Here is a 56,155-nt window from a genome sequence, read left to right on the forward strand (position 1 = left end):
GGCGGCGCGACAGTTCCGGGTCGCTGAAGCACAGCTCGCTCTTCGGCGAGCGGCCGAAGCCGAGGCTGCCCGGCTGGACATGGAACTTCTTGCCGACCTGCTCGCCACCGACCACCTGCAGGAACCAGCGCACCGTGGCGTCGGGTCGCACGCTGGGCGCCTTGTTCGGCTCGAGCAGCAGCAGCTCGACGTTGCCGATGCGGACCTGATCGCGCGGGCGCAACTGGTACTGACCGCCGATACGTTCGCCGTTGACGAAGGTGCCTGCGGCGCTGCCGCAGTCGCGCAGGAAGTGCTGGCCGTCCTGCAGCAGGATCTCGGCGTGGAAATCGCTGATGCCGGGATCGCCGAGCACCAGCTGGTTGCGGCGATCCTGGCCGATGGTGAAGCGCTCCTCGACCAGCCAGATGGGCGCCTGACGACTGTCCTTGAAGTGCAGTTTGAGCATGAGGGCTACGAGTCCTGTGCTGGATACCGCGGTTGTCCGGGGCGGCTCCCGTCAGTCAGTTACCGAAAAGGTTGTTCCACACCCGCTTGATCGGGTTGGCATCGCCATTCTGGGTGCTGCCGGCGCTGCTCTGCTGGCGCGGCTGCGCCGCCGGCCGGCTGGCACGCGCGGCGCGGGCGGCACGCGCCTCGGCGAGCAGCTCCTGGTGTTCGTCGCGCATGGCGAGCAGCTCTGCGTGGTCGGGCTGTACCTGCAGGCCGCGCTCGATCATGTCCAGGGCTTCGGGGAAGTCGCCGCGCCGGTAGGACGCCCGGGCCAGGTCGCGATACAGCGCGGCAACCCGCTGCAGGCCCTCCAGGGCCTGCGGGTTGCCCGGCGCCCAGTCGAGGATCTGCCGGTAGTAGAACACCGCGCTGTCGTCCTCCGGCTGCAGCAGGCGCTGCTCGGCGATGCTCTGCTCGGCACGGGCGAGATGCGCGGCGATACGCGCTTCCTGCAGGCGGCGCACGCCGTCGAGGGCCGCGGTATGCTCGGCGTCCAGCTCGAGGGCGGCGCGGAAGTAGTGCTCGGCGCTGTCCTGCGCCGGCTCCACCAGCTGGCCTTCGACCAGACGCTGCTCGCCGATGCTGAGCAGTCCGGCGATGCGCGCGGCCTTCACCCGCGCGAGCCCGGCGAGGGCGGCCTGATTGCGCTGGTCGATGCGCAGCACCTCGTGGAAATAGTGCTCGGCGTTGTCCTGCAGCGGCTCGACCAGCTGGCCTTCGGCCAGGCGCTGTTCGGCCCGGGTCAGCAGGTCGTCGATCTGCCTCTGCTGCTGCCAGTAGAGGCCGCCGGCAGTCAGGGTGACCAGCAGCGCCAGCACGCTGAGCAGCACCGGCCAGACGGCCTTGCGCGGCCCGGGGCTGGTAGCGGCGGGCGCCGCCGGCAGCGCGTCCGCACGCGTGGCGTTCAGACCGACCGCCGGGCCGATGCGCGTCGCCTCGGGGTCGACCAGCTCGATCTTGTCCAGCGCCGCCAGCAGGGCGCGACAGTCGGGGAAGCGCTGCGCCGGGTCCTTGGCCAGCATGCGCACCAGCAGCCCCTGGCAGGCGGCCAGCGGCGTCGGCAGCAGCGGCGGCGCCATCTGCAGGTGGTTCATCACCGTCTGCGTGTAGTTGCCGGCGCGGAACGGGTTGCTGCCGGTGAGCATCTCCAACAGGATCACGCCCAGGCTGTAGATGTCGCTGCGCGCATCCAGCGGCTGGCACTGCGCCTGCTCCGGGCTGCTGTAGGCCGGACTGCCGACGGCGATGCCGAACTGGGTCAGCTCGCTGTCGAGATCGAGGTCCTTGGCCACGCCGAAATCGGTGAGCACCGCGGTGCCGTCGCCGCGGAACAGGATGTTGGCCGGCTTGACGTCGCGGTGCACCAGGCCCTTGTCGTGGACCACCGCCAGGCCGCTGGCGATCTGGCGGACGATCGCCAGGGCGCGCTCGGCGGCGAACACCTCGCCCTTGTGCCGGGCGAGGTCGCCGCCCGGCAGATACTCCATGGCCAGGTAATGGCGGCCATCGGCCAACTGGTCGATGTCGTAGATGGTGATGATCGCCGGATGGTGCAGCGAGGCGACCAGGTGGCCTTCCTTGATGAAGCGCTGGATGAACTCCTGATCCTCGGACTTGCTGAGGATCTTGATCGCCACCTTGCGCTGCAGCGACTGCTGGGTGGCGAGATGGACTTCGGCCATGCCGCCCTTGCCCAACGGGCCATGCAGGGTGTAGCCGGGAATTTGCAGTGCACTGTCGCTCATGTTCGGCGCCGGTCAGGATTTTGCGGATTTGAACAGCTTGTCGAGCAGGCCGCGCGGCTCGGCGGCAGCGGCCGCCGGCTCGCCCAGACCGAGGACGATGCAGGAGATGTTGTCCCGCCCGCCCGCCTGGTTGGCGGCCTCGACCAGCTGGCACGTCATGGCCTCCAGGGTGTCGGCGCCGGCGCAGATCTCGTGGATCCGCACGTCGCTGAGCTCGCCGCTGAGGCCGTCGCTGCACAGCAGCAGCAGCTCGCCCGGGCCCAGCTCACCCAGCACCACGTCCACCGTCAGCGCTTGGTCGGCGCGCCCCAGGCACTGGGTCACCACGTTGCGCCGCGGGTGGCTGCTGGCCTGCTCGGGGGTCAGTTGTCCGGCATCGACCAGCGCCTGGACCAGGCTGTGATCGCGGGTCAGGCGCTCGATGCCCTGGCTGCCGATACGGTAGGCGCGGCTGTCGCCGACCCAGGCCACCTCGAACGCGGCACCGGCGAATTGCGCCGCCACCAGGGTGGTGCCCATGCCGCGACTGCCATCGTCGGCGTCGGCCGCGGCGAGAATGGCGGCATTGGCGGCCTGAACAGCATCGAGCAGAACGACGCCGCGCTGGGTCTGCTGGCGCAGGGTCTTCAGGGCCAGGCTGCTGGCCACCTCGCCACGCTGGTGCCCGCCCATGCCGTCGGCCACCGCCCACAGCCCCAGGTGCGGGCAGCAGAGAATGGCGTCCTCGTTGTGCGCGCGGACCCGGCCGACCGCCGTCAGCGCCGCGTATCCCAGTCGATGGGCGGGAAGCGTGATGGACATGCTGACGGAGGCTCTCGGCTGCTGGTGAACGGGAAGGAACGGGCGACGGATGATGGCCGGATGGTGGCCGCTGCGAAGGATAACCGGGCGTGCGCAGGCGAAGTGTGGACTGCTTGGCACTGTGCTGGTGCCGGGAAAGGGCGAATCCCGGTAACGCCCGATTCGCGGGCATAAAAAAGGCCCGCGTCTGCCATGACGCGGGCCGTAAAACACGGACGTATCCGTGCCTGGTTGACGGTGCCCGCCACGCACGCGGCGTGGTCGGGCGGCGCGACGCTTAGATGTGGGCGTCGCGGTACTCCTTCTCGGCTTCATCGAAGCGCTTGAGCATGGCGGCCGACGGGGCGTTGCCGACGCGGCTGAAGATCAGGATGCCCAGGGTGCAGAGGATGAAGCCCGGGATGATCTCGTACAGGCCGGTCCAGCCGAAGAAGTTCTTCCACAGCACCACGGTCACCGCGCCGAGCAGCATGCCGGCCAGCGCGCCGTTGCGGGTCATGCCCTTCCACAGCAGGGAGAAGATCACCACCGGGCCGAAGGCGGCACCGAAGCCAGCCCAAGCGTAGGACACCAGGCCGAGCACCTTGCTCTCCGGGTTGGAGGCGATGGCGATGGCGATCACGGCGACCAGCAGCACCATGGCGCGGCCGACCCAGACCAGCTCGGTCTGGCTGGCGCCCTTGCGGAAGAAGGCCTTGTAGAAGTCCTCGGTCAGCGCACTGGAGCAGACCAGCAGCTGGCAGCTGAGGGTCGACATCACCGCGGCGAGAATGGCGGAGAGCAGCACGCCGGCGACCCACGGGTTGAACAGGATCTTCGCCAGCTCGATGAACACGCGCTCCGGGTTGGCCTCGACCGCCACGCCCAGCTCCGGGTGCGCGGCGAAGTAGGCGATGCCGAAGAAACCCACGGCCACGGCGCCGGCCAGGCAGAAGATCATCCAGGCCATGGAGATGCGACGGGCGTTGGGGATCGACTTGACCGAATCGGCGGCCATGAAGCGGGCGAGGATGTGCGGCTGGCCGAAGTAGCCCAGACCCCAGGCCATCAGCGAGATCACGCCGATGAAGCTGGCGCCCTTGAGCATGTCGAAGTGGGCGGCGTCCTTCAGCTCGATGGCGGCGAAGGTCGGATCGATGCCGCCGGTGGCGACCATCACGATGATCGGGGTGAGGATCAGGGCGAAGATCATCAGGCTGGCCTGCACGGTGTCGGTCCAGCTCACCGCGAGGAAGCCGCCGACGAAGGTGTAGGCGATGGTGGCGGCAGCGCCGGCCCACAGCGCGGTCTCGTAGGAGATGCCGAAGGTGCTCTCGAACAGGCGCGCGCCGGCGACCACGCCGGAGGCGCAGTAGATGGTGAAGAACACCAGGATCACCACCGCGGAGAAGATGCGCAGGACGCGGCTGCTATCCTCGAAGCGGTTGGTGAAGTAGTCCGGCAGGGTCAGGGCGTTGCCGTTGTGCTCGGTCTGCACGCGCAGGCGGCCGGCGACGAACAGCCAGTTGAGGTAGGCGCCGACGATCAGGCCGATGGCGATCCAGCCCTCCGACAGGCCGGACAGGTAGACAGCGCCGGGCAGGCCCATCAGCAGCCAGCCGCTCATGTCGGAAGCACCGGCGGACAGCGCGGTGACGAAGCTGCCCAGGCTGCGCCCGCCGAGGATGTAGTCGGAAAGGTTGTTGGTGGAGCGGTAGGCGATGAAGCCGATCAGCACCATCGCGGCAATGTAGATCACGAAGGTGATCAAGGTCGGGTTGGTCATGCTCATGAGGGGGGATCCCATGCGATGTTGTTATACAGGCGGCGACTCATGATCGCGCCCACTGTGGCAGCAGATACCCACACGCCGGCGGCTTCATGCCCTCCGGCACCGGGGAGAGACGGCGCTCCCCCCTCGGGGTGGATCAGGTTGTTCTTGTCCAGCGGCACCCTCACCCCGGTGCCGCATTTATTGCAAAGCAGACAGGCACCAGCCGTGCCCAACGGCCGGCTGGCGTCCTGGTTCTGCGTGTGGTGCTCGTTCCTCGCCCATCGGGGCGACGCGCTGCAGCGCGGGCCGGCGTGCATTGCTGCATGCCGGAGCGCCGGGCTGCGGCCAGCCTCGGGCACCATGTCCGTACCTCGAAACGAATCTGCGTATGTATCGGTTTAGCCCATACGCGCAGATGTGGGCAGACTCTAGTGGCAGACAATGACCGCTTCTTGCAGAAGACTCCGGAGTTTTTGCAAAAAACTCCGGAACAGGTGCAACCAGTCGCAACCGATCAGAAGGTGACGCGCATGCCGACCGTCAGGTTGCGCCCCGGCAGTAGCACCTCATCCTTGATCAGCGAGGCATGCTGCCGCGCCTCGACGTCGAGCAGGTTGTCCGCCTTGAGGTACAACAGGTAGTCGGCCTGGCTCAGGTGGCCGCGGTAGCCGAGGCCGGCGCCGAGCATGTTGTAGCCGCCGGTCGCGCTTTCGAAGGCGGCCAGCCGGTCCTGACTCTGCACCCGGTAGAACTCCAGCTGGCCGTCCAGGGCGCTGCTGAAGCGCTGCTCGAGACGCACGCCGAGGCGGTCGGCCGGAATCCGCGGCAGGTCGCCGCCATCGCGCAGCCGGCCGCGCACCGAGTCGCCGAACAGGCTGGCGGCGAAGCTGTGGGTGAACTGCCGGCGCACCTCGCCCTCGACGCCGGTCAGCACCGCGTCGGCCTGGCGATACTCGACCACGCGGTAGTCGCTCTCGGTGTCGATACCGAGGTCCGCGGCGTAGATGAAGTCGTCGACCTGGTTGCGATAGGCGCTCAGAGTGAAGGTGGTCGCCCCGGCGAACTTGCGCAGGGTGACCTCGAGGTTGTGCGAGGTCTCCTCCTCCAGCGCCGGGTTGCCCAGTTCGATGGTGCGACTGGCGGCGTGCGGGCCGAAGGCGTACAGCTCCTCGGCGCTGGGCAGGCGCTGCGAGCGCGACAGCGAGACGCCCAGCGAATACTCGGGGGCGAAGGTCCACACCGCGCCGGCGGACAGCGAGGTGCCGGCATGCGCGCTGTCCGGTGCGCCGGAATCGGCGTCGATGTCCTGCCATTCGTGGCGCGCCCCCAGCTCGTAGCGCCAGGCACCGGCGAGGTACTCCTCGAGCAGGAACAGCGCGTGGTTGCGGGTCAGGGTCTGCGGCATCGGATGCTCTGCGGTGAGCCGGGCGAAGTCGCGCCGGGTGGTCTGCCCACCGAGCACGCCGTGCCAGCCCAGCAGCGGCCGATGAGTCAGCTCCAGGCGCGCTTCGCTGGCCTGGTTGTCGAACAGCGCCGCCGTCGCCCCTTCCTCGATCTCGCGGTGACGGTAGTCGCTGTGTCCGACGCGCAGTCGCGCCAGCTCGAAGCCGGGCAGTGGCTCGCTCAGCTCGCCGCGCAGATCCCAGCGGTCCTGTTTGAGGCTGATGTAGGGCACCGCGCCACCCTGCTCGTCGTGATGCTCCTCCTCGCCCTCGTGTTCCTCCTCGTCGTGGCCGTGCTCGCCGCAGTGCCACAGCGCGTCGTCCTGGTGGCAGTCGACATGCTCGTGGGCCAGCAGGCCGTAGCGGTTTTCCTGGCGGCTGTAGGCCAGGCCGAGGTAGCCGCGTGCGCCGATGAAGCTGCCACCCAGGCTGTAGCTGTCGGTGTCGTTGTACGAGCCGGCCTGCTTGTCGCTGCGCTGCTCGCCCTCGGCGCCGGGGATCTCGTAGTCGTCGGCCTGACGCTTGACGCCCTCGACGCGCAGCGCGAAGTTGCCCGCGCCGGCAGTGATGCCGAACAGCCCGGCGCCCTCGTTGGCCACGCTGTTGGCGCGCAGCTCCAGCTCGCCCTCGTAGCCCTTTTCCGGCACCTGGGTCGGCACCTTGCGGTCGATCACGTTGACCACCCCGCCGATCGCGCCGCCGCCGTACAGCAGGGTCGCCGGGCCCTTGAGCACCTCGATGCGCTCGGCGAGCAGCGGCTCGACACTCACCGCATGGTCCTGGCTGACGGTGGAGGCATCCAGCACGTCGACGCCGTCACTCAGCACCTTGACCCGGCCACCGTCCAGGCCGCGGATCACCGGCCGGCTGGCGCCGGCGCCGAAGCTCGCCGCTTGCACACCGGGCAGGCCATCGAGGGTCTCGCCGAGGGTGGCCGCGCGCTTGCGCACCAGGGTCTCGTCTTCCAGCACCACGGCCGGGGTGATCATCTCCTGCAGGTCACTGGCCAGGGCGCTGGCGCTGACCACGCTGTACTCGAGCTCGAGCGGCGCGACCTCCTCGGCCACGGCGGCAGGTGACAGGGCCATGGCGATGGCCCAGGCCAGGGGATGACGGATCGCGTTCATGCATACCTCGAATGATCGGGACGGCACGCTTCCTCGTGCCCGTCCGCTGGGGGATGACGCGCAGCCGCAAGTCCTCCCTGCCGCGCGGGCGGCAAATCTAAGATGTAATAACATAACAATCAACACGCCAACGCAGAGTCGTACTCTGCTCGGGACGGCGCTCAGGCGTGCGCGCGCCCGCCCACAGGCGTTCAGATGGGGCGGATGGAAACCAGAACGGAAGACGCGGCCGACGGACTCAATCGCCCTGGCGCAGGCCGCGCGGCGTCAGGCCGAGGTAGCGGCGCATGGCGGTGGTCAGCGCGCTCTGGCTGGAGAAACCGCACTCCTCGGCGATCCGCACCAGCGGCAGCTGGCTGTCGCGCAGCAGCTGCGAGGCGCGGTCGAGGCGAGCCTTGAGCAGGTACTGGTGTGGGGTGAGGCCGAAACAGTCCTTGAACTGCTGGTGGAAGTGGCTGGGGCTGAGGCAGGCCAGCTGGGCCAGTTCGGCGACGCTGATGCGCCGGCCGAGGTGACGCTGGATGTGCGCCTCGATGCGCTCGCGATCGAGCGGCGTGCGCTGCTGGGCTCGCGTCTCGCCGCACAGGCGCAGATGCAGGGCCTGCACCAGCAGGCCGCCCAGCGCCCGCGCCAGCCCGGGTTGCTCGCCATAGCGGGCCAGCTCGGCGCCGGCATAAGCCAGCAGGTGCTGGAATTCGGCATCCAGCAGCGGGTAGCGCGGGGCATCGAACAGCTCGCCGAGCAGCGCACGCTCGGCCGCCGGCGCGCTGTCGAGACTGGCGGCATCGGCCAGGTCGAGGATCAGCATGCGGTTCTCGCCGACTCCGGCGAAGGCGTGGGCGGCATCGCCCGGGACCAGGCAGGCGCGCATCCGGCATACCTCGCCGCCCTGCCCGGCCACCTCGAATTCGGCGCGGCCAGCCAGGGACAGCACCATCTGGTGGTGACCGTGGGCATGGGTGTGCGACTGGTCGGACAGCCGCAGCAGGCGGATATCGAGCATGGCGGACAGACCGGAGAGGAAGGCAATTGGACATTTTACTCGAGCACGCCCCACCGGCCCAGCCATGCCCCCGCCCATGCGACGCATGGTTGAAATGCCGCCCCACGGCCCCATGTAACCGGAAATCCCGAATGTGCAGGAACTTCATTCATGAGCGCGCAGGACATCCCCCACGAGGTCATCGAAGAGAGCGAAAGCAACAATACCGGCGTGATCCTGCAGGGCCAGACCCTGCCCGACAAGCTGTACATCATGCCGGTGCACAACCGCCCGTTCTTCCCCGCCCAGGTGCTGCCGATCATGGTCAACCCGCAGCATTGGGCGCAGACCCTGGCCCGCGTCGGCAAGACACCGCACCACTGCGTGGCGCTGTTCTACATGGATAATCCACCGGAGAGCGCCGAGGACTTCGATCCGGACAGCCTGCCCGAGCACGGCACCGTGGTGCGCGTGCATCACGCCAGCCAGCAGAACGATACCCTGCAGTTCGTCGCCCAGGGCCTGGCGCGGGTGCGCATCCGCAGCTGGCTGAGCCGCAAGCCGCCGTACCTGGTCGAGGTCGACTATCCGCGCACGCCGGCCGACCCGAGTGACGAGGTGAAGGCCTACGGCATGGCGCTGATCAACGGCATCAAGGAGCTGCTGCCGCTCAACCCGCTGTACAGCGAGGAGCTGAAGAACTATCTCAACCGCTTCAGCCCCAACGATCCGTCGCCGCTGACCGACTTCGCCGCCGCGCTGACCACCGCGCCGGGCAGCGACCTGCAGGCGGTGCTGGATACCGTGCCGGTACTCAAGCGCATGGAGAAGGTGCTGCCACTGCTGCGCCGCGAGGTGGAGGTCGCGCGCCTGCAGAACGAGATCAGCGCCGAGGTCAACAGCACCATCGGCAAACGCCAGCGCGAGTTCTTCCTGCGCGAGCAGCTCAAGGTGATCCAGAAGGAGCTGGGCATCACCAAGGACGACAAGAGCGCCGACGCCGAGGAGTTCCACAAGCGCCTGGAGGGCAAGACGGTGCCGGCGCAGGCGCGCAAGCGCATCGATGAGGAGCTCAACAAGCTTGCGGTGCTGGAGCCCGGCTCGCCGGAATACGCGGTGACGCGCAACTACCTGGACTGGGCCACCAGCGTGCCCTGGGGCGTGCTCGGCAAGGACCGGCTCGACCTGGCGCGGGCGCGCAAGGTGCTCGACAGGCACCACGCCGGCATGCAAGACATCAAGGAGCGGATCATCGAGTTCCTCGCCGTCGGCGCCTTCAAGGGCGAGATCGCCGGCTCCATCGTGCTGCTGGTCGGCCCGCCGGGCGTGGGCAAGACCAGCATCGGCAAGTCGATCGCCGAGACCCTCGGCCGGCCGTTCTATCGCTTCTCGGTCGGCGGCATGCGCGACGAGGCGGAGATCAAGGGCCACCGGCGCACCTACATCGGCGCCATGCCCGGCAAGCTGGTGCAGGCGCTCAAGGAAGTCGAGGTGATGAACCCGGTGATCATGCTCGACGAGATCGACAAGATGGGCGCCAGCTACCAGGGCGACCCGGCCTCGGCGCTGCTGGAGACCCTCGATCCGGAGCAGAACGTCGAGTTCCTCGACCACTATCTCGACCTGCGCCTGGACCTGTCCAAGGTGCTGTTCGTCTGCACCGCCAACACCCTGGACAGCATTCCCGGGCCGCTGCTCGACCGCATGGAGGTGATCCACCTGTCCGGTTACATCGCCGAGGAGAAGCTGGCGATCGCCAAGAAGCACCTGTGGCCGCGCCAGCTGGACAAGGCCGGCGTACCCAGGGCGCGCCTGTCGATCAGCGACAGCGCACTCAAGGCGGTGATCGAGGGCTACGCCCGCGAGGCCGGCGTACGCCAGCTGGAGAAGCAGCTCGGCAAGATCGTGCGCAAGGCGGTGGTCCGGCTGCTGGAAGACCCGGCGGCCACGGTGAAGGTCGGGCCGAAGGACCTCGAGGACTATCTGGGCATGCCGCTGTTCCGCAAGGAAAAGCACCTGGAAGGCATCGGCGTGGTCACCGGGCTGGCCTGGACCAGCATGGGCGGCGCCACCCTGCCGATCGAGGCGACTCGCATCCACACCCTCAACCGCGGCTTCAAGCTGACCGGCAAGCTCGGCGAGGTGATGAAGGAATCGGCGGAGATCGCCTACAGCTACATCAGCTCGCACCTGAAGAAGTACAAGGGCGACCCGACCTTCTTCGACCAGGCCTTCGTCCACCTGCACGTGCCGGAAGGCGCCACTCCCAAGGACGGCCCGAGCGCCGGCATCACCATGGCCAGCGCCCTGCTGTCGCTGGCCCGCCACCAGGCCCCCAGGGCCGACGTGGCGATGACCGGCGAGCTGACCCTCACCGGCCAGGTGCTGGCCATCGGCGGCGTGCGCGAGAAGGTAATCGCCGCGCGCCGGCAGAAGATCTTCGAGCTGATCCTGCCGGAGGCCAACCGCGGCGACTTCGAGGAGTTGCCGGATTACCTCAGGGAAGGCCTCACCGTGCACTTCGCCCGTCGCTTCGCCGATGTGGCCAAGGTGCTGTTCCCCGCCGACTGAGCGCCCGCCATGGCGCAGCTCCGCCGCGACTGCGCCATGGCCCACACCTGTACATCATGACGATCGGCTAGGCTGAAACCCGAAGCACATGCCCACGGGAACCCGCCATGCCCCAGCCAGTCCGCCTGCTGTCACTCGCCACCCTGGCCCTGCTCGCCGCCTGCGCGCAGAAGGCCCCCACCACCCTCACGCCGGCCGCGCAGGAGCGTCACTGCGATCCGCTGCAACTGCGCGTCGGCGAGGTATTCAACCTGCGCCTACCGAGCAACCCCAGCACCGGCTTTCGCTGGGTGATGCGCGAGGGCGGTGCGCCGGTGCTGCAGGCACTGGGTCCGGAGGTCTACTCCACCCCGGAGGAAGCCGGCGTGGTAGGTAGCGCCGGCGTGTCGACCTGGCGTTTCCGCGCGGTCGCCCGCGGCGAAGGACGCCTCAGCCTGGACTATCGACGGCCCTGGGAAAACGGGGTCGCCGCCGAGAAGAATTTCGACTGCCGGGTGCAGGTCCGCTAGCGACTCGCTCCTCTTGCGCCACCGCTCACCGTTCGTCTCCCGGCACGGCAACCCGTCGGTAAATCGCCTATAGCAAATAGCACCGGCTACGACAGAAGGAGGGACGTCATGGACCTTTGTGGGCGGTATCTGCTGATCGGCGTGCTGGCCTTCCTGGCCGGTTGTGGCAGTCTTCTCCCCAGCCAGCGCGCGGAAATTTCTTCACCGTTTCGTGATTACCTGGATGCCGAGAGTCGTTTCTCGCAGGCGGTGCCCGGCGTCACTACCCGCCCCGAGCTGTTCTCCATGGGCTTCGACCCGCAGACCGGCGGTAATGCGCGGCTGCTGTCGTTTCTCGATGTGCGCACCATGTTCATCCAGCCGAACATTCCCATCGACTATCTGCCGGATAGCCTGGTGACCTGCCTGGAAGCCAAGGAACGCTGTACCGGCCTGGCCTTCGAGTTCAACCAGACCGATACCCAGCGCATCGGCAGCTTCTGGGCCGACGTCCTCAACTTCCGCAAGAATCGCGAGATGAAGGGCTGGACGTTCCGCGCGATCTTCGTGATGGTCGACGACAAGCTGGTGCACAAGGTCAGCAACGGCGAACCGCAGATACGCAAGATGCAGGTCGACCGCAACCCGCTCGGCCCGCTGCAGGGTGCCGGCGAGTACCTTTCCGACCAGCTGAAGTGAAGGAGCTGCGAGGCCGCCCGGCACTCGGCTAGAATGGCGCGCTTTCCAACCTGGAAGCGCGCCGTGCAGCAGATCCCCGACCGCCTCTACGCCACCCCGCAGGAACAGGTCGCCGACTTCGTGTTCAACGAGGCGGTGGTGCGCGTGTTCCCCGACATGATCAAGCGCTCGGTGCCGGGCTACCCGACCATCGTCGAGAACATCGGGGTGATCGCCAACCAGTTCGCCCAGCCGCGTACCGCTCTGTACGATCTCGGCTGCTCCCTCGGCGCGGTCAGCCAGGCGCTGCGCCGCCACGTGCAGAGCGAGGGCTGCCGGGTGATAGCGGTGGACAACTCCCGCGCCATGGTCGAGCGCTGCAGCGAATACCTCCACGCCCAGGACTCGATGTTCCAGGAGCTGCTGCCGGTCGAGGTGCTCGAGGCCGACATCTGCCAGCTGGAGTTCCAACCAGCGTCGGTGGTGGCGCTCAACTTCACCCTGCAGTTCATCCCCCGCGAGCAGCGCCTCGAACTGCTGGCGCGCATCCGCCGGGCACTGCTGCCGGGCGGCGCGCTGATCCTCTCCGAGAAGCTGCGCTTCGACGACGCGCAGGAGCACGCCCTGCTCAACGACCTGCATATCGCCTTCAAGCGCGCCAACGGCTACAGCGAACTGGAAATCGCCCAGAAGCGCAGCGCCATCGAGAACGTGATGAAGTCCGACAGCCTCGAGGAGCACCGCGAGCGCCTGCTGGCCGCCGGCTTCTCGAAAGTCACTCCCTGGTTCCAATGCCTGAACTTCGCCTCGCTGATCGCCCTGCCATGACCGCACTCGCCTCCCGCGCCAACCTCCCCGCCCTGCTCGAGCACCTGCGCGGCACGCCGCTGGCGGGCTGGGCACAGACACTGCCGGCACTGCTGGCCGCCAGGCTGGCCGACGGCCACGGCGATCTGCCTCGCTGGCAGGCGGCGGTGGATGCCCTGCCGGCGCTGGCGGTCGAGCGTCGCGAGCTGGCCGAGACCTTCTTTCTCGACGGCGCCTGCAGCAGCGCGCAGCGCAGTACCCTGGAGCAGGCGCTCAAGGGCCTGATCCCCTGGCGCAAGGGGCCGTTCGAGCTGTTCGGTGTGCAGATCGACACCGAATGGCATTCGGACTGGAAATGGGCGCGCGTCGCCCCGCATCTGGACCTGACCGGCAGGCGCGTGCTGGATGTCGGCTGCGGCAACGGCTACTACCAGTGGCGCATGCTCGGCGCCGGCGCCGACTGCGTGGTCGGCATCGATCCCAACTGGCTGTTCTTCTGCCAGTTCCTGGCGATGAAGCACTACCTCCCCGAACTGCGCGCCTGGCACCTGCCGCTGGCGCTGGAGGACCTGCCGGAAAAGCTGGAAGGCTTCGACACGGTGTTCTCCATGGGTGTGCTCTACCACCGTCGCGCCCCGATCGACCACCTGCTGGCGCTCAAGGACTGCCTGCAGCGCGGTGGCGAGCTGGTGCTGGAAACCCTGGTGGTGGATGGTGACGTCAACACCGTGCTGGTGCCGGAGGACCGCTACGCGCAGATGCGCAACGTCTGGTTCCTGCCTTCGGTGCCGGCGCTGGAACTGTGGCTGCGCCGCGCCGGCTTCGTCGATGTGCGCTGCGTGGACGTCAGCGTGACCAGCGTCGAGGAACAGCGCTCGACCGAGTGGATGAAATTCCAGTCGTTGCCGGAGTTCCTCGACCCGCAGGATCGCAGCAGGACCGTGGAAGGCCTACCGGCGCCGACACGCGCCGTGCTGCTGGCGCGCAAGCCCTGACGCCAATGCAAAGGTACGCAGGGTAAGAAGACTCGCGCAGCGATCTTCTACCGACTCCACGGCGGCAGCCTGCACGGTAGGCAATCGCTGCGCGAGTTGCCTACCCTACTTTTGCCCAGCGACGGCTCAGCGGGCCGCCGCGGCGACGATCAGCGCCTTCATCTCCGCCACCGCCTGCTTGAAACCGACGAACAGCGCGTGCGCGACTATCGCGTGGCCGATGTTCAGCTCGTTGATGCCCGGGATCGCCGCCACCGCCTCGGCGTTGTGGTAGTGCAGGCCGTGGCCGGCGTTGACGATCAGGCCATGGCTCAGGCCGCACTCGACGCCGTCGCGGATACGCGCCAGCTCGCAAGCCATCTCCGCCGGGCTGTGCGCATCGGCATAGCGGCCGGTGTGCAGCTCGATGGCCGGCGCGCCGATGCGTGCCGCCGCCTCGATCTGCCGCGGATCGGCATCGATGAACAGCGACACCTCGCAGCCTACCGCCGCCAGGCGCTCCACCGCAGCCTTGATGCGCGCCTCCTGACCGAGCACGTCGAGACCGCCCTCGGTGGTCAGCTCCTTACGGGTTTCCGGCACGAAGCAGGCGTGCGCCGGACGGATCTGCTCGGCGAAGGCGAGCATCTCCTCGGTGACGCCCATCTCGAAGTTCATCCGCGTCTGCAGCACCTCGGCCAGCACGCGCACGTCACGGTCCTGGATGTGCCGGCGATCCTCACGCAGATGCACGGTGATGCCGTCGGCCCCGGCCTCCTCGGCATCCAGGGCAGCCTTCACCGGGTCCGGATAGCGGGTACCGCGGGCCTGGCGCAGGGTGGCGATGTGGTCGATGTTGACACCCAGCAGGATGCGGTTGGCTTCAGTCACGACGGGACTCCTTGCGATTGATGAACAGCTCGCGGCTGACCAGTGGCCGACCGCCCAGATGGGGCGCCAGCGCCTGACGCATCAGACGCTTGGCCGCGGCCAGGGCACCTGGCACGCTCCAGTCGGCGCGGGCCAGGGCCAGCAGCTCGCGACCGTGGAACAGCCCGGGCTGCAGCTGGGCGACAGCCTGGAAACCCTCTTCGGGCAACCACTGGTACAGCGCCTCGGGATCGACCGGCTGTCCCTGACAGTCGCAGTCGAGAGCGAAACCATAGCCCAGATCGTCCAGCAGCCGCCATTCGAAGGCACGCAGCAGCGGCTCCAGTGGCCGGCCGGCGGCCAGTGCGACGAGGGTGGCGGCATAGTGCTCGAACAGCGCGGGGTGCGGATCCTCGGCCGGCAGCAGGCGCACCAGCAGCTCGTTGAGGTACAGACCGCTGAACAGCGCCTCGCCGGCCAGCAGATGGGGAATGGCGGTCGCCTCCAGGCGGGCGACGGTCTTCAGCTCGCCATGGCCGCGCAGCTCGAGCTCGAGCGGCAGGAATGGCCGCGCCTTGCTGCCGCTCTTGCCACGCGCGGCACGCAGCACGGCGCGCAACCGCCCTTCGGCGGTGAAGAAGTCGACCAGCGCGCTGGTTTCCTTGTAGGGACGGAAGTGCAGGACGAAGGCCGCTCGGGACGCGGGGATCATGTCAACCGTTGGGTGCGCCACGCGCACCGGCAAGAGCCAGAATCACGGTGCGGGTGCGCATGGCGCACCCTACCGGACGAGCGACAGGCGTGGATCAGATATCGCCGTAGCCCAGCGAGCGCAGAGCGCGTTCGTCGTCGGACCAGCCGCTCTTCACCTTGACCCACAGGTTGAGCATGACCTTGCTGCCGAACAGCTCCTCCATGTCGCGGCGGGCGTCCTGGCCGATGCGCTTGATGCGCTCGCCCTTGTCGCCGATGATGATCTTCTTCTGCCCGTCGCGCTCGACCAGGATCAGCGCATGGATGTGCAGCACGCGGCCCTGCTGCTGGAACTGCTCGATCTCCACGGTGACCTGGTAGGGCACCTCGGCGCCAAGCTGGCGCATGACCTTCTCACGCACCAGTTCGGCGGCGAGGAAGCGCGAGCTGCGATCGGTCAGCTGATCTTCCTCGAAGAAGTGCTCACCTTCGGGCAGATGCTTGGCCACCAGTTGCTCAAGGGTGTCGAGGTTTTGCCCGTGCTGCGCGGAGATCGGCACGATCTCCGCGTTGGGCAGCTGCTCTTCCAGCCACTTGAGGTGCGGCAACAACTCGGCCTTGTCCTCGAGGCGGTCGATCTTGTTGACCACCAGCAGCAGCGGGCCTTCGACGAACTTGACCCGCTCGAGCACCATCTGGTCCTCGTCGGTCCAGCGCGTACGGTCGACGACGAAGATCACCACGTCGACGTCCTTCAGCGCCGCGCTGGCGCTGCGGTTCATGTAGCGGTTGAGCGCCTTGTCGTTGTCCTTGTGCATGCCGGGGGTGTCGACGTAGATCGCCTGCACCGCCCCCTCGGTCTTGATGCCGAGCAGAGTGTGGCGGGTGGTCTGCGGCTTGCGCGAGGTGATCGCCAGCTTCTGACCGAGGATGTGATTGAGCAGGGTCGACTTGCCGACGTTCGGCCGGCCGACGATGGCCACGTAGCCGCAGCGGCTCACCTGGGATTCAGTCATTGCCATTCTCCACGCCCAGAGCCACCAGTGCTGCCGCGGCCGCCACCTGTTCGGCGATGCGCCGGCTGGCACCCTGACCCCGGGTCTTTTCATTGAGCAGGGCAACTTCGCATTCGACAAAGAAGGTCCGGCAATGCGGCTCGCCCTGGATATCCACCACATCGTAGCGCGGCAGTTCGCAGGCGCGTGATTGCAGGAACTCCTGCAGGCGGGTTTTCGGATCCTTGTTGGTATCGACCAGGGTCAGATCGTCGAAGTATGGATCCAGCCAGGCCAGCACGCGGTCGCGCGCCGACTCCATGCCGGAGTCCAGGTAGATGGCGCCGATCAGCGCCTCGGTGGCATCGGCGAGGATGGACTCGCGGCGGAAGCCGCCGCTCTTCAGCTCGCCGGAGCCCAGGCGCAGGTATTCGCCAAGATCGAAGACACGGGCCAGGCGGGCCAGGGTCTCGCCCTTGACCAGGCGCGCGCGCAGGCGCGACAGCTGACCTTCGCGGGCCTGCGGGAAGCGCTTGAACAGCGCCTCGCCGACCACGAAATTGAGGATGGCATCGCCGAGGAATTCCAGTCGCTCGTTGTTGCGACCGGCAAAACTGCGGTGGGTCAGGGCCAGGATCATCAGACCCTGGTCCTGGAATTTGTAGCCGAGCTGACGCTCGAGCCGATCAAGCGGATTGCTCACGGGGCTCTGACACGATATTCGCGGTCGAAGTGGACGACCAGGTCAAGGTTCTCGATCAGCGGCTCGCGCTTCTCGTATTTGAGATGGACATAGAACTCGTTGTTCTCCATACGCACGTCCATCACCTTGCGCAGGTCGAGATCACGGATGTTGTTGACCTGAGTTGCACGCTCAATGTGCGAAAAGAATTCACCGGGCGTGCGAAGATCCAGGGCTTTTTCATTTTCGACGCCCGTAATGCTCTTCTGCAGCGCGAAGAAATCGAAGTAGTGCGGCAGGACCTTGAACGCGGTGCTGGCCAGGAAAGCCACCACGGCCAGGACTACCAGCCAGCTCAACATCGACAACCCTTGCTGCGAACGTGCAAACCTCATGATCAACCTCGTATCCGTGGACTGTTCAGTGCATCAATGGATCAGTCCGACGCGCTCGAAGGTCGGCAGGTGGCCGAGCTTGGGTGCTGGCCAGCTCATCCACACGGCGAATGCCTTGCCGACGATGTTGCGGTCGGGAACCATGCCCTGCAGCTCGACGGGGATCGCCGGGTCGTCCCAATAACGGCTGTCATTGGAGTTGTCGCGGTTGTCGCCCATCATGAAGTAGTGCCCGGCGGGTACTACCCACTCGCGATTCGGCTCGATGCGGTAGCGGTGCATTTCCTTGCGGATCAGGTGCTCGGCCTCGCCCAGCTTCTCGCTGAACAGGCGGGCACTGCCGAGGCTGCCCGGCTCGTCGCCGATCAGTTGCTCGGCCACCGGCTGACCGTTGACGAACAGACGCTTGTCGCTGCTGTAGCGCACATGATCGCCCGGCAGGCCGACCACGCGCTTGATGTAGTTCACGCTCGGCTCGCTCGGGAAGCGGAAGACCATCACATCGCCGCGCTGTGGTTCGCCGACCTCGATCACCTTGGTGTCCACCACCGGCAGACGGATGCCGTAGGAGAACTTGTTGACCAGGATGAAGTCGCCGATCTCGAGGGTCGGCTTCATCGATCCGGAGGGGATCTGGAACGGCTCGACCAGGAACGAGCGCAGCACCAGCACCAGCGCCAGCACCGGGAAGAACGACTTGCCGTATTCCACCAGCACCGGCTCGCGCGCGAGCTTCTGCAGCACCTGCGGATCGGCCTGACCGACACTGCCCTGGTAGGCAGCGATGGCATTGCGCCGGCGCGGAGCGAGGAACAGCAGGTCGATCAGCGCCAGCACGCCGCACACGGCGACGGCGATCACCAACAGCAACGGGAAGTTCAGAGTCATGGTCCTCAGCTATCCACCTTGAGCACGGCGAGGAAGGCTTCCTGCGGGATCTCCACGCTGCCGACCTGCTTCATCCTTTTCTTGCCGGCCTTCTGCTTCTCCAGCAGCTTCTTCTTACGGCTGACGTCGCCACCGTAACACTTGGCCAGTACGTTCTTCCTGAGTGCCTTGACCGTCGAACGGGCGATCACCTGGCCGCCGATGGCCGCCTGGATCGCCACGTCGAACATCTGCCGCGGAATCAGCTCCTTCATCTTCTCCACCAGCTGGCGGCCCTTGTAGGCCGCGTTGTCGCGGTGGACGATCAACGCCAGGGCGTCGACCCGCTCGCCGTTGATCAGTACGTCCAGACGCACCAGGTTGGCCGGCTGGAAGCGGTCGAAGCCGTAGTCCAGCGACGCATAGCCGCGGCTGGCCGACTTCAGACGGTCGAAGAAGTCCATCACCACCTCGTTCATCGGCAGGTCGTAGCTGACCTGCACCTGGTTGCCGAGGAAGTGCATGTCGCGCTGTACGCCGCGCTTCTCGATGCACAGGGTGATCACGCTGCCCAGGTGATCCTGCGGCACCAGGATGTTGGCGCGGCAGATCGGCTCGCGCATCTCGGCGATCGAGGAGATGTCCGGCAGCTTCGAGGGGTTGTCGACGTAGACGATGTCGCCGTTCTTCAGCACCACCTCGAACACCACGGTCGGCGCGGTGGTGATCAGGTCCAGGTCGTATTCGCGCTCAAGGCGCTCCTGGATGATCTCCATGTGCAGCATGCCGAGGAAGCCGATGCGGAAACCGAAGCCCAGCGCGTCGGAACTCTCCGGCTCGTACTGCAGCGCGGCGTCGTTGAGGGTCAGCTTCTCCAGCGCGTCGCGGAAATCCTCGAAGTCATCGGAGCTGACCGGGAACAGACCGGCATAGACCTGCGGCTTGACCCGCTTGAAGCCCGGCAGCACCTCGACGTCCGGGGTATTGGACAGGGTCAGGGTATCGCCCACCGGGGCGCCCTGGATGTCCTTGATGCCGGCGACGATGAAACCCACCTCGCCGGCCTTGAGGTCTTCGGTGACGGTATGCTTGGGCGTGAAGACGCCGACGCTGTCGACCTGATGAATCTTGCCGGTCGACTTGACGAGGATCTTGTCGCCCTTCTTCACTCGACCGTGACGCACACGCACCAGCGAGACCACGCCGAGGTAGTTGTCGAACCAGGAGTCGATGATCAGCGCCTGCAGCGGCGCCTCGATCTCGCCCTCAGGCGGCGGAATCACCGCGACCAGGCGCTCGAGCACGTCGATCACGCCCATGCCGCTCTTGGCACTGCAGGCCACCGCATCGGTGGCGTCGATGCCGATGACGTGCTCGATCTCTTCCTTGACCCGCTCCGGTTCGGCCTGGGGCAGGTCCATCTTGTTGAGCACCGGCATCACCTCGAGGCCCTGCTCGATGGCGGTATAGCAGTTGGCCACCGACTGCGCCTCGACACCCTGGCCAGCATCCACCACCAGCAGTGCGCCCTCGCAGGCGGCCAGCGAGCGGCTGACCTCGTAGGTGAAGTCGACGTGGCCGGGAGTATCGATGAAGTTCAGCTGGTAGGTCTTGCCGTCCTGCGCCTTGTAGTGCAGGGTCACGCTGTGCGCCTTGATGGTGATGCCGCGCTCGCGCTCCAGGTCCATGGAATCGAGCACCTGCGCCTCCATCTCGCGGTCGGACAGGCCGCCGCAGATCTGGATGAAGCGGTCGGCCAGGGTCGACTTGCCATGGTCGATGTGGGCGATGATGGAGAAGTTGCGGATATGACTCAGATCACTCACGGGCTCAACACTCGGACAGGGAGCGCGGGCCTGGCCCGCCGAAAATAGCCAGGAAGTTTACCTGATCGCCCGGGCAGGCGTCACCCACGGCACGGTGGACTGCGCAGGCCGAAACGACAAGGGGCGAGTCATCCGCCCCTTGTCCGCGCCGAACGCCAGCCTTACTCGGCCAGCTTGAAGGTGATGAAGCTGGCGCGTCCCTGGCGCAGCACGCGCATCGACACGCTGCGGTTCTTCGGCAGAGCCTCGGCCACCCGACTGAACGTCTTGGCCGAATCGATCGACTCGTTGTTCAGATGGGTGATGACATCGCCCGGACGCAGGCCGATCACCGCCGACGGGCCGTCGCTCTGCACCTCACGGATCAGCGCGCCACCCTCCACCTCGAGAGCCCGCTTCTGCTCGGCGGTCAGATCGACCACGGTCACCCCCAGACGATTGCTGCTGCGCTCGGCTCCCTGCTTGCCACTGGCAGCAACCGCCTGACCGTCTTCCGGCAGGGCGCCGACCGCCAGCTTCAGCGTCTTGCGCTCGCCATTGCGCACCACGTCCAGCCTCACATCGGTGCCCGGCTTGAGGGTTCCCACCAGATGCGGCAGGTCGGCGGAAACCAGGATCGGCTGGCCGTCGAGGGCGAGAATCACGTCGCCGACCTGCAGGCCCCCCTTGGCTGCCGGGCCGTTTTCCAGCACCTGAGCCACCAGGGCACCGGCCGGCTTGTCCAGACCGAAGGTCTCGGCCAGATCCTTGTTCACTTCCTGGATCACCACGCCGAGCCAGCCGCGGCTGACCTTGCCCTCGGCCTTGAGCTGATCGGCCACGTTCATCGCCACGTCGATCGGGATGGCGAACGACAGCCCCATGAAACCACCGGAGCGGGTGAATATCTGCGAGTTGATGCCGACCACCTCGCCGTCCAGATTGAACAGCGGACCACCGGAGTTGCCGGGGTTGATCGCCACGTCGGTCTGGATGAACGGCACATAGTTCTCGTCCGGCAGACTGCGCCCCTTGGCGCTGACGATGCCGGCGGTCACCGAGTGGTCGAAGCCGAACGGCGAGCCGATGGCCACCACCCATTCGCCGACCTTGAGCGCCTCGGACTTGCCGAGCTTGACGGTCGGCAGGTTCTTGCCCTCGACCTTGAGCAGGGCCACGTCGGTGCGCGGATCGGCGCCGACCAGCTTGGCCTCCAGCTCGCTGCGATCGGACAGGCGCACGACGATCTCGTCGGCGTCGGCCACCACATGGTTGTTGGTCAGCACGTAGCCGTCGGCGGAAATGATGAAGCCCGAGCCCAGCGACTGCGCCTGACGCTGGCGCGGCGCCTGCTGGGGCAACTGCGGAATGCTGCGCTCGAAGAACTCGCGGAACATCGGCGGCAGGCCCTCCAGATCGGGCATCTGCTGCATGCCGGCCGCCTGGGTGGGGATGACCTGCCGGGTGCTGATGTTCACCACGGCCGGCGAAGCCTGCTCGACCAGCTCGGTGAACTCAGGCAACTGGGCATTGGCCACCAGCGTCTGGGCCAGCGCCAGCACGGCGACCAGCGATAGCACTGCGCGTTTCAGGATAGACATGGAACCCCCCGACTCCGTTTCTTGCACAACCTTGAAGAAGACCACCCCAACTCAGCGGTACGCCTGCGAGTCGCCACGCACGGCCAGTTCGGCGCGCAGAACCACCGGCTGGCAGGCCGGATCGGTCTCGTGGCGCCGGCTGTGGCGGCGTACCAGCCCCCAGACGACGACGAAGCCGCCGAGGGCTGCGAGAATGACAAAAGACTCGGCCAGCGCCAACCATTGGGCCAGCATCGCCGCCGCGAACAGACCGAGCAGCGGCAGCAGGTAGACGCGCAGGGCACTGCCGAGCATGAGCTCCTCGCGGATGCCGATGGTCACGCCATCGCCCACCGCCAGATGCAGGTCGGTCAGCGCACGCACGTACCCCCGACGCTCGCCGACACCCAGCTTCTCCATCAGCCCCTGACCGCAACCGGCGCTGGCCGAACACGCATTACAGGTGCTGCGCCGCAGGGTTTCCACCCACACGGCGCCCTCCTCGACGGCGACTACCCGGCCCTGCTCTTCGAGCATGCAGGCTTACCGGGCCGGCTTGTCGCCGGCAGCAGCCGGCGCTGTGCTGTCGGCCGGCACGCTGCGCAGCAGGTCGTCGGCCTGGGCGGGCTGCGCCGGCTCGGCCGGTGCCTCTTCCGCCGGGAAGCTGGCCAGCACCGCCGGCCCCTGCGGCACCGCCACCGGCGGCAGGGCTTGCTGCGGCTGCTGGACGGCAGCCGGTTGCTGGGCCAGTTGCGGCGCCAGGCCACTGTCGTCCTGGTTGTTGTAGAAGCGCACGCCGACCAGCACGGCGAGGGTCACCGAGGCGGCCACCGCCAGGCGGCCGACCTGCCGCCAGCGCGACCCCGCCGGCGCGGCAGATGCTGCCGGGTGCTCCTCGGCAGCGATGGCCGCGGATACGGCGGAGGCCAGGTCCAGGCCCGGCATCACCGCCTGCCTGTGCATCACGTCGCGGGCCAGCTGATAGCGCGCCCAGCGCTCGCGCAGCGCCGGATCCTCGCCGGTGGCCGCGAGCACCCGCCGCAGTTCCAGCTCATCAGCCTCACCGTCCATGACGGCGGACACCGACTCGTCCAGCACTACACGATTCATGGTCTTCCTCTCTTGGCTTGCGCCGGGTTTCAGGCTTCCTGCAGCAGGGGCTGCAGCGCCTTGTCGATCGCTTCACGCGCGCGGAAGATCCGCGAACGCACCGTCCCCACCGGACACTGCATGGTATTGGCAATGTCCTCGTAGCTCAGCCCATCGAACTCGCGCAGGGTCAGGGCCGTGCGCAGGTCTTCGGGCAACTGCTGGATGGTCCGATGCACGGTCGCCTCGATCTCATCGCGCAGCAGGGCGCGCTCGGGTGTCTCGATATCCTTGAGAGCATGGTCGCCCTCGACGAACTCGGCATCCTCAGCGCTGACATCGGTATCCGGCGGACGCCTGCCACGCGCCACCAGATGATTCTTCGCCGTGTTCACGGCGATGCGGTACAGCCAGGTGTAGAAGGCACTGTCGCCGCGAAAATTGCCCAGCGCCCGGTAGGCCTTGATGAAAGCCTCCTGCGCCACGTCCTGGGCTTCCTGGGGGTCGTGAACGAAGCGCACGATCAACCCGAGAATCTTGTGCTGGTACTTGAGCACCAGCAGATCGAATGCGCGCTTGTCGCCACGCTGGACCCGCTCGACCAGCTGCTGATCCGGTTCCTGGGTTTGCATTCAAGCTCCTTCAAACGCCCGGAGAGTCCTGCACGGCCCGTTGCACCGGTCTGCATAAATAGACCCTGGCCCAGCGCAAAAGTTCGTCTCTTCGAGCTGCGTCTCCGCACCCCGTCCGGGGGCGGTTCGCAAGTCATGCCCGGCGGTGCAGGCGCCCGGCGGTGGAATCTGCTTCACCACATATTACGGGCGCCGCACGAGGCGGCCCCCGGGCCGGCCCAACCTGTGGGCAACCCGAATGAGAACGCAGACTGGGGTAAAAGTTCAGCTGTATTGTGCCGACAGGCCCTTCTATATACTAGGGCGCTGATTACAGCGGAACGGCGCACATGAGCCAACACTATCAGCACGACGTACTGGTCATCGGCAGCGGCGGCGCCGGTCTGTCTCTCGCCCTCAACCTGCCGGAGCACCTGAGCGTAGCCGTGCTGAGCAAGGGCGAACTCGCCGGCGGCTCCACCTACTGGGCCCAGGGCGGGGTCGCCGCGGTGCTCGACGACAGCGACAACATCGAGTCGCACGTGCATGACACCCTGGTGGCTGGTGCCGGTCTGTGCCGCGAGGACGCCGTGCGCTTCACCGTGGAGCACAGCCGCGAGGCGATCCAGTGGCTGATCGACCAGGGCGTACCCTTCACCCGCGACGACGGCTCCCACGACGGCGAGCGCGGCTTCGCCTTCCACCTGACCCGCGAGGGCGGCCACAGCCACCGACGCATCATCCACGCCGCCGACGCCACCGGCACGGCGATCTCCACCACCCTGCTCCAGTGCGCGCGGCAGCGGCCGAACATCGAACTGCTGGAAGACCGCGTGGCGATCGACCTGATCACCGAGCACAAGCTCGGCGGCCCGGGCCGGCGCTGCCTCGGCGCCTACGTGCTGAACCGCCGCAGCGGCCAGGTCGACACCTACTGCGCACGCTTCGTGGTGCTGGCCACCGGCGGCGCGGCCAAGGTCTACCTGTACACCAGCAACCCGGACGGCACCTGCGGCGACGGCATCGCCATGGCCTGGCGCGCCGGCTGCCGGGTCGGCAACCTGGAGTTCAACCAGTTCCACCCGACCTGCCTGTACCACCCGCAGGCGAAGAACTTCCTGATCACCGAGGCGGTGCGTGGCGAGGGCGGCCTGCTCAAGCTGCCGAGCGGCGAGCGCTTCATGGATCGCTTCGACCCGCGCGGCGAACTCGCCCCGCGCGACATAGTCGCGCGCGCCATCGACCACGAGATGAAGCGTCTGGGCATCGACTGCGTTTACCTGGACATCAGCCACAAGCCAGCCGAGTTCATCAAGGCGCACTTTCCCACCGTCTACGAGCGCTGCCTGCAGTACGGCATCGACATCACCCGCCAGCCGATCCCGGTGGTGCCGGCGGCGCACTACACCTGCGGCGGCGTGCTGGTCGACAGCCGCGGCCACACCGACCTCCCCGGCCTGTACGCCATCGGCGAGACCAGTTTCACCGGCCTGCACGGCGCCAACCGCCTGGCCAGCAACTCGCTGCTGGAGTGCTTCGTCTACGCCCGCGCGGCGGCCGCCGACATCGTCAGCCAGCTGCAATGGGTGAGCATGCCGCCGCAGCTGCCGACCTGGGACGCCAGCCAGGTCACCGACTCCGACGAGGACGTGATCATCGCGCACAACTGGGACGAACTGCGGCGTTTCATGTGGGACTACGTCGGCATCGTGCGCACCAGCAAGCGCCTGCAGCGCGCCCAGCACCGCGTGCGCCTGCTGCTCAGCGAGATCGACGAGTTCTACAGCAACTACAAGGTCAGCCGCGACCTGCTCGAGCTGCGCAACCTCGCCCAGGTCGCCGAGCTGATGATCCAGTCGGCCATGCTGCGCCGCGAGAGCCGCGGCCTGCACTACACCCTCGACTATCCGGGCCAGTTGGCCAAGCCGGGCGACACCATCCTGGTGCCACCGGGCTTCCATCCGGCCTGAAGCGAGCGGACGCTCAGCCCTCGACCGCCACGTCGCCCACCGCCGCCCAGCGCCGCCGGCTGAACTTCAGCCGCACGCGCAGGCGGCGGTGCACCTCGCGATCAAGGCTGTCGGCAGGAATGCACAGGGCGCGGTCGAGCCACTGCCCCGGACGCCGGAAGTGCAGGATCACCGCCTGCGGCAGGGCCAGACTGCCCGGCCGCAACTGCACCGCCACCCAGCCCTCGGCGGCATTGCGCAATCGCCAGCCGCGCTCATCATGGCGCAGGGCGGTGAAGGTTCGCGGATGGCTGAGCAGGATGGCGCGCGGCAGACACCACAGCGCATGAACGACGACCAGCAGCATGCCGCTCAGACGCGCCCACCACGGCAACTCGGCGAGGGTCAGGGCCAGCAGCGCCAACCCGGCACAGAAGAGATAGAGTACCCGCAGGCGCCGCGACGGGCGCCAGCGGCACTCGAAGGGTTCACTTCGGCTGGACACGATCCAGGATCATGCGCACCATGCGCGCGTGGTCGGCATCCTCGGGTACGCTGTAGCCCATGAACCAGCTGAACAGGTCCGGATCCTCGCACTTGAGCAGGTTGCGGAAACGCTCCTGGTCGACCGCCTCCAGCTGCGCGTAGGCCTCGTCGAGGAACGGCTTGAACAGCACGTCCAGTTCCAGCATGCCGCGCCGGCATTCCCACTGCAGTCGCTTCAGTTCGATGTTTTCTTCGCTCATCTCGGCCTCCTCGGCAATCGCGGCATTATAACGATGCCCCGGGCGACCGCCAGCCTGGCCGGCTGACAAGGGCTGCCGGGCGGCTCTATGATGGCCGCTCCGACTTCCGCACCGGCGACCGAACACGATGTCCGCAACCGCTTTCTTCACCCCGCTCGACCATGAAGGGATCCTCGCCGTCCACGGCGTGGATGCCGCCAAGTTCCTCCAGGGCCAGCTCACCTGCAACCTCAACTACCTGAACGCCGAGACCAGCAGCCTGGGCGCGCGCTGCACGCCCAAGGGCCGCATGCTGTCGAGCTTTCGCATCGTGCCGCTGGCCGACGGCTTCGCCCTGGCGATGGCCCGCGAGCTGGTCGAGGCGCAGCTGGCCGACCTGAAGAAGTACGCGGTGTTCTTCAAGGCCCAGCTGGCAGACGAGACGGCGAGCTGGGCACGCTTCGGCCTGGCCGACGGTGACGGCGTCCTGCTCGCCCTCGGCATCGACCTGCCGGCCGAACCTGGCCGCGTGGCGCGCAACGGCGAACTGCTGGCCGTGCGCCTGCATGGCGAGCGCTGCGAGCTGTGGGCGCCGGCGGCCGAAGCCGCCACCGTGCAGCAGCGCCTGGCCGCCCAACTGGCCGAGGGCAGCCTCAACGACTGGCTGCTGAGCCAGGTACGCGCCGGCGTCGCCCAGGTGTTCGGCGCCACCCGCGAACTGTTCATCCCGCAGATGCTCAACCTGCAGAGCCTCGGCGGCGTCAGCTTCAAGAAGGGCTGCTACACCGGTCAGGAAATCGTCGCGCGCATGCAGTACCTCGGCCGCCTCAAGCGCCGCCTGTATCGCCTGCGGCTGGACGGCGGCGAACTGCCGGCGCCCGGCAGCGAGCTGTTCTCGCCGGTGCACGGTTCCTCGGTCGGCGAAGTGGCGCTGGCCGCGCGCAGCGCGGACGGCATCGAGCTGCTCGCCGTGCTACAGGACAACGCCGTCGAGGACGGCCGCCTGCACCTGGGCAGCCTCGAAGGCCCGGCGCTGCAGCTGCTCGAACTGCCCTACAGCATCGACGGCGACCGCGACATCCAGCGCTAAGCCGTCCAGGCCGGGGCCAGAGGCTTCGCTGCGGCGGGCGATCCCTGTAGGGGCGAATTCATTCGCCTGACCTGGCCGCGTCGGCGAATGAATTCGCCCCTACAGGTCGGCCGGCGGGAATTCCACCCGCACGCGCAGCCCGCCCGCCGCGCCGTCCTCCAGGCCGATGCGCGCGCGGTGGGCGCGGCAGATCTCGCCGACGATCGCCAGGCCCAGCCCCGCCCCCGTGCCGCCGGGGCTGCGCCGATAGAAGCGTTCGAACACCCTCTCGCGCTCCTCGGGCGGAATGCCCGGGCCGTCGTCCTCCACCTCGAGGATCGCCGGCGCCAGCACCCGCAAGATCACGTTGCCGCCGGCCGGCGTATGCGCCAGGGCGTTGTCCAGCAGGTTGCACAACAGCTCGCTGAGCAGGGTCGGCTCGCCGTCGATCCACACCGCCTCCTCCGCCTCCAGCGCCAGCGCCACGCCGCGGCCGTGGGCCAGCGGCGCCAGCGCCAGGCCCAGCTCGCGGGCCAGCGCGCCCAGCTCCAGGCGCTGCGCGCCGCCCTCGGCGATGGCCCGCGCGCCGCTCTCGATGCGCGCCAGCGACAGCAGCTGGTTGGCCAGCTGGGTCAGCCGCTCGGTGCTGCCGGCGGCTTCGTCGAGGGCCTGCCGCCACTGCGCGGCATCGGCGCTGCGCCGGCCCAGTTCCAGACGCGCCTTGAGCGCCGCCAGCGGCGTGCGCAGCTCGTGGGCGGCCTCGGCGATGAACTGTGCCTGGCGCTCGAACAGCCCGCGCAGGCGCGCGTTGAACTGGTTGAGGGCGTCCACCAGCGGGCGCAGCTCGCGTGGCAGACCGCTGTCCGGCAGCGGCTGCAGATCGTCGCTGGCGCGCGCCGCCACCGTCTGGCGCAACTGCTCCAGCGGGCGCAGCGCCAGGCTCACCGCCAGCCACACCAGGCCCAGCGCGGTGAGCGCCAGCAGGCCCATGCGCCACAGGGTGCCGACCAGCAGCTCGCGGGCCATGCGCTCGCGCGCGCCGCGGGTCTCGGCCACGCGGATCTCCGCCATGCCCTCCAGGTCCGCCTCGCTGACCGGCTGCAGCAGGCTGACCACGCGCACCTCCTGGTCGCGATAGACGCCATCGTAGAAGCGCGCCAGCGCCGGGTAATCGTCGGTGCGCTTCACCTGCGACCCCGCCGCCGGCAGCGCCTCGTAGCCGGACACCAGGCCGCCGTGCGGGTCGAGCACCTGGTAGTAGATGCGCCCGGCGCTGTCGTAGGCGAAGGTGTCCAGCGCCACGTAGGGCACGTTGGCGCGCAGCTTGCCGTCGCTGCTGTACAGACCGTCAGCCACCGCGCGCGCCGAGGCCAGCAGGGTACGGTCGTAGGCGGTATCCGCCGCGCGGCGCGCGCTCCAGTAGCCACTCAACCCGCCGAACGCCAGCAGCAGCGCCAGCAACAGTGCCAGGCGGCGCAGCAGGCGACCGCGCAGGCTGCCGCCGTACAGCTCAGCCATCGCAGGCCTCCAGCAGGTAGCCGAGGCCGCGGAAGGTGACGATGCGCACGCCGCGGCCTTCCAGCTTCTTGCGCAGGCGGTGCACGTAGATCTCGATGGCGTCGGGGCTGGCCTCCTCGTCGAGGCCGAACACCTGGTCGGCCAGCTGCTCCTTGCTCATCACCCGCCCGGGGCGGGCGATCAGCGCCTGCAGCACCGCCTGCTCGCGCGAGGTCAGGTTGAGCAGCTCGGCACCGAGGCTGAAGCGCCGGGTGCCGAGGTCGAAGACCAGCGCGCCACAGCGCTGCTGCTGCTCGCCGCCCTGCACGCTGCGGCGCAGCAGCGCCTTGACCCGCGCCTCCAGCTCGGCCAGCTCGAAGGGCTTGGCCAGGTAGTCGTCGGCGCCAAGGTTGAGGCCGTGCACGCGGTCGGCCACCTCGCCACGGGCGGTGAGCATCAGCACCGGCAGGGTCTTGCCGCGCGCGCGCAGGCGCGCCAGCACCTGGAAGCCGTCCAGGCGCGGCAGGCCGACGTCGAGGATCGCCAGGGCGTAGTCCTCGCTGGCCAGGGCGTGGTCGGCGGCCATGCCGTCGGCGAGCAGGTCCACGGTCCAGCCGGCGCCACGCAGCGCCTGGGCCACGCTGGCGGCCAGCGGGGGATGGTCTTCGACCAGCAGGATTCGCACGGGGAAGTCTCCGAAGTCTTGTCGTTATGGGTCGAGTGTAACGGCCGCAGCCGTGCAGCCAATGCACCACCAACTTTCTTTGCGACTGAAAGCCAGGCGAAAGCTTCGCCCCCTAGCATCGCCCCTGGGTCCTCCCGGCCCCCACGGCAGCCCGACTGCCGATGACAACAACAATGACTGGAGATACCGCGATGCCGATTGCCGCCTGGCAGGCCCTGCCGCCTGTCCGCCGCCTGGCCCTGGCCATCACCGCCTGCACCCTCGCCCCGCTGGCCCACGCCGACTTCGTGGAAGACAGCAGCGCCAGCCTGACCACCACCAACATCTACCTCAACCGCGACTTCCGCGAAGGCTCCGCCCAGAACAAGCGCGAGGAATGGGGCCAGGGCTTCCTGCTCGACATCCAGTCCGGCTACACCGAAGGCAGCGTCGGCGTCGGCCTCGACGCCCTCGGCATGCTCGGCGTCAAGCTCGACTCCGGTGGTGGACGCACCGGCACCGACCTGCTGCCGGTACAGGACGACGGCGGCACCCCGGACCAGTTCGGCCGCCTGGGCCTGACCGCCAAGCTCAAGGTGTCCGAAACCGAGCTGCGCTACGGCTCGCACATCCCCGAGCTGCCGGTGGTCAAGGCCAGCGACAGCCGCCTGCTGCCGCAGGTGTTCGAAGGCGGCCTGCTCACCTCCAAGGAGATCGCCGGCCTGACCTTCACCGGCGGGCGCCTGAACCAGGTGATCGACCGCGCCTCGACCAACTCCGAGGACCTGATCCTCAACAGCAAGAACAAGCGCTTCCCCGGCGGCGTCACCAGCGACCACCTCAATCTCGCCGGCCTCGACTACCAGTTCGGCAAGAGCCTGAGCGGCCGCTACTTCTTCGCCGACCTCGACGACGTCTACCGCCAGCACTACTTCGGCCTGCTCGCCAAGCAGCCGCTCGGTGCCGGCACCCTCAGCGCCGACCTGCGCCTGATGCTCAGCGACGACAGCGGCGCCGCCCGCGCCGGCGAGATCGACAACCGCGCGCTGAACGGCATGCTCAGCTACGCCCTGGGCGCCCACAAGCTCGGTCTCGGTTATCAGCAGATGAGCGGCGACACCGGCTACGCCTACATCGACGGCAGCGACCCGTTCCTAGTCAACTTCGTGCAGATCAACGACTTCGCCAACGCCGACGAGCGCTCCTGGCAGGCGCGCTACGACTACGACTTCGCCGCCCTCGGCGTGCCCGGCCTGAGCTTCCTCGCCCGCTACGTCAGCGGCGACGACGCCGAGATCGCCGGCAGCAGCGCCACCGGCAGCGAGTGGGAGCGCGACCTCGAGCTCAAGTACGTGGTGCAGAGCGGCCCGCTCAAGGACCTTTACGTGCGCCTGCGCAACGCCAGCTTCCGCTCCGACTTCGCCCGCGACGCGGACGAGAACCGGCTGATCGTCGGCTACAGCCTGCCGATCTGGTAAGCCCGGACCCACAATAAGAATCGACCGGAGATATCCCCATGCACACTGCTATCACCCGCATCGCCCTCGCCGCCGCCGGCCTCGCCTTCGCCGGCCAGCTGCTCGCCGCCGAGCCCAAGCGCCCGGAATGCATCGCCCCGGCCAAGCCCGGCGGCGGCTTCGACCTGACCTGCAAGCTGGCGCAGAGCGGCCTCAAGGACGGCGGCCTGCTCGAGGCGCCGATGCGCGTCACCTACATGCCCGGCGGCGTCGGCGCGGTGGCCTACAACGCGGTGGTCGCCCAAAGGCCCAAGGATCCGGGCACCATCACCGCCTTCTCCTCGGGCTCGCTGCTCAACCTGGCGCAGGGCAAGTTCGGCCGCTACGACGAGAACGCGGTCAGGTGGCTGGCCGCCATCGGCACCGACTACGGCGCCATCTCGGTGCGCGCCGACGCGCCCTGGCAGACCCTCGGCGAACTGGTCGAGGCGGTGAAGCAGGATCCGGGCAGCGTGGTGTTCGGCGCCGGCGCCACCATCGGCGGCCAGGACTGGATGCAGACCGCGCTGATCGCCCGCGCCGCCGGCGTCGACCCGCAGAAGCTGCGCTACGTCGCCTTCGAGGGCGGCGGCGAGACCCTCACCGCCATGCTCGGCGGCCACGTGCAGGTCACCTCCAGCGGCCTCGGCGAGATCACCCCGCAGCTGGCCGCCGGCAAGATCCGCGTGCTCGCCGTGCTGTCCGACGAGCGCCTGCCCGGCAAGCTGGCCAGCATCCCCACCGCCAGGGAGCAGGGCTTCGACATCAGCTGGCCGGTGATCCGCGGCTTCTACATGGGCCCGGAGGTCAAGGACGAGGACTACGCCTGGTGGAAGGGCCAGTTCGACAAGATGCTGGCCAGCGAGGATTTCGCCCAGCTGCGTGAACAGCGTGATCTGTTCCCCCTGGCCATGAGCGGCGACGAACTGCGCGCCTTCGTGCTCAAGCAGGTCGCCCAGTACAAGCAGCTGGCCGGCGAGTTCGGTCTGGTCCAGTAAGGCTGCCAGGCGTCAGGCCGGCGGGAAGCCCCCGTCCCGCCGGCCGGCCCTCTCCCCCGCGGGAGAGGCCCCTTTCCCCACCCAGGTATTTCGCCATGTATGACCGCCTGTTCGGCTCGGTCTGGTTGCTGCTGTGCGCCGGACTGGCCGTGATCGCCTGGGGGTTCCAGGCCCCCTTCTCCTATGACCCAGTCGGACCGCGCGCCTACCCGCTGCTGCTGCTCGGCCTGCTCGGCGCCGGCGCGCTGTGGCTGGTGCTGCGCCCGACCGTGCACGCACACCTGCTGAGCCGCCCGCAGAGCCTGCGCGCCCTGCTCTGCGTCGCCGGCCTGCTGGCCTACGCCCTGCTGTTCGAGCCGCTGGGCTTCGTCCCGGCCACCGCCCTGGCCGGCGCCGGCCTCGGCCTGCTGTTCGGCGGCCGCCCGCTGCCCTGCGTGCTGTCCGGGGTGCTGATGGGCGTGCTGCTCTACGTGCTGTTCGACCTGCTGCTGGACGTGCCCCTGCCGCTGGGCGTGTTCGAATTCCTCGTGGAGTGACGCCATGGAAACCTTGAACTTCCTGCTGCAGGGCTTCGACGTCGCCCTGCGCCCGCTCAACCTGCTGATGGCGCTGTTCGGCGCCTTCGTCGGCACCATCGTCGGCATGCTGCCGGGCCTCGGCCCGATCAACGGCGTGGCCCTGCTGCTGCCGCTGGCCTTCGCCCTCGGCCTGCCGCCGGAAACCGCGCTGATCCTGCTGGCCGCCGTGTACCTGGGCTGCGAGTACGGCGGGCGCATCTCCGCCATCCTGCTCAACGTGCCGGGCGACGCCGCGGCGATCATGACCACCATCGACGGCTATCCGCTGGCCAAGCAGGGCAAGGCCGGCATCGCCCTGTCGCTGTCGGCGATGAGTTCGTTCATCGGCAGCACCATCGCCACCTTCGGCGTGGTGCTGTTCGCGCCGATCCTCGCCAACTGGGCGGTGGCCTTCGGCCCGGCCGAGTACTTCGTGCTGATGGTGTTCGCCATCACCTGCCTGGGCGGTCTGGTCGGCGACAAGCCGGTGAAGACCCTGATGGCCGCGCTGATGGGCCTGGCGCTGGCCACCGTCGGCGTCGATGCCACCACCGGCGTGTACCGCTTCACCTTCGACAGCGTCAGTCTGTCCGACGGCATCCAGTTCGTCATCGTGGTGATCGGCCTGTTCAGCGTCAGCGAGATCCTGCTGATGCTCGAGCACACCCACAGCGGCCAACAGGCGGTCAAGGCCGGCGGGCGCATGCTGTTCAACTTCAAGGAGTTCTGCCTGGTCGGCTGGACCGCGGTGCGCAGCGCGCTGAGCGGCTTCGTCATCGGCACCCTGCCGGGCGCCGGGGCGACCATCGCCAGCGCCATGGCCTACATGAACGAGAAGCGCATCGCCGGACCGTCCGGTCGTTTCGGCCAGGGCGACCTGCGCGGCCTGGCCGCGCCGGAGGCGGCCAACAACGCCTCGGCCTGCGGCTCGATGATCCCCATGCTGACCCTCGGCGTGCCGGGCTCGGGCACTACCGCGGTGATGATCGGCGCGCTGACCCTGTACAACATCACCCCGGGTCCCCTGCTGTTCGAGCAGCAGCCCGACGTGGTGTGGGGCCTGATCGCCTCGCTGTTCATCGGCAACGTCATCCTGCTGGTGATGAACATCCCGCTGGTCGGCCTGTTCTCGCGCATGCTCAGCGTGCCGAACTGGATCCTGGTGCCGGCGATCATCATCGTCAGCCTGGTCGGCGTGTGGGCGGTGCACAGCACCACCTTCGACCTGGTGCTGATGATCGCCCTCGGCGTGTTCGGCTACCTGCTGCGCAAGATGGACTTCCCGCTGTCGGCGCTGATCCTCGGCTTCGTCCTTGGCGAGCTGATGGAAGACAACCTGCGCCGCGCCCTGTCGATCTCCAGCGGCGAGCTGGGCATCCTCTGGTCCAGCCCGATCACCCTGGTGCTCTGGGCGCTGGTGGCCGTGATGCTGGCGCTGCCCGGGATCCGCTGGTGGCGCGCGCGCCGCAAGGCGCCGGCAGCCGATGCCTCTGCCGCCTGATGCCCGCGGCATCCTGAGCGGCATCCTGGCCGGACTGGCGGGGGGCTTCCTCGCCAGCCTGGCCGGCTGGCCGCTGCCGTGGCTGCTCGGTTCCCTGCTCGGTGTGGCGCTGGCGCGCTGCGCCGGTCTCCCCGCCGCCCCGCTGCCCGCCGGTCGCCAGGCCGGGCAATGGCTGGTGGCCTGCGCCGTCGGCCTGCATGTCTCCCGCGAGGCCGCCCTCGCCCTCCTCGACCACCTGCCGCTGCTGCTCGCCGGCGCCGTCGGCACCCTGCTGCTGACCCTGATCGGCATCGCCGTGCTCAGGCGCGGCGGCGTCGATCCGGCCACCGCCTTCTTCGCCAGCCTGCCGGGCGGCGCCAGCGAGATGGTCAACCTGGCGCGCCGCCACGACGCCGAGCCGGCCCAGGTGGCCGCCGCGCACAGCCTGCGCCTGCTGCTGGTCCTGCTCTTGGTACCCGCCGCGTTCGCCTGGGGCCTGCCGCCTCCGCCCGTTGCGCCGTCAGCACCGACCGACTGGCCGGCGCTGGCCGTGCTGCTGGCCGGCGGCCTGCTCGCCGCGCGACTCTGGCGCCGCCTCGGCCAGCCCAACCCGTGGATGCTCGGCCCACTGCTGCTGTGCGCGCTGGCCAGCGCCAGCCTCGACCTGCAGCTGGCCGTGCCCGACGGCCTGGCGCGCGGCGGCCAGTGGCTGCTCGGCTGCGCCCTGGGCATGCACTTCGACCGCGCCTTCTTCCGCCGCGCGCCCGGCTTCCTCGTCCGCGTGCTCATCTTCAGCCTGCTGACCATGCTCGCCGCCGTGCTGCTCGGCGCCGGCCTCGGCCTGCTCGGCGGCGGCGACGGCCGGGCGCTGATGCTCGGCAGCATGCCCGGCGGCATCACCGAACTGGGCCTGACCGCGCAGAGCCTGCAGCTGCCGGTAGCGCTGGTCAGCGCCCAGCAGTTGCTGCGCCTCTTGCTGGTGATGCTGCTGGCCGAGCCGCTGTACCTGCGCTGGCGGCGCCTGGCTGCCGACCAGCGCCGCTCCTGAGACGCAGTGCTGGCCTATCCTCAAGCCAGGTCCGACTGCCGCCGGAGCATCCATGTCCCGCCTCGCCCTGTTCGCCCGCTCGCTCGGTCTGCTGCTGGTTCTGCTGATGCTGGCGGCCTGCAGTCGCCTGGAACTGGCCTATCGCAACCTCGACCGCCTGATCGAGTGGAAGCTGGACGACTACCTGAGCCTCGATGCCGCGCAGAGCGACTGGCTGGAGGCACGTCTCGACGCGCACCTGGCCTGGCACTGCCGCCACGAGTTGCCGCGCTATCTCGACTGGCTCGATCGCCAGCGGCCGCTGCTGGCCGCCAGCCCTGCCCCCGAGCAGCTGGAAGGGCCGCTCGCGCAGACGCGCCAGCTGCTGCAGCCGACCCTGCTCCAGGTCGCCCCGGATGCCGCCCGCCTGCTGGCCGGGCTGAGCAAGGCGCAGATCGACGAGCTGGAGGGCAACCTGGCCACGGAGCAGCGCAAGCTGCGCGAGCGCTATCTCGGCGGCAGCCGCGAGAAGCGCCTGGCGGAGCGGATGGAACGCGCCGAGACGCGCCTGGAGTTCTGGCTGGGACCGCTGTATCCACAGCAGCGCGCCTACCTGCGCTTCTGGGCCAGCCGCCAGGAGGCCAACGTGCGGCCCTGGCTGGACTTCCGCGAGCGCTGGCAGGCCCACCTGCTGGCCGAGCTGCGCCAGTCGCCGCCGGCAGAGCGCGCCGCGCGCCTGCAGCCGCTGTTCGGCGAGCCCGAACGCTACTGGGGCGCGGACTACCGCAGGACGCTCGAGCACACCCAACAGATCCTCGCCGAGCTGCTCAGCGAGCTGTGGGCCAGCGCCACGCCCGCGCAGCGCGCGCACCTCATGCAGAGGCTGGACCACCTGCACGAGGACCTGGCCGGCCTGCCCTGCGCGGGCTGAACTCAGAGCGCCGGCAGACGCCAGTCGATGGGCGCCAGGCCGTGCTGCTCGAGGAACTTGTTGGTGCGACCGAAGTGGCCGTTGCCGATGAAGCCACGGTGCGCGGACAGCGGCGAGGGGTGCGGCGAGCGCAGGATCAGGTGCTTGGTCGGGTCGATCAGACGCTCCTTGCTCTGCGCGTGGGCGCCCCACAGCAGGAACACCAGATGCGGCCGCTCGCGGCTGACCACCTCGATCACCCGGTCGGTGAACGGCTGCCAGCCGGCAGCCGCGTGCGAGCCGGCCTTGCCCTGCTCGACGGTCAGCGAGGTGTTGAGCAGCAGCACGCCCTGCTCCGCCCAGTGCTGCAGGCAGCCGTGGTTGGGCGGGTCGATGTTCAGGTCGCGCTTGAGCTCCTTGAAGATGTTCTGCAGCGACGGCGGCACCGGCACGCCGGGCTGCACCGAGAAGCACAGCCCGTGGGCCTGGCCCGGGCCGTGGTAGGGGTCCTGGCCGATGATCACCACCTTGACCTGCGCCAGCGGCGTGGAGTCGAGCGCGTTGAAGATCAGCCCGCCTGGCGGAAAGATCTGCTTGCCGGCCGCCTTCTCGCTGCGCAGGAACTCGCCGAGCGCCTGCATGTAGGGCTTGTCGAACTCCTCGTGCAAGGCCGCCTTCCAGCCCGGTTCGAGTTTGATGCGATCCTGCGCGGCGCTCATGCGGCCCCCTCTATGCAAAACAAAGCGGCACCCTAGAGAGGGCTCCCCGGCAAGTCAAGGCGCGACCAAGGATGTGGGTAGCAGGCCGGGAGAAGCGCTACCCAAGTCGCCCTCCTCCCCCCGCAAAAGCGCATGGGCGCCCCGGAAGTGCGGGCGTACAAAGCCTGCTTCCCCCCAGTCACAAGGAAAGGTGTCCATGCGTCGACTCGCCTGCCTGAGCCTGCTGCTCGCAACCTTCGCCATCCACGCCGCACCGGCCGGCAATCCGCTGAAGATCGGCCTCAACTACCCGCGCACCGGCAACGACAAGGCCGAGGGGCTGGAGCAGATGCGCGGCGCCCTGCTGGCGGTGGAGCAGATCAACGCCGCCGGCGGCGTGCTCGGCCGGCCACTGCAGCTGGAGACCGCCAACAGCGCCTCGCGGACGGAAACCGCGGTGAAGAACGTCGACCGCCTGCAGGCCAGGGGGGTGGCCATGGTCTTCGGCGGCGCCACCAGCGAGGAGGTGATCGCCGCCAGCCAGCGCGCCCGCGAGCACGGCCTGCTGTACTTCGCCACCCTGGCCTACGCCAACGAGGTGACCGGTCAGCACGGCCACCGCTACCTGTTCCGCGAGTCCGGCAGCGCGCGGATGAGCGCCCGGGTGCTCGGCGAGTACCTGGCCATCCACCAGCCGCGCCGGCGCTACTTCCACATCACCCGCGACGACGCCTGGGGACGCAGCATGGAAAGCGCGCTGCGCGAAAGCACCTCCAGCCAGGACAAGGCGCGTCACGGCCGGCGCAGCCTGGCCGCCAGCGGCGCGCGCCTGGCCGACATGCGCAGCGCGCTGGAGGCGGCGGCCAAGAGCCAGGCGGACGTGCTGGTGCTCAACCTGCTCGGCAACGACCTGGTGCAGATCATGAGCCTGGTCGACCAGCTGGGCCTCAACCGCCGCCTGCAGATCATCGTCCCGCACCTGACCAAGCCGCTGGTCGAGCAGATCGGCCCGTCGATCATGACCGGGGTGATCGGCACCGAGACCTGGACCTGGCGGAGCCCGCAGATGGAGAAGAGCGCCGCCGGCGACGACTTCGTCCGCGAGTTCATCGCCGACAACCAGGAATATCCGGGCAGTACCGCCGCCTCCACCTACGCCATCGTCCGCCAGTGGGCCGATGCGGTGGCGCGCGCCGGCAGCAGCGACAGCGAGGCGGTGATCCGCGCGCTCGAAGGCCACCGCTACCAGTTGCTCAAGGGCCCCCAGGAGTGGCGCGCCTTCGACCACCAGAACGTGCAGGACATCTACGCCGTGCGCGTGCGCCCGCGCGAGGAGATCATGCGCGACCCGCTCAAGCAGGACTACTTCGAGGTCATCCACCGCATGCGCGGCGAGCAGGCCGCGGTGGCGCTGGACGACTGGGAACAGGAGCGCGACAGCCTGACCCTCGAGTGAACGACCAGGACCGGGGCGCGGCCACGGCCGCGCCCCGCACAGACACCCCGAAAGGTATGTGAAACGGATCACGAAAGCCGGCAAGCCCTCGCTAGACCATGAGCTAATGCCCGTCAAGCCTCCCCCTCGCGTACAACACGCTCGGGCAAACATAACAACGACCAGGAGGCCCCATGAAGCGTACTTTTACTGCTCTAGCCCTGTGGGCCGGACTGTGCACCACTGCCGCAGCTGCCGACCCCATCACTCTCGGGCTCAACTACCCGCGTACCGGCAGCTACAAGGAAGAAGGCCTCGCGCAGATGCGCGGCGCCCTGCTCGCCGTCGACGAGATCAACGCCCAGGGCGGCGTCCTCGGCCGACCGCTGCGCCTGATCAGCCGCGATACCGCCTCGCGCCCGGAAAAAGCCGTGAACAACGTCGAACGCCTGGTCAACGATGGCGCAGTCATGCTGTTCGGCGGCGCCTCCAGCGCCGTGGCGATCGCCGCCAGCAAACGGGCCAAGGAACTCGGCGTGCTGTACTTCGGCACCCTCACCTACTCCAACGACACCACCGGCAAGAACGGCCACCGCTACATGTTCCGCGAGTGCAACAGCGCGTGGATGAGCGCCCGCGTGCTCGGCCAGTACCTGGCCAAGACCATGCCGAACAAGCGCTACTTCTACGTGACCGCGGACTACACCTGGGGCCACACCAGCGAGAGCTCGCTGCGCCAGACCACCGGCAGCACCGACACCCGCAGCAACCCGGGTCTCAAGGTACCCTTCCCCGGCGCACGCCTGGCCGACTATCGCGATGCGCTGACCCAGGCCGCCAGCAGCGATGCCGACGTGCTCGCCCTGGTGCTGTTCGGCGACGACCTGGTGCGCGCCATGCGCATCGCCGAGGACCTCGGCCTGACCAAGCGCATGCAGGTGGTCGCGCCCAACCTGACCCAGAGCATCGTCGAGCAGGCCGGCCCCGGCCTGATGGCTGGCGTGATCGGTACCGAGCCGTGGACCTGGCGCGTTCCGGAGCTGGAGAAGTCCGAGCCGGGCATGGCCTTCGTCAAGAACTACAGCGCCCGCTACGAGCTGATGCCGTCGAGCTCGGCCGCCTCGGCCTACAGCATCGTCCACCAGTGGGCCGACGCCGCCGAGCGCACCGGCAGCCTGGACAGCGAGAAGCTGATCAAGTCCCTGGAAGGCCACAAGTACCAGTTGCTCAAGGGGCCGCAGGAGTGGCGCAGCTTCGACCACCAGAACGTGCAGACCGTCTACGCGGTGAAGGTGAAGTCGCGTGACGAGATCATGAAGGACCGCTCCAAGCAGGACTACTTCGAGATCGTCGGCCGCCTCGACGGCCCCCTCGCCGCGCCGACCCTGGACGAGTGGAAGCAGGAACGCACCGCCGCCGGCCAGCCGCCGCAACTGCAGTAATCCCCTCCCCCTCCCGGGCGGGGCTGGACAAGCCCCGCCCGGGACGGCTAAAAGAAGTTCATCCCGGCGGCTCGCGGCACCGGTCGCACGAGCGGACGCGAGCCCCACTGACGTACCAGACTGAGCATCCGCCTGCCGGGTGGGCGCGGCTGGAGACTCCGGCAGAACGCGGCCACCCGCCCGAAGCCCGAGGACCGTCATGAGCAACGCCGTCGAACCCTACAAGTCCGCCCCCTTCGACCTCACCCACAAGCTGACCGTCGAGAAGCACGGTCACACCGCGCTGGTCACCATCAACAATCCGCCGGCCAACACCTGGGACCGCGACTCGCTGATCGGCCTGCGCCTGCTGGTCGAGCACCTCAACCGCGACGACGACATCTACGCCCTGGTGATCACCGGCCAGGGCAGCAAGTTCTTCAGCGCCGGTGCCGATCTCAAGCTGTTCGCCGACGGCGACAAGGCCCGCGCGCGCAGCATGGCGCGCCTGTTCGGCGAAGCCTTCGAGGCCCTGCGCGACTTCCGCGGGGTGAGCATCGCCGCCATCAACGGCTACGCCATGGGCGGCGGCCTGGAGTGTGCGCTGGCCTGCGACATCCGCATCGCCGAACGACACGCCCTGCTGGCCCTGCCGGAAGCCGGCGTCGGCCTGCTGCCCTGCGCCGGCGGCACCCAGCACCTGCCCTGGCTGGTCGGCGAAGGCTGGGCCAAGCGCATGATCCTCTGCGGCGAGCGGGTCGACGCCGAGACCGCGCTGCGCATCGGCCTGGTCGAACAGGTGGTCGACAGCGACGAGGCGCGCGGCCACGCCCTGCTGCTCGCCGCGCGGGTCGGCCGGCAGAGTCCGGTGGCGGTGCGCGCGATCAAGCCGCTGATCCAGGGCGCCCGCCAGCGCGGCCCGAGCAGCTGGCTGGCCGAGGAGCGCGAGCGCTTCGTCGACCTGTTCGATGCCGAGGATACCCGCGAGGGCGTCAATGCCTTCCTGGAGAAGCGCGACCCGCAGTGGCGCAACCGCTGAGGCGCCCCGGGCGCGCAGGAGAGCCGCAATGCACGTGACCTTCGAAGAACGCCCCTGCCGCCACGGCTATCGCCTCGGCCTCGCCAGCCTGGACGCCGAGGCGAGTCTCAACGCCCTGTCGCTGCCGATGATCGAGGCCCTCGCCCACCGCCTCGCGGCCTGGCAGGACGACCCCGGGATCGCCTGCGTGGTTCTGCGCGGCAACGGCACCCGGGCCTTCTGCGCCGGCGGCGACGTGCGCCAGCTGGCCGAAGCCTGTCGCGCCCGGCCCGGCGAAGTGCCGGCGCTGGCGCGGCGCTTCTTCGCCGACGAATACCGCCTGCTCCACCGCCTGCACCACTACCGCAAACCGCTGCTGTGCTGGGGCCATGGCTACGTGATGGGCGGCGGCCTAGGCCTGCTGCAGAGCGCCAACCAGCGCATCGTCACCCCCTCCAGCCGCCTGGCCATGCCGGAAATCGGCATCGGCCTGTACCCGGATGTCGGCGCCAGCTGGTTCCTGGCGCGCCTGCCCGGCAGGCTCGGCCTGTTCGCCGGTCTCGGCGCCTGCCAGCTCAACGCCCGCGACGCCATCGATCTCGGCCTGGCCGACCGCTGCCTGCTCGACGAGCAGCAGCCCGCCCTGCTCCACGGCCTGGCCCAGCTCAACTGGGCCGAACAGGCCGACAGCCAGCTGCACAGCCTGCTGCAGGCGCTGGAGAACGAAGCCCTGCCCCAATTGCCCGCTGCCCAGTTGCTGCCCCGACGCGAGCGCATCGACCGCCTGCTCGACGTCGCCGACCTGCCGGCGGCCTGGCACTCACTGAGCGCGCTGGCGAACGACAGCGACCCGCTGCTGGCCCGCGCCGCCGCCACCCTGCGCGGCGGCTGCCCGGTCACCGCCCATCTGCTCTGGGAACAGCTGCAGCGCGCGCGACGGCTGTCGCTGGCCGATGTGCTGCGCATGGAGTACGCCATGAGCCTGAACTGTTGCCGCCACCCCGAGTTCGCCGAAGGGGTGCGCGCTCGCCTGATCGACAAGGACAATCAGCCGCGCTGGCACTGGCCGGACGTGGCAACGCTTCCTGCCGCGCTGATCGAGGCCCACTTCGCACCGACCTGGGAGGGCGAACACCCGCTGGCGGATCTCGCCGAACGCTGATTCCGCTGCACCCGGAATGCACAACGGGGCGCCATGGCGCCCCGTTGCATGCTGCCGACGACCCGCTCAGCAATTGCCCTTCTTGGCCTGGCCCGGCGGGCAGAAGCCGCCGTGGGTATGGTGCCCGCCGCCGACATCGATATACACATCTTCGCCCGGCACATGCACGCTGCAACCCGCCAGCGCGATGACCAGCCCAAACAACATCATGGAAAGCCAGCGCATGGTCAGCCTCTCGAACCCGTTGATCGCAATGAATTGGACCTGCGCTGTCCAGCTTTGTTGCAGCATCGGGTAGCATGGCGCCGCCACGGGCCACCCGCACCCGGCACGTTGCCCTGCCCCCACGCCACGAGCCCCCGCCATGCGCCTGGACCGCTTCCTCAGCAAACGCCCCGAGTTCAACCGCCAGCAGGTCCGCCAGCTGCTGCTCGCCGGGCAGGTGCAGGTCGACGGCCGGCCCGAGCGCGACGGCCTGCGCGAGATCAACGGCTTCCACCGCATCGAGCTGGACGGCCAACTGCTGCAGGCCGGACAAGCGGCCCGCTACCTGATGCTGCACAAGCCCGCCGGAGTGGTCAGCGCCACCCGCGACCCGCAGCACCGGACCGTGCTCGACCTGCTGCCGGCGGCCGAACGCGCGGACCTGCACATCGCCGGACGCCTGGACGGCAACACCACCGGCCTGCTCCTGCTGACCAACGACGGCCAGTGGTCGCGCCGCCTGACCCTGCCGGCCAGCAAGCTGCCCAAGGTCTACCGGGTGGAAACCGCCGAGCCCATCGGCGCCGAGTACGTCGAGACCTTCGCCCGCGGCATCTACTTCGCCTTCGAGGACCTCGTCACCCTGCCGGCGCAGCTGGAACTGCTCGACAGCCACAGCGCCCGCCTGACCCTGGTCGAGGGCCGCTACCACCAGGTCAAGCGCATGTTCGGCCACTTCCGCAACCGGGTGACCCGCCTGCACCGCGAGAGCATCGGGCCGATCCGGCTCGACCCGGCCCTGCGCCCCGGCGAGTACCGCCCGCTCACCCCGGCGGAGATCGCCTGCGCCTGAGCCGGACATGGCTCAGATCGCTTCGGCATAAAACGCACTTCACCCGCGGCGCATCTTCTGGTAAAAAGACGGCCTGAAAAGCGGGCGTCGTATAATGGTAATACCCTAGCTTCCCAAGCTAGAGCCGTGGGTTCGATTCCCATCGCCCGCTCCAGACTCCAAAGCAAAAGCCCCTGACATCAGGGGCTTTTTCGTTTCTGCGGCACGCCTGGCGGGTTGCGCCGGCGACCGCTGCCGGCGCACTGCTCCCTCCGGCTTCCCCATCTAGTGCGCGAGCCGTTCCCCGCCCTGCCCTTCCCCGGCGCCGAACACCTCGCCGAAGCTGCGCTGCAGGGCGTGGCGCTCGCTGCGCAGGACGATCTCCTCGAGGTCTTCCGGCGTCACGTCGACGAACTCGCCGAACTCCTCGAGCGCCCGCTGCAGATCGGCGGCGGTGATGCCGACCCACACGTCCGGGCGCGCCGGCTCCGGTGGCGCCGGTTCGGCCACTGGCGCCTTGGGATAGCGCACGCCGGTCAGGTTGTTGAACAGCAGCGCGCAGCCGAGCAGCGCACCGGCGCACAACAGCACCGGCGCCAGCGCGGCGAAGCCCATCCCGGCCAGCGTCGGATGCCCCTGCGCCAGACTCAGCGCCACCGCCGCAGCGGGCGGATGCAGGCAGCGCAGGGCGTACATCGCCAGCAGCGCCCCGCCCAGCGCCAGCAGCAGCGTGGCCAGCGCCGGCAGGTGCAGCAGGCCGACGACGATCGCCACCAGGGCGGCGCACAGGTAGCTGCCGAGGATCGACCAGGGCTGCGACAGCGCCCCCGAGGCCACCGCGAACAGCAGCACCGCCGAGGCGCCGAGCGGTCCCAGCAGGCAGAGCGCCACCTCCTGGCCGAACAACAGACCGCACAGCAGCAGCGGCACCAGCGTGCCAAGCGCGGCGCCCAGGGCGGCACGCAGCCACTCCATGGGGCGGGTGTGCTGCACGGGCGGCAGGATGCGCGCGAGCAGACCGTCACGCCGGACAGACATGGCCACCTCCGCCGCCGCAGGCCGGGCGGGGACCTCGCCGCCACGCCGGGGCAGCGGCGATCGGCCGCATTCGGCGCTTCGGTTCGGTGCGGAGGATGGGAATGCGCCGGCGCAGGCCGGCGCCATGGCGGGACACGCGGGTGTCCAGGCGATAGACAGTGATCATGGGCAGTTCCGCAAAGGGACAAAGGCAACCGGGTTCAGCTTCCCGCCGCGCTCGCCGCCGCGGCTTCCCTCTTGCTGGGGAATGCGCGCGCCGGCATCGCGGGGACGGCAGGACAGGCACCAGTCTGTCGCTCCGCCTGCATCGACTCAAATTCATAATGATGCTGCATGGGTGCAGTTTTTTTGATGGAAGCCGGTCGCCGTCTGAGGCCAGCGCCGCTTGACCTTGCCACCGTTGGAAGCTCTAAGGTGGCGACATGCCATTTCCGCACAGGGAACCCGCCATGCACAGTAGCGCCCCCCCCAGCCCGCCGGCACCGCCCCGCTGCACCTGAGCATCGACGGCATGACCTGCGCCTCCTGCGTCGGCCGCGTCGAGCGTGTCCTGCGCAAGGTGCCCGGGGTCACCGCAGCCAGCGTCAACCTCGCCAGTGCGCGTGCCGAGGTCAGCTTCGCCGGCACGCCTGACGTCGCCGCCACCATCGCGGCGGTGCAGCGGGCCGGCTACCAGGTCGGCGAGGAAACCATCGAGCTGAGCGTGGCCGGCATGACCTGCGCCTCCTGCGTGGCGCGGGTCGAGCGCATGCTGGACAGGGTGCCCGGCGTCACCGCGGCGCACGTCAACCTGGCCAGCGAGCGCGCCCGGGTGCGCGTGCTGCGCGGCGTGCCGGCCGGCGCGCTGGTCGCCGCCATCGAGCGCGCCGGCTACACGGCCGAGCCGCTGGCCGCCGCCGGCGCGCAGATGGATGCCGAGGAAGCGCGGCGCCACGCCGAGCTGGCCGAACTGCAGCGCTCGCTGCTGCTCGCCGCGCTGTTCACCCTGCCGGTGTTCCTGCTGGAGATGGGCGCACACCTGATTCCCGCCCTGCACCACTGGATCCTCGCCACCCTCGGCCAGCAGACCAACTGGATCGTGCAGGGCGTGCTCACCAGCGCCGTGCTGTTCGGCCCCGGCCGGCGCTTCTTCCGCCTCGGCGTGCCGGCGCTGCTGCGCGGCGCGCCGGACATGAACTCGCTGGTGGCGGTCGGCACCAGCGCCGCCTGGCTGTTCTCGCTGGTCGCCACCCTTGCCCCCGGCCTGCTGCCGGCCGGCACCGTGCACGTCTACTACGAGGCGGCGGCGGTGATCGTCAGCCTGATCCTGCTCGGCCGCCTGCTCGAGGCTCGCGCCAAGGGCCGTACCTCGGAGGCGATCAAGCGCCTGATCGGCCTGCAGCCGCGCAGCGCCCGCGTGCGCCGCGACGGCGAGCTGCTGGAGGTGGCCATCGACGCGGTGCGCGTCGGCGACTGGGTGGAAGTGCGTCCCGGCGAGCGGGTGCCGGTGGACGGCGAGGTGGTCGAGGGGCACAGCTTCGTCGACGAGTCGATGATCACCGGCGAACCGCTGCCGGTGGAGAAGGCCCCCGGCAGCGCGGCGGTCGGCGGCACCATCAACCAGAACGGTGCGCTGACCCTGCGCACCACGCGCATCGGCGCTGACAGCGTGCTGGCGCAGATCATCCGCCTGGTCGAGCAGGCGCAGGGCGCCAAGCTGCCGATCCAGGCGCTGGTCGATCGCGTCACCCTGTGGTTCGTGCCGGCGGTGCTGCTCGCCGCCCTGCTCAGCTTCGCTACCTGGCTGCTGTTCGGTCCGGAGCCGGCGCTGACCTTCGCCCTGGTCAACGCGGTGGCGGTGCTGATCGTCGCCTGCCCCTGCGCCATGGGCCTGGCCACGCCGACCTCGATCATGGTCGGCACCGGACGCGCCGCCGAGCTGGGCGTGCTGTTCCGCCAGGGCACCGCGCTGCAGTCGCTCAAGGATGCTCGCGTGGTGGCGCTGGACAAGACCGGCACGCTGACCCGCGGCAAGCCGGCGCTGACCGACCTGCTGCTCGCCGAGGGCTGCACCCGTGCCGCCGTGCTGGCCAAGGTGGCGGCGGTCGAGAACAAGTCCGAGCACCCCATCGCCCGCGCCATCGTCGCCGCCGCGCAGGCGGAGGGCCTGGCGCTCGGCCGGCTGGAGCACTTCGAGGCGGTCACCGGCCTTGGCGTGCGCGCCACGGTGGACGGCGTGCGCGTGGAGATCGGCGCCGACCGCTTCATGGCGCAGCTCGGCCTGGACGTCGACGTGTTCGCCGCCGACGCCCGGCGCCTGGCCGACGAGGCCAAGACCCCGCTGTACGCCGCCGTCGACGGTCGCCTGGCGGCCATGCTGGCGGTGGCCGACCCGCTCAAGGACGGCACGCCCGAAGCGATCCGCGCGCTGCACGGCCTGGGCCTCAGGGTGGCGATGATCACCGGCGACAACCGCCGTACCGCCGAGGCCATCGCCCGGGCGCTCGGCATCGACGAGGTGGTCGCCGAGGTGCTGCCGGACGGCAAGGTCGACGCGGTCGAACGCCTCAAGGCCGCCCACGGTCGCCTCGCTTTCGTCGGCGACGGCATCAACGACGCCCCGGCGCTGGCTGCCGCCGACGTCGGCCTGGCCATCGGCAGCGGCACCGACGTGGCCATCGAGGCCGCCGACGTGGTGCTGATGTCCGGCGACCTGCGCGGCGTACCGAGCGCCATCGCCCTGTCGCGGGCGACCCTCGGCAACATCCGCCAGAACCTGTTCTGGGCCTTCGCCTACAACACCGCGCTGATCCCGCTGGCCGCCGGGGCGCTCTACCCGGTGAACGGCATGCTGCTGTCGCCGATCTTCGCCGCCGGCGCCATGGCCCTGTCCAGCGTGTTCGTGCTCGGCAACGCCCTGCGCCTCAAGCGTTTCCAGCCGCCGGCGCTGTAGCGGCACGCCGGCCGTCGCATCGCCGCGCGCGGCCGGCTGCTAAGATGGGGCGACAACTCCCAGCCAAGGATCGCCCCCATGCGCCGTCTCGCCACCCTGTTCGCCGGCCTCGCCCTCAGCGCCCAGGCCCTCGCCTTCTCGCTCGCCGACCTTAGCCAGCAGGACGCCAGCGGCGGCCTCAAGGACGCCCTCAGCCAGGGCGCGCAGATCGCCGTGCAGCAGCTCGGCAAGCCCGGCGGCTTCAGCAACGACCCGCAGGTGCGCATCGGCCTGCCCGGCAACCTCGGCAGGGTCGCCAACACCATGAAGATGATGGGCATGGGCGCCCAGGTCGAGCAGCTCGAGCTGACCATGAACCAGGCCGCCGAGGCGGCGGTGCCGCGGGCGCAGGCGCTGTTGCTGGAGGCGGTGAAGAAGATGACCATCAGCGATGCCAAGGCCATCCTCGCCGGTCCGCAGGACGCCGCCACCCAGTACCTCGACCGCAGCAGCCGCGAGCAGATCCGCGCCCAGTTCCTGCCCATGGTCAAGCAGGCCACCGACCAGGTCGGCCTGGCCCAGCAGTACAACGCCTTCGCCGGCACCGCCGCCAACTTCGGCGTGGTCGACGCCAAGAGCGCCAACCTCGAAGGCTACGTCACCGAGCAGGCACTCGACGGCCTGTTCCAGGTGATCGCCGAGCAGGAGGCCGGCATCCGCCAGAACCCGGCCGGCGCCGCCACCAGCCTGGCCAAGAAGGTCTTCGGCGTGCTGTGAGGACGCTCCGCGGCGGGCCGACGCCGCCGTGATCGCCCTTCACGTTTTCTTCACGTCCGCCTCGGCACTATCGATCTCGCTGATGGATCAGCCCCCTTGGTAAGAAAAGCACGAAGCCCGCGCCACGCGGGCTTCGTGCTGTCTGGCGTGCGCTGCCGCTCGACGACTGCGCGGCATGCGGCCCGGCCCGCCCCTCATCGGCAGGTCTCGCCGCCCTTCACGTTTTGTTGACATGCCCCGCGGCACTATCGAAGCAGCTGAAGGACCAGCGCCCCTAGGCAAGAAAGTGAGAGGCCCGCCACACGCGGGCTTTTTGCTGTCCGCAGACCGGGCAGGCACGGCGCCGGCGAGCCACTACACTGTGCAGCGCACGCCATGCCAGCGATTCAGGGAGAGACACCGACATGGAACTGGCCTTGTTGTCCGACGATGAGATCCTCGCCGTCGCCACCCCCATCATGGACAACCTGATGGACGCCTCCAGCGCCCTAGACCACGCGCGCCACGTGCGCGACTTCACCGAGCGCGCCCGGGCGATCGTCACCCCCGAGCATCTGCAGCAGGTCGGCGAGCGCTACCAGCGCGAGAAGGGCCAGTTCGCCCGGCGCAAGCCGGTGGCCATCTTCCGCCGCCCCGACTCGGTGGTGGTGATCTGGAAGCAGTGGTTCAGCCGCGAGCCCGGCGAGTACGTGGCCGAGCTGCTGCTGGTCGAGCGCGACGGCCGCTACCTGGTCGACCACGTGATGGTGTTCTGAGAGCAGGTCGGGAGACGCACATGGCGAACACGGACATCCTCGCACCGATGCTGGCGCTGATCGGCTGGACCCTGCTGGTCCTGCTGCTGATCCCCTGGCGACGCTTCCGCGCCGCCTTCGCCGGGCGGGTGAGCGCCGAGGACTTCCGCTTCGGCGAGTCGCCCCGGGTGCCGCCCGAGGTGAGCCTCCCCAACCGCAACCTGCAGAACCTGCTGGAAGTGCCGCTGCTGTTCTACGTGCTCTGCCTGGTCGGCTACCTGACCCGGCAGATCGACCTCGTGGCGCTCGGTCTGGCCTGGGGCTACGTCGGCCTGCGCGTGCTGCACAGCCTGGTGCATCTGACCTACAACCGGGTGTTCCACCGCTTCCTGGTGTTCGCCGCCAGCAACCTGCTGCTGGCGATCCTGTGGGCACGCCTGCTGCCGGCGCTGGTCTGACGCTCAGCGCAGGTCCCAGCAGGTCGGCGCGCCGACATGCCCGGTCTTGACGAACAGCAGGGCGCCCGACGCGGAATGCCGGCGCGCGACGCCGCCGGGCGGCTGGCGCAACCAGCTGCCGGCCGGGTAGTCGCCGTGCGCATCGCTCAACGCCCCTTCCAGCACGAACAGCTCCTCGCCGCCCGGGCACTCCCGGGCCGGCAGCAGACTGCCGGGCTGCAGACGCAGCAACGCCGTGCGCACGCCAGCATGCGCGTGCAGCGGCAGCACGGCGACCCCCGCCTCCTCGCCCGCCTGCCAGGCCTGCGCGCGGCTGTCCAGGCGCAGCTCGCGATGATCGTCGGGAGCGAACTGCCAGAGCTTGACCAGCAGGGTGCAGCCGGGACCTGAGGCGGGGCTGTGCCGGCTGCCCGGCGGATTGCGCAGATAGCTGCCGGCCGGGTAGTCGCCGCTCTCGTCGCTGAATACCCCCTCCAGCACCAGGATCTCCTCGCCGCCGCCGTGCACATGCGCGGGGAAACGGCTGCCGGGGGCGAAACGCACCAGACTGGTGGCGCGCGCCACCTCGTCGCCGAGGCGGTCGAGCGGGATGCGCTGCACGCCCGGCTGCGGCGAGTCCTGCCAGGGCTGCGCGGCGGTGCGGATCACCACGCGCTGCGCGAAATCATCATTCAGGTTCACGGTCGGCGCCCTCCGCGGCGCAGCAGCACCAGCGCCGCCAGGGAGAACAGGGCGCCGGCATGAAAGGTCGTCGCCGCATCATACGTCTGCCACAGCCAGCCGGCGATGCCGCTGGCCAGCAGCAGGGCGACGCCGCTGACCAGGTTGAACAGGCCGAAGGCGGTGCCCTTGAGTTCGGCCGGCGTGGTATCCGCCACCAGGGTGGCGAGGATGCCCTGGCTGAAGCCCATGTGCAGCCCCCACAGGGCGACGCCGAGCAGCACCGGACCGAGCGACACCGCCCAGGCCAACGCCAGGTCGGCGAGCGCCAGCAACAGTATGCCGACGCTGAGCAGCCGTTCGCGGCCGATGCGGTCGGACAGCCGGCCAACCGGATAGGCCGACAGCATGTAGCAGGCCGCCATCACCACCATCACCAGCGGCACCCAGCTGGCGGCGAGGCCGAGTTGCTCGGCGCGCAGTATCAGGAAGGCCTCGCTGAAACGCGCGAGGGTGAACAGCGCGCCGATCACCACCACCCGCCAGTAGGCCGGGGTGAAGCCGCGCAGCGCGTCGAGGTGGATGGGCGAGCGGAACTGCCGCGGCGCGTCCGCGTGCGCCGGCTCCTCGACACCGAAGGCCAGCATGGCCAGGCACAGCAGCGCCGGCAGCACGGCGAACCACAGCACCAGGGCAATGTCGCCGCCAAGCCACAGCATCAGCAGGATCGCCAGCAGCGGGCCGAGGAAGGCGCCGACGGTATCCATCGACTGGCGCAGACCGAAGCACGCCCCGCGGATCGCCGGCGGCGCCACATCGGCGATCAGCGCATCGCGCGGGGCGCCGCGGATACCCTTGCCGAGGCGGTCGAGCAGGCGGGCGCCGAACACCAGCTCGGCCGAGTGGGCCAGCGGGAACAGCGGCTTGCTCAGCGCCGCCAGGCCGTAGCCGAGCAGCAGCAGGACCTTGCGCTTGCCCAGGTAGTCGCTGAGCGCCCCGGAAAACACCTTGACCACCAGCGCCGTGGCCTCGGCCACGCCCTCGATCAGGCCGACGGTGAGCATGCCGAGGCCCAGGCTGCCGACCAGGAAGAGCGGCAGCAGGCTGTGCACCAGCTCGGACGACACGTCCATGAACAGGCTGACCATGCCCAGCGCCCAGACGGTGCGCGGGATCGACGGCGGAGCTGCCGGTGCGGGCATGTCCCTGGCCTCCAGGCGTGCAGAGCGGATTCGCCCTGGTTGGCCTCAGCGTAGCCGGCCGGGCGACGGGCGGTGCGGACGGCGCCACCGGCCGGTTGGCGCCGCCACGCCGGCTCTGCAAGACTCAATGTGAACCCTCAGCGCCAGCGAGGTCGCCACCATGCTCCAGCCGGCACGCATCCTGACCATCGGTATCGACCGCCCCCTGCCCGAAGTGGCGGCCTTCCTCGCCGAACCGCGCAACTACCCGCGCTGGGCCAGCGGCCTGGCCGATGGCCTGGAACCCGCGGCGGACAGCCCGCTGCTGCCGCTGTCCGGCAGCGAGTGGCTGGCCAGCACGCCGCACGGCCGCCTGCGTATCCGCTTCAGCCCGGCCAATCCCTTCGGTGTCGCCGACCACTGGGTCCGCCTCGAGGACGGCCGCATCGTCTACGTGCCGCTGCGCGTGGTGGCCAATGGCGACGGCAGCACGGTCGAACTGACCCTGTTCCGCCGCCCCGACGAGGACGACGAAAGCTTCGCCGCCGACTGCGACTGGGTGCGCCGCGACCTGCTGACCCTGCGTCGCGTGCTCGGCGGCTGAGGCGCGGTCAGCGCACGCCTTCGAGCAGGAAGTTGCCCTGGCCGCTGCCACCCAGGCTCGGCACCTCGGCCTCGTCCTTGAGTTCCACGCCGGACAGCTGGCGACGGCAGGCCTCGCGCATCAGGTACAGCAGACGGAAGGCGGCCATGCCGTAGCTGAGGCCCTCCAGGCGCACGTTGGAGATGCAGTTGCGGTAGGCGTCGGTGAGGCCGACCTTGGGACCCCAGGTGAAGTACAGGCCGAGGCTGTCCGGCGAGCTGAGCCCCGGGCGCTCGCCGATCAGGATCACCGTCATCTTCGCGCCGAGCAGCTCGCCGACCTCGTCGGCCACCGCCACCCGGCCCTGCTCGACCAGGCTCACCGGCGCCAGACTCCAGCCCTCGGCGCGCACCTGTTCGAGCAGGCGGTCGAGGAATGGCAGGCTGTGGCGCTGCACCGCCAGGGCGGACAGGCCGTCGGCGATGACGATGGCCAGATCAAAGCCGCCTCCGTGGGTCGCGACGTGCTCGCGCAGGATCTGCGCGGAGTCGGCGTGCAGGCGGCGGCCGAGGTCGGGGCGCTGCAGGTAGGTGTCGCGGTCCCGGGCGGCGCTGTGCAGGTGCAGGCATTCGAGGCCGAGCGAGCCGAGCGATTCGCCCAGCGCCGCGACATCGAGCGGGGTATGCACGGCGTCGCGCGCCTGGGCGTGGGCGAACTGGAAGTCCAGCTGCGCGGCGGTCGGCAGGCTGGTACCGGCACGACCGAGGGCAATGCGCGCCGGGGTCAGGCTGCGCAGCTGCTGCCAGGGATTCTCGGTGGCGGGGGATCTGGACATCGGGCACCTCGGTTCAGGCGTAGGGTGCGCCGTGCGCACCATGGTCATTCGCGTGGCGGTGCGCATGGCGCACCCTACGGTTCAGGACAACTGCGCCAGCGCCTGGCGGAACGCCGGCGGCAGCTCGTCGCCCAGGCGCAGGCGGCCGCCCTGCTGGTGCAGGATGCCCATGCGCGACAGCCAGCCCTCGAACTCCGGTGCGGCGCGCAGGCCGAGCACCTGACGCGCGTACAGCGCATCATGGAACGAGGTGGTCTGGTAGTTGAGCATCACGTCGTCGGAGCCGGGGATGCCCATGATGAAGTTGATCCCCGCCGCGCCGAGCAGGGTCAGCAGCATGTCCATGTCGTCCTGGTCGGCCTCGGCATGGTTGGTGTAGCAGATGTCGCAGCCCATCGGCACGCCGAGCAGCTTGGCGCAGAAGTGGTCCTCAAGGCCGGCGCGGATGATCTGCTTGCCGTTGTACAGGTACTCCGGGCCGATGAAGCCGACCACGGTGTTGACCAGGAACGGCTTGAAGTGGCGCGCCACCGCGTAGGCGCGGGTCTCGCAGGTCTGCTGGTCGCAGCCGTGGTGGGCGTTGGCCGACAGCGCGCTGCCCTGGCCGGTCTCGAAGTACATCAGGTTGTTGCCGAGGGTGCCGCGCTTGAGACTCAGGCCGGCCTCGTAGCCCTCCTGAAGGATCTTCAGATCGATGCCGAAGCTGGCGTTGGCCGCCTGGGTGCCGGCGATCGACTGGAACACCAGGTCCAGCGGCGCGCCGCGTTCGATGGCGGCGATCGAGCTGGTGACGTGAGTCAGCACGCAGGACTGGGTGGGGATCTCGTAGCGCTGGATCACCGCGTCGAGCATCTCCAGCAGGGTGACGATCGAGCCCATGCTGTCGGTGGCCGGGTTGATGCCGATCATCGCGTCGCCGTTGCCGTAGAGCAGGCCGTCGAGGGTGCTGGCGGCGATACCGGCCGGATCGTCGGTCGGGTGGTTGGGCTGCAGGCGGGTGGACATGCGCCCGCGCAGGCCCTGGGTGTTGCGGAAACGGGTGACCACGCGGATCTTCTGCGCCACCAGAATCAGGTCCTGCACGCGCATGATCTTCGATACCGCGGCGGCCATCTCCGGGGTCAGGCCGGGGGCCAGGGCGGCCAGCGCGGCCTCGTCGGCCGCCTCGCTCAGCAGCCAGTCGCGCAGGCCGCCGACCGTGAGGTGGCTGACCGGCACGAAGGCCAGGGCGTCATGCGTGTCGATGATCAGCCGGGTGACCTCGTCGATCTCGTAGGGGATCACCGCCTCGATCAGGAAGTGCTTGAGCGGCACCTCGGCCAGCGCCATCTGCGCGGCGACCCGCTCGGCGGCGCTGGCGGCGGCGACACCGGCCAGGTAGTCGCCGGAGCGCGCCGGGGTGGCCTTGGCCAGCAGTTCGCGCAGGCTGTCGAAGCGCCAGACCTGGCCGCCGATGGTGTGGGCGAATTGGGCCATCTGTTCATTCTCCTCGCGGCGACCGCCGGGCGGCGGCCGCCGTATCAAGCGTTAGCGCAGGGCTTTCTCGGCGGCCTGGATCGCCGCGAACTCTTCCTCGGGCGTGCCGGACACCAGGTGGTGACGGCTGTACAGCGCGAAGTAGGCGATGAACAAGGCATAGATCGCCGCGGCGCCGATCACCACCCGCGGGTCGACCAGGAAGCCGGCGACCAGCGCCACCGCCGCCAGCAGCAGGGCCACCGACGAGGTGACGATGCCGCCGGGAGTGCGGTACGGACGCGGCATCTCCGGGCGACGCAGGCGCAGGGTGATATGCGCGGCCATCATCAGCACGTAGGACAGGGTCGCGCCGAACACCGCCACCAGGATCAGCAGGTCGCCCTGGCCGGTCAGCGACAGGCCGAAGCCGATGATCCCCGGCACCACCAGCGCGGCCACCGGCGCCTTGTTGCGGTTGGTCACCGACAGGCTGCGCGGCAGGTAGCCGGCGCGCGACAGGGCGAAGATCTGCCGCGAATAGGCGTAGATGATCGAGAAGAAGCTGGCGATCAGCCCGGCCAGGCCGACCAGGTTGACGAACTGGCTCATCCAGGTCGAGCCGTTGTAGGCCGACTCCAGCGCCTCCACCAGCGGGTTGCCGGAGCCCATCAGCGCCTTGGCGCCGGCGGCACCGGGGCCGACCAGCAGGATCAGCCCGGCGAAGGCCAGCAGCACCAGCATGGCACCGATCAGCCCGCGCGGCAGGTCGCGCTTGGGGTTCTTGGTTTCCTCGGCGGCCAGCGGCACGCCCTCGACGGCGAGGAAGAACCACATGGCGTAGGGAATCGCCGCCCAGATGCCGACGTAGCCGAACGGCAGGAAGGCGCTGGCGCCGGCGGCCTCGCTGACCGGGATGTCGAACAGGTTGGCGGCGTCGAAGTGCGGCAGCATGCCGACGATGAACACGCCGAGGGCGATGGCGGCCACCGCGGTGATGGCGAACATCAGCTTGAGCGCCTCGCCGGCACCGAGGATGTGGATGCCGACGAACACCACGTAGAAGGCCAGGTAGACCAGCCAGCCGCCGACGCCGAACAGCGACTCGCAGTAGGCGCCGATGAAGCAGGCGATGGCCGCCGGGGCGATGGCGTACTCGATGAGGATCGCCGTGCCGGTGAGGAAACCGCCCCACGGACCGAAGGCGGTGCGGGTGAAGCCGTAGCCGCCGCCGGCGGTGGGGATCATCGACGACAGCTCGGCCAGCGAGAAGCACTTGCACAGGTACATGGTGGCCATCAGCAGGGTGGCGACGAACATGCCGCCCCAGCCGCCCTGGGCCAGGCCGAAGTTCCAGCCGGCGTAGTCGCCGGAAATCACGTAGGCGACGCCGAGGCCGATCAGCAGCACCCAGCCGGCCGCGCCCTGCTTGAGCTGGCGGTTGGCGAAGTAGTCGGCATCGACGCTTTCGGTTTCCACGCCCTGGGCGTGGGAAACGATGTGGGATGGTTGAGTGGACATGCGCAAGGCTCCTTTCCCCGCCGCCCCTGCCGAGACAGGGGCGGCGTCATGTGGATGGATTCATTTATGGCAGATCAGAAGAAACCCAGCGGGTTGATGTCGTAGCTGACCAGCAGGTTCTTGGTCTGCTGGTAGTGGTCGAGCATCATCTTGTGGGTCTCGCGGCCCACGCCGGACTTCTTGTAGCCACCGAAAGCGGCGTGCGCCGGGTACAGGTGGTAGCAGTTGGTCCACACGCGACCGGCCTTGATGCCGCGGCCCATGCGGTAGGCGCGGTTGATGTCGCGGGTCCACACCCCGGCGCCCAGGCCGAACTCGGTGTCGTTGGCGATCGCCAGCGCCTCGGCCTCGTCCTTGAAGGTGGTCACGCCGACCACCGGGCCGAAGATCTCTTCCTGGAACACGCGCATGTCGTTGGTGCCCTTGATCAGGGTCGGCTGCACGTAGTAGCCGCTGGCCAGGCTGCCCTCGAGCTTCTCGGCGGCGCCGCCGGTGAGGATCTCGGCGCCTTCCTCGCGGGCGATGTCCATGTAGGAGAGGATCTTCTCGAACTGCTGGTTGGACGCCTGGGCGCCGACCATGGTCTCGGTGTCCAGCGGGTTGCCGCGCTTGATCTGCTTGACCTTGTTCATCACCACGGCCATGAACTCGTCGTAGATCGACTCCTGGATCAGCGCGCGCGACGGGCAGGTGCACACCTCGCCCTGGTTGAAGAACGCCAGCACCAGACCCTCGGCGGCCTTCTCGATGAACTGCGGCTCGGCGCGCATGATGTCTTCGAAGAAGATGTTCGGGCTCTTGCCGCCCAGCTCGACGGTGCTGGGGATGATGTTCTCGGCGGCGCACTTGAGGATGTGCGAGCCGACCGGAGTCGATCCGGTGAAGGCGATCTTGGCGATGCGCTTGCTGGTGGCCAGCGCCTCGCCGGCCTCGCGGCCGAAGCCCTGGACGATGTTCAGCACGCCCTTGGGCAGCAGGTCGCCGATCAGCTCGATCAGCACGGTGATCGACAGCGGGGTCTGCTCGGCCGGCTTGAGCACGATGCAGTTGCCGGCGGCCAGCGCCGGGGCCAGCTTCCAGGCGGCCATCAGCAGCGGGAAGTTCCACGGGATGATCTGGCCGACCACGCCCAGCGGCTCGTGGAAGTGGTAGGCGGCGGTGGTGTCGTTGATCTCGGCGGCGCTGCCTTCCTGGGCGCGGATGCAGCCGGCGAAGTAGCGGAAGTGGTCGGCGGACAGCGGCACGTCGGCGTTGAGGGTCTCGCGCACGGCCTTGCCGTTGTCCCAGGTCTCGGCCACGGCCAGCACTTCGAGGTTCTGCTCGATGCGGTCGGCGATATTCAGCAGGATGTTGGCGCGGTCCTGCACCGAGGTGCGGCCCCAGGCGTCGGCGGCGGCATGGGCGGCGTCCAGC

General features: G+C 69.0%; 53 protein-coding genes and 1 tRNA gene (2 of these 54 only partly in view). 24 read left to right on the top strand and 30 right to left on the bottom strand.

Translation table 11 applies throughout. The annotated features are described in order from the left end of the window. From BLT78_RS11495 to BLT78_RS11520, 6 genes are all read right to left on the bottom strand, one after another. Positions 1 to 448: the 5' portion of an FHA domain-containing protein gene (locus BLT78_RS11495; RefSeq protein WP_090349105.1), read on the bottom strand. Its footprint begins 419 nt before the window's first position; the window shows 448 of its 867 coding nt (coding positions 1-448); its start codon is at positions 446 to 448; its stop codon lies off the left edge, out of view. Positions 449 to 503: 55 nt separating this feature from the next. After that, on the bottom strand, positions 504 to 2,237 hold the full coding sequence (locus tag BLT78_RS11500; protein WP_090349106.1) for a serine/threonine-protein kinase: 1,734 nt from the start codon (positions 2,235 to 2,237) through the stop codon (positions 504 to 506). A 12-nt stretch (positions 2,238 to 2,249) separates the two neighbouring features. Further along, positions 2,250 to 3,038 carry a PP2C family protein-serine/threonine phosphatase gene (locus BLT78_RS11505; RefSeq protein ID WP_090349107.1) on the bottom strand — a complete coding sequence of 263 codons (789 nt, stop codon included), beginning with the start codon at positions 3,036 to 3,038 and terminating at the stop codon, positions 2,250 to 2,252. 277 nt (positions 3,039 to 3,315) lie between these two features. Continuing rightward, positions 3,316 to 4,809 carry a sodium/proline symporter PutP gene (gene putP / locus BLT78_RS11510; protein WP_090349108.1) on the bottom strand — a complete coding sequence of 498 codons (1,494 nt, stop codon included), beginning with the start codon at positions 4,807 to 4,809 and terminating at the stop codon, positions 3,316 to 3,318. A 496-nt stretch (positions 4,810 to 5,305) separates the two neighbouring features. Continuing rightward, positions 5,306 to 7,360, bottom strand: a complete 2,055-nt coding sequence (locus BLT78_RS11515) for a TonB-dependent receptor (protein ID WP_090349109.1) — start codon at positions 7,358 to 7,360, stop codon at positions 5,306 to 5,308. Positions 7,361 to 7,598: 238 nt separating this feature from the next. After that, positions 7,599 to 8,363: an AraC family transcriptional regulator gene (locus BLT78_RS11520; RefSeq protein ID WP_090349110.1), complete on the bottom strand. Its 765-nt coding sequence runs from the start codon at positions 8,361 to 8,363 to the stop codon at positions 7,599 to 7,601. 150 nt (positions 8,364 to 8,513) lie between these two features. On the opposite strand from BLT78_RS11520, the gene lon reads away from it, so the two are divergent. From lon to cmoB, 5 genes are all read left to right on the top strand, one after another. Further along, positions 8,514 to 10,913 (top strand): endopeptidase La, encoded by a 2,400-nt coding sequence (lon, locus tag BLT78_RS11525; protein WP_090349111.1) that lies wholly within the window; start codon positions 8,514 to 8,516, stop codon positions 10,911 to 10,913. Positions 10,914 to 11,020: 107 nt separating this feature from the next. Continuing rightward, complete coding sequence (locus tag BLT78_RS11530; RefSeq protein WP_090349112.1) at positions 11,021 to 11,422, top strand: protease inhibitor I42 family protein; 402 nt, start codon at positions 11,021 to 11,023, stop codon at positions 11,420 to 11,422. Between the two features lie 108 nt (positions 11,423 to 11,530). Beyond that, entirely contained in the window at positions 11,531 to 12,100 is a 570-nt protein-coding gene (locus BLT78_RS11535; protein WP_090349113.1) for a hypothetical protein, read from the top strand. A gap of 33 nt (positions 12,101 to 12,133) precedes the next feature. Continuing rightward, a complete protein-coding gene (gene cmoA / locus BLT78_RS11540) occupies positions 12,134 to 12,907 on the top strand; it encodes a carboxy-S-adenosyl-L-methionine synthase CmoA (protein ID WP_172830786.1) in 774 nt (257 codons plus the stop codon). Next, the gene (gene cmoB / locus BLT78_RS11545; RefSeq protein ID WP_090349114.1) at positions 12,904 to 13,881 is read left to right on the top strand and encodes a tRNA 5-methoxyuridine(34)/uridine 5-oxyacetic acid(34) synthase CmoB; all 978 of its coding nucleotides are present in this window, start codon (positions 12,904 to 12,906) and stop codon (positions 13,879 to 13,881) included. Before cmoA ends, cmoB begins: the two co-directional genes overlap by 4 nt. 126 nt (positions 13,882 to 14,007) lie before the next feature. Here the strand turns inward: cmoB and pdxJ are convergent, their stop codons facing one another. The 11 genes from pdxJ to rpoE all read right to left on the bottom strand — a co-directional run bounded on the left by pdxJ (position 14,008) and on the right by rpoE (position 23,468). Continuing rightward, positions 14,008 to 14,751 carry a pyridoxine 5'-phosphate synthase gene (gene pdxJ / locus BLT78_RS11550; RefSeq protein WP_090349115.1) on the bottom strand — a complete coding sequence of 248 codons (744 nt, stop codon included), beginning with the start codon at positions 14,749 to 14,751 and terminating at the stop codon, positions 14,008 to 14,010. Next, positions 14,744 to 15,442: a DNA repair protein RecO gene (gene recO, locus BLT78_RS11555; protein WP_090349116.1), complete on the bottom strand. Its 699-nt coding sequence runs from the start codon at positions 15,440 to 15,442 to the stop codon at positions 14,744 to 14,746. The genes pdxJ and recO overlap by 8 nt, the downstream gene beginning before the upstream one ends. A gap of 94 nt (positions 15,443 to 15,536) precedes the next feature. Continuing rightward, positions 15,537 to 16,439: a GTPase Era gene (era, locus tag BLT78_RS11560; RefSeq protein ID WP_090349117.1), complete on the bottom strand. Its 903-nt coding sequence runs from the start codon at positions 16,437 to 16,439 to the stop codon at positions 15,537 to 15,539. Beyond that, complete coding sequence (gene rnc, locus BLT78_RS11565) at positions 16,432 to 17,121, bottom strand: ribonuclease III (RefSeq protein WP_090349118.1); 690 nt, start codon at positions 17,119 to 17,121, stop codon at positions 16,432 to 16,434. Before rnc ends, era begins: the two co-directional genes overlap by 8 nt. Next, positions 17,118 to 17,495, bottom strand: coding sequence for a DUF4845 domain-containing protein (locus BLT78_RS11570; RefSeq protein ID WP_090352274.1), 378 nt, complete (start codon positions 17,493 to 17,495; stop codon positions 17,118 to 17,120). Before BLT78_RS11570 ends, rnc begins: the two co-directional genes overlap by 4 nt. Positions 17,496 to 17,528: 33 nt before the next feature. Next, positions 17,529 to 18,383, bottom strand: coding sequence for a signal peptidase I (lepB, locus tag BLT78_RS11575; RefSeq protein WP_090349119.1), 855 nt, complete (start codon positions 18,381 to 18,383; stop codon positions 17,529 to 17,531). A 5-nt stretch (positions 18,384 to 18,388) separates the two neighbouring features. After that, a complete protein-coding gene (lepA, locus tag BLT78_RS11580; protein ID WP_090349120.1) occupies positions 18,389 to 20,188 on the bottom strand; it encodes a translation elongation factor 4 in 1,800 nt (599 codons plus the stop codon). Between the two features lie 161 nt (positions 20,189 to 20,349). After that, positions 20,350 to 21,768, bottom strand: a complete 1,419-nt coding sequence (locus BLT78_RS11585) for a DegQ family serine endoprotease (protein WP_090349121.1) — start codon at positions 21,766 to 21,768, stop codon at positions 20,350 to 20,352. Between the two features lie 51 nt (positions 21,769 to 21,819). Further along, the gene (locus BLT78_RS11590) at positions 21,820 to 22,284 is read right to left on the bottom strand and encodes a SoxR reducing system RseC family protein (RefSeq protein ID WP_090349122.1); all 465 of its coding nucleotides are present in this window, start codon (positions 22,282 to 22,284) and stop codon (positions 21,820 to 21,822) included. A gap of 6 nt (positions 22,285 to 22,290) precedes the next feature. Further along, complete coding sequence (locus BLT78_RS11595) at positions 22,291 to 22,857, bottom strand: sigma-E factor negative regulatory protein (RefSeq protein ID WP_090349123.1); 567 nt, start codon at positions 22,855 to 22,857, stop codon at positions 22,291 to 22,293. A 29-nt stretch (positions 22,858 to 22,886) separates the two neighbouring features. Next, the gene (rpoE, locus tag BLT78_RS11600; RefSeq protein WP_090349124.1) at positions 22,887 to 23,468 is read right to left on the bottom strand and encodes an RNA polymerase sigma factor RpoE; all 582 of its coding nucleotides are present in this window, start codon (positions 23,466 to 23,468) and stop codon (positions 22,887 to 22,889) included. A 329-nt stretch (positions 23,469 to 23,797) separates the two neighbouring features. Here rpoE and nadB point away from each other — a divergent pair, with 329 nt between their 5' ends. Continuing rightward, entirely contained in the window at positions 23,798 to 25,417 is a 1,620-nt protein-coding gene (nadB, locus tag BLT78_RS11605; RefSeq protein ID WP_090349125.1) for an L-aspartate oxidase, read from the top strand. Between the two features lie 13 nt (positions 25,418 to 25,430). Here the strand turns inward: nadB and BLT78_RS11610 are convergent, their stop codons facing one another. Next, the gene (locus BLT78_RS11610) at positions 25,431 to 25,901 is read right to left on the bottom strand and encodes a protein YgfX (protein ID WP_090349126.1); all 471 of its coding nucleotides are present in this window, start codon (positions 25,899 to 25,901) and stop codon (positions 25,431 to 25,433) included. After that, positions 25,885 to 26,142: an FAD assembly factor SdhE gene (locus BLT78_RS11615; RefSeq protein ID WP_090349127.1), complete on the bottom strand. Its 258-nt coding sequence runs from the start codon at positions 26,140 to 26,142 to the stop codon at positions 25,885 to 25,887. Before BLT78_RS11615 ends, BLT78_RS11610 begins: the two co-directional genes overlap by 17 nt. Positions 26,143 to 26,269: 127 nt before the next feature. Between BLT78_RS11615 and ygfZ the strand changes: the two genes are divergently transcribed. Continuing rightward, positions 26,270 to 27,211 carry a CAF17-like 4Fe-4S cluster assembly/insertion protein YgfZ gene (ygfZ, locus tag BLT78_RS11620; protein WP_090349128.1) on the top strand — a complete coding sequence of 314 codons (942 nt, stop codon included), beginning with the start codon at positions 26,270 to 26,272 and terminating at the stop codon, positions 27,209 to 27,211. 99 nt (positions 27,212 to 27,310) lie between these two features. Here the strand turns inward: ygfZ and BLT78_RS11625 are convergent, their stop codons facing one another. Together BLT78_RS11625 and BLT78_RS11630 are read right to left on the bottom strand one after the other, a co-directional pair. After that, on the bottom strand, positions 27,311 to 28,708 hold the full coding sequence (locus BLT78_RS11625) for a sensor histidine kinase (RefSeq protein ID WP_090349129.1): 1,398 nt from the start codon (positions 28,706 to 28,708) through the stop codon (positions 27,311 to 27,313). After that, complete coding sequence (locus BLT78_RS11630; RefSeq protein ID WP_090349130.1) at positions 28,701 to 29,372, bottom strand: response regulator; 672 nt, start codon at positions 29,370 to 29,372, stop codon at positions 28,701 to 28,703. The genes BLT78_RS11625 and BLT78_RS11630 overlap by 8 nt, the downstream gene beginning before the upstream one ends. Positions 29,373 to 29,563: 191 nt before the next feature. Between BLT78_RS11630 and BLT78_RS11635 the strand changes: the two genes are divergently transcribed. The 6 genes from BLT78_RS11635 (at position 29,564) to BLT78_RS11660 (ending at position 35,840) form a co-directional block, all read left to right on the top strand. Then, complete coding sequence (locus BLT78_RS11635; protein ID WP_090349131.1) at positions 29,564 to 30,829, top strand: OprD family porin; 1,266 nt, start codon at positions 29,564 to 29,566, stop codon at positions 30,827 to 30,829. 38 nt (positions 30,830 to 30,867) lie between these two features. Further along, on the top strand, positions 30,868 to 31,845 hold the full coding sequence (locus tag BLT78_RS11640; RefSeq protein WP_090349132.1) for a Bug family tripartite tricarboxylate transporter substrate binding protein: 978 nt from the start codon (positions 30,868 to 30,870) through the stop codon (positions 31,843 to 31,845). 95 nt (positions 31,846 to 31,940) lie between these two features. Beyond that, positions 31,941 to 32,381: a tripartite tricarboxylate transporter TctB family protein gene (locus BLT78_RS11645; protein ID WP_090349133.1), complete on the top strand. Its 441-nt coding sequence runs from the start codon at positions 31,941 to 31,943 to the stop codon at positions 32,379 to 32,381. Positions 32,382 to 32,385: 4 nt separating this feature from the next. Continuing rightward, positions 32,386 to 33,903 (top strand): tripartite tricarboxylate transporter permease, encoded by a 1,518-nt coding sequence (locus BLT78_RS11650; protein WP_090349134.1) that lies wholly within the window; start codon positions 32,386 to 32,388, stop codon positions 33,901 to 33,903. Then, positions 33,887 to 34,930, top strand: a complete 1,044-nt coding sequence (locus BLT78_RS11655; protein ID WP_090349135.1) for an AbrB family transcriptional regulator — start codon at positions 33,887 to 33,889, stop codon at positions 34,928 to 34,930. The genes BLT78_RS11650 and BLT78_RS11655 overlap by 17 nt, the downstream gene beginning before the upstream one ends. Before the next feature lie 52 nt (positions 34,931 to 34,982). Then, positions 34,983 to 35,840: a DUF6279 family lipoprotein gene (locus tag BLT78_RS11660; RefSeq protein ID WP_090349136.1), complete on the top strand. Its 858-nt coding sequence runs from the start codon at positions 34,983 to 34,985 to the stop codon at positions 35,838 to 35,840. A 2-nt stretch (positions 35,841 to 35,842) separates the two neighbouring features. On the opposite strand, the gene ung is transcribed toward BLT78_RS11660, so the two are convergent. Next, positions 35,843 to 36,538, bottom strand: a complete 696-nt coding sequence (gene ung, locus BLT78_RS11665) for a uracil-DNA glycosylase (RefSeq protein ID WP_090349137.1) — start codon at positions 36,536 to 36,538, stop codon at positions 35,843 to 35,845. Positions 36,539 to 36,734: 196 nt separating this feature from the next. On the opposite strand from ung, the gene BLT78_RS11670 reads away from it, so the two are divergent. The 4 genes from BLT78_RS11670 (at position 36,735) to BLT78_RS11685 (ending at position 41,553) form a co-directional block, all read left to right on the top strand. Next, entirely contained in the window at positions 36,735 to 37,973 is a 1,239-nt protein-coding gene (locus BLT78_RS11670) for an ABC transporter substrate-binding protein (protein ID WP_090349138.1), read from the top strand. A 173-nt stretch (positions 37,974 to 38,146) separates the two neighbouring features. Further along, on the top strand, positions 38,147 to 39,394 hold the full coding sequence (locus BLT78_RS11675; protein WP_090349139.1) for an ABC transporter substrate-binding protein: 1,248 nt from the start codon (positions 38,147 to 38,149) through the stop codon (positions 39,392 to 39,394). A 199-nt stretch (positions 39,395 to 39,593) separates the two neighbouring features. Next, complete coding sequence (locus BLT78_RS11680; protein ID WP_090349140.1) at positions 39,594 to 40,412, top strand: enoyl-CoA hydratase; 819 nt, start codon at positions 39,594 to 39,596, stop codon at positions 40,410 to 40,412. A 28-nt stretch (positions 40,413 to 40,440) separates the two neighbouring features. After that, on the top strand, positions 40,441 to 41,553 hold the full coding sequence (locus BLT78_RS11685) for an enoyl-CoA hydratase/isomerase family protein (protein WP_090349141.1): 1,113 nt from the start codon (positions 40,441 to 40,443) through the stop codon (positions 41,551 to 41,553). Between the two features lie 66 nt (positions 41,554 to 41,619). Here BLT78_RS11685 and BLT78_RS11690 read toward each other — a convergent pair whose 3' ends face one another. Then, a complete protein-coding gene (locus BLT78_RS11690) occupies positions 41,620 to 41,844 on the bottom strand; it encodes a hypothetical protein (protein WP_157719537.1) in 225 nt (74 codons plus the stop codon). 73 nt (positions 41,845 to 41,917) lie between these two features. On the opposite strand from BLT78_RS11690, the gene BLT78_RS11695 reads away from it, so the two are divergent. Both BLT78_RS11695 and BLT78_RS11700 read left to right on the top strand, forming a co-directional pair. Beyond that, positions 41,918 to 42,610 (top strand): pseudouridine synthase, encoded by a 693-nt coding sequence (locus BLT78_RS11695; RefSeq protein WP_090349143.1) that lies wholly within the window; start codon positions 41,918 to 41,920, stop codon positions 42,608 to 42,610. An 80-nt stretch (positions 42,611 to 42,690) separates the two neighbouring features. Beyond that, a tRNA-Gly gene (locus BLT78_RS11700) sits at positions 42,691 to 42,764 on the top strand. A gap of 110 nt (positions 42,765 to 42,874) precedes the next feature. Here BLT78_RS11700 and BLT78_RS11705 read toward each other — a convergent pair. Then, entirely contained in the window at positions 42,875 to 43,627 is a 753-nt protein-coding gene (locus tag BLT78_RS11705; RefSeq protein WP_231975618.1) for an HPP family protein, read from the bottom strand. 490 nt (positions 43,628 to 44,117) lie between these two features. Here BLT78_RS11705 and BLT78_RS11710 point away from each other — a divergent pair, with 490 nt between their 5' ends. The 4 genes from BLT78_RS11710 to BLT78_RS11725 all read left to right on the top strand — a co-directional run bounded on the left by BLT78_RS11710 (position 44,118) and on the right by BLT78_RS11725 (position 48,507). Beyond that, positions 44,118 to 46,559, top strand: coding sequence for a heavy metal translocating P-type ATPase (locus BLT78_RS11710; protein ID WP_269458075.1), 2,442 nt, complete (start codon positions 44,118 to 44,120; stop codon positions 46,557 to 46,559). 78 nt (positions 46,560 to 46,637) lie between these two features. Continuing rightward, positions 46,638 to 47,315 (top strand): DUF4197 domain-containing protein, encoded by a 678-nt coding sequence (locus BLT78_RS11715; RefSeq protein WP_090349145.1) that lies wholly within the window; start codon positions 46,638 to 46,640, stop codon positions 47,313 to 47,315. A gap of 404 nt (positions 47,316 to 47,719) precedes the next feature. Next, positions 47,720 to 48,070, top strand: a complete 351-nt coding sequence (locus tag BLT78_RS11720) for a hypothetical protein (RefSeq protein ID WP_090349146.1) — start codon at positions 47,720 to 47,722, stop codon at positions 48,068 to 48,070. Positions 48,071 to 48,090: 20 nt separating this feature from the next. Continuing rightward, a complete protein-coding gene (locus BLT78_RS11725; protein WP_090349147.1) occupies positions 48,091 to 48,507 on the top strand; it encodes an MAPEG family protein in 417 nt (138 codons plus the stop codon). A 3-nt stretch (positions 48,508 to 48,510) separates the two neighbouring features. On the opposite strand, the gene BLT78_RS11730 is transcribed toward BLT78_RS11725, so the two are convergent. Beyond that, positions 48,511 to 49,188 (bottom strand): cupin domain-containing protein, encoded by a 678-nt coding sequence (locus BLT78_RS11730; RefSeq protein WP_090349148.1) that lies wholly within the window; start codon positions 49,186 to 49,188, stop codon positions 48,511 to 48,513. After that, complete coding sequence (locus BLT78_RS11735) at positions 49,185 to 50,369, bottom strand: MFS transporter (protein WP_231975619.1); 1,185 nt, start codon at positions 50,367 to 50,369, stop codon at positions 49,185 to 49,187. Before BLT78_RS11735 ends, BLT78_RS11730 begins: the two co-directional genes overlap by 4 nt. 160 nt (positions 50,370 to 50,529) lie before the next feature. Between BLT78_RS11735 and BLT78_RS11740 the strand changes: the two genes are divergently transcribed. Next, positions 50,530 to 50,952, top strand: a complete 423-nt coding sequence (locus BLT78_RS11740; RefSeq protein ID WP_090349149.1) for an SRPBCC family protein — start codon at positions 50,530 to 50,532, stop codon at positions 50,950 to 50,952. 7 nt (positions 50,953 to 50,959) lie between these two features. Here BLT78_RS11740 and eutC read toward each other — a convergent pair whose 3' ends face one another. The 4 genes from eutC to exaC form a co-directional block, all read right to left on the bottom strand. Beyond that, a complete protein-coding gene (gene eutC, locus BLT78_RS11745; protein ID WP_090349150.1) occupies positions 50,960 to 51,766 on the bottom strand; it encodes an ethanolamine ammonia-lyase subunit EutC in 807 nt (268 codons plus the stop codon). Positions 51,767 to 51,847: 81 nt separating this feature from the next. Beyond that, positions 51,848 to 53,242: an ethanolamine ammonia-lyase subunit EutB gene (locus BLT78_RS11750; RefSeq protein ID WP_090349151.1), complete on the bottom strand. Its 1,395-nt coding sequence runs from the start codon at positions 53,240 to 53,242 to the stop codon at positions 51,848 to 51,850. A gap of 51 nt (positions 53,243 to 53,293) precedes the next feature. Further along, positions 53,294 to 54,742, bottom strand: a complete 1,449-nt coding sequence (gene eat, locus BLT78_RS11755; protein ID WP_090349152.1) for an ethanolamine permease — start codon at positions 54,740 to 54,742, stop codon at positions 53,294 to 53,296. Positions 54,743 to 54,816: 74 nt separating this feature from the next. After that, positions 54,817 to 56,155: the 3' portion of an acetaldehyde dehydrogenase ExaC gene (gene exaC, locus BLT78_RS11760; protein WP_090349153.1), read on the bottom strand. The gene runs 182 nt beyond the window's last position; 1,339 of the gene's 1,521 nt are visible here — the last part of the coding sequence; its start codon lies off the right edge, out of view — the gene reads right to left on this strand; its stop codon occupies positions 54,817 to 54,819.

This window comes from Pseudomonas oryzae (assembly GCF_900104805.1).
In the GTDB taxonomy this organism is placed as follows: Bacteria; Pseudomonadota; Gammaproteobacteria; order Pseudomonadales; family Pseudomonadaceae; genus Geopseudomonas; species Geopseudomonas oryzae.

Coding starts and splice junctions, on each gene's coding strand:
- BLT78_RS11500 (WP_090349106.1), bottom strand. CDS start 2,237: ATGAGCGACAGTGCACTGCAAATTCCCGGCTACACCCTGCATGGCCCG.
- BLT78_RS11505 (WP_090349107.1), bottom strand. CDS start 3,038: ATGTCCATCACGCTTCCCGCCCATCGACTGGGATACGCGGCGCTGACG.
- putP (WP_090349108.1), bottom strand. CDS start 4,809: ATGAGCATGACCAACCCGACCTTGATCACCTTCGTGATCTACATTGCC.
- BLT78_RS11515 (WP_090349109.1), bottom strand. CDS start 7,360: ATGAACGCGATCCGTCATCCCCTGGCCTGGGCCATCGCCATGGCCCTG.
- BLT78_RS11520 (WP_090349110.1), bottom strand. CDS start 8,363: ATGCTCGATATCCGCCTGCTGCGGCTGTCCGACCAGTCGCACACCCAT.
- lon (WP_090349111.1), top strand. CDS start 8,514: ATGAGCGCGCAGGACATCCCCCACGAGGTCATCGAAGAGAGCGAAAGC.
- BLT78_RS11530 (WP_090349112.1), top strand. CDS start 11,021: ATGCCCCAGCCAGTCCGCCTGCTGTCACTCGCCACCCTGGCCCTGCTC.
- BLT78_RS11535 (WP_090349113.1), top strand. CDS start 11,531: ATGGACCTTTGTGGGCGGTATCTGCTGATCGGCGTGCTGGCCTTCCTG.
- cmoA (WP_172830786.1), top strand. CDS start 12,134: ATGGCGCGCTTTCCAACCTGGAAGCGCGCCGTGCAGCAGATCCCCGAC.
- cmoB (WP_090349114.1), top strand. CDS start 12,904: ATGACCGCACTCGCCTCCCGCGCCAACCTCCCCGCCCTGCTCGAGCAC.
- recO (WP_090349116.1), bottom strand. CDS start 15,442: ATGATCCCCGCGTCCCGAGCGGCCTTCGTCCTGCACTTCCGTCCCTAC.
- era (WP_090349117.1), bottom strand. CDS start 16,439: ATGACTGAATCCCAGGTGAGCCGCTGCGGCTACGTGGCCATCGTCGGC.
- BLT78_RS11570 (WP_090352274.1), bottom strand. CDS start 17,495: ATGAGGTTTGCACGTTCGCAGCAAGGGTTGTCGATGTTGAGCTGGCTG.
- lepB (WP_090349119.1), bottom strand. CDS start 18,383: ATGACTCTGAACTTCCCGTTGCTGTTGGTGATCGCCGTCGCCGTGTGC.
- BLT78_RS11585 (WP_090349121.1), bottom strand. CDS start 21,768: ATGTCTATCCTGAAACGCGCAGTGCTATCGCTGGTCGCCGTGCTGGCG.
- BLT78_RS11590 (WP_090349122.1), bottom strand. CDS start 22,284: ATGCTCGAAGAGCAGGGCCGGGTAGTCGCCGTCGAGGAGGGCGCCGTG.
- BLT78_RS11595 (WP_090349123.1), bottom strand. CDS start 22,857: ATGAATCGTGTAGTGCTGGACGAGTCGGTGTCCGCCGTCATGGACGGT.
- rpoE (WP_090349124.1), bottom strand. CDS start 23,468: ATGCAAACCCAGGAACCGGATCAGCAGCTGGTCGAGCGGGTCCAGCGT.
- nadB (WP_090349125.1), top strand. CDS start 23,798: ATGAGCCAACACTATCAGCACGACGTACTGGTCATCGGCAGCGGCGGC.
- BLT78_RS11615 (WP_090349127.1), bottom strand. CDS start 26,142: ATGAGCGAAGAAAACATCGAACTGAAGCGACTGCAGTGGGAATGCCGG.
- ygfZ (WP_090349128.1), top strand. CDS start 26,270: ATGTCCGCAACCGCTTTCTTCACCCCGCTCGACCATGAAGGGATCCTC.
- BLT78_RS11625 (WP_090349129.1), bottom strand. CDS start 28,708: ATGGCTGAGCTGTACGGCGGCAGCCTGCGCGGTCGCCTGCTGCGCCGC.
- BLT78_RS11635 (WP_090349131.1), top strand. CDS start 29,564: ATGCCGATTGCCGCCTGGCAGGCCCTGCCGCCTGTCCGCCGCCTGGCC.
- BLT78_RS11640 (WP_090349132.1), top strand. CDS start 30,868: ATGCACACTGCTATCACCCGCATCGCCCTCGCCGCCGCCGGCCTCGCC.
- BLT78_RS11645 (WP_090349133.1), top strand. CDS start 31,941: ATGTATGACCGCCTGTTCGGCTCGGTCTGGTTGCTGCTGTGCGCCGGA.
- BLT78_RS11650 (WP_090349134.1), top strand. CDS start 32,386: ATGGAAACCTTGAACTTCCTGCTGCAGGGCTTCGACGTCGCCCTGCGC.
- BLT78_RS11655 (WP_090349135.1), top strand. CDS start 33,887: ATGCCTCTGCCGCCTGATGCCCGCGGCATCCTGAGCGGCATCCTGGCC.
- BLT78_RS11660 (WP_090349136.1), top strand. CDS start 34,983: ATGTCCCGCCTCGCCCTGTTCGCCCGCTCGCTCGGTCTGCTGCTGGTT.
- ung (WP_090349137.1), bottom strand. CDS start 36,538: ATGAGCGCCGCGCAGGATCGCATCAAACTCGAACCGGGCTGGAAGGCG.
- BLT78_RS11670 (WP_090349138.1), top strand. CDS start 36,735: ATGCGTCGACTCGCCTGCCTGAGCCTGCTGCTCGCAACCTTCGCCATC.
- BLT78_RS11675 (WP_090349139.1), top strand. CDS start 38,147: ATGAAGCGTACTTTTACTGCTCTAGCCCTGTGGGCCGGACTGTGCACC.
- BLT78_RS11680 (WP_090349140.1), top strand. CDS start 39,594: ATGAGCAACGCCGTCGAACCCTACAAGTCCGCCCCCTTCGACCTCACC.
- BLT78_RS11685 (WP_090349141.1), top strand. CDS start 40,441: ATGCACGTGACCTTCGAAGAACGCCCCTGCCGCCACGGCTATCGCCTC.
- BLT78_RS11690 (WP_157719537.1), bottom strand. CDS start 41,844: ATGCTGCAACAAAGCTGGACAGCGCAGGTCCAATTCATTGCGATCAAC.
- BLT78_RS11695 (WP_090349143.1), top strand. CDS start 41,918: ATGCGCCTGGACCGCTTCCTCAGCAAACGCCCCGAGTTCAACCGCCAG.
- BLT78_RS11705 (WP_231975618.1), bottom strand. CDS start 43,627: ATGTCTGTCCGGCGTGACGGTCTGCTCGCGCGCATCCTGCCGCCCGTG.
- BLT78_RS11715 (WP_090349145.1), top strand. CDS start 46,638: ATGCGCCGTCTCGCCACCCTGTTCGCCGGCCTCGCCCTCAGCGCCCAG.
- BLT78_RS11720 (WP_090349146.1), top strand. CDS start 47,720: ATGGAACTGGCCTTGTTGTCCGACGATGAGATCCTCGCCGTCGCCACC.
- BLT78_RS11725 (WP_090349147.1), top strand. CDS start 48,091: ATGGCGAACACGGACATCCTCGCACCGATGCTGGCGCTGATCGGCTGG.
- BLT78_RS11735 (WP_231975619.1), bottom strand. CDS start 50,369: ATGCCCGCACCGGCAGCTCCGCCGTCGATCCCGCGCACCGTCTGGGCG.
- BLT78_RS11740 (WP_090349149.1), top strand. CDS start 50,530: ATGCTCCAGCCGGCACGCATCCTGACCATCGGTATCGACCGCCCCCTG.
- eutC (WP_090349150.1), bottom strand. CDS start 51,766: ATGTCCAGATCCCCCGCCACCGAGAATCCCTGGCAGCAGCTGCGCAGC.
- BLT78_RS11750 (WP_090349151.1), bottom strand. CDS start 53,242: ATGGCCCAATTCGCCCACACCATCGGCGGCCAGGTCTGGCGCTTCGAC.
- eat (WP_090349152.1), bottom strand. CDS start 54,742: ATGTCCACTCAACCATCCCACATCGTTTCCCACGCCCAGGGCGTGGAA.